Here is a 55,394-nt window from a genome sequence, read left to right on the forward strand (position 1 = left end):
ATGCCCGCGACCGGTGCGCCACATAGGCCAGGGTCCCCAGCAGCAGCCTCGCCGCCGGCGGTTTCGTCGCCGAGTCCAGCCCGGGGGAGCGCAGCCAGTCGACCGGGCCCAGGCCGGCGCGGTCCGAGGGCGGGGCCGTGATGTGGGTGCCGGGGCCCAGGCCGCGCAGGTCCAGGGAGGTCGGGTCGTCCCAGCCCATGCGGTAGAGGAGCTCGGGGAGTTCGGCGGCGGCGCCGGGGGCGACGAAGAACTGGGCGCGGCCCTCGGGGGTCGCCGTCACCGGGCCGAGAGGGAGGCCCATGCGTTCCAGGCGGACCAGGGCGCGGCGGCCTGCGGGTTCGGCCACCTCGATCACGTCGAAGGCCCGGCCGACCGGCAGCATCACCGAGGCGCCCGGGAACTCGGCCCAGGCACCGGTCACTTCGTCCAGTGTCGCCCCGGCGGGCACCTCCGGTGCGAAGTCCAGCGGGTGCGCGCCCGGTGCCCGGCAGTCCGCCCGGCCGCAGGAGCAGGCACCCGCGGCGGCCCGGGCGCCCGGGACGACGTCCCAGCCCCAGAGCCCGGTGAACTCGGCCACGGCGGTGCACTCCGACGAGCGGCCGCGGCGACGAGAGGAGGACCGGATGTCGCGGATCCCCCGACTGCTGCCGATCGTGAAGCCCATGCCCCCTCCAACGGGTCCGACGCACCGGTGGTTACGAGACAGGCACGGAAAGTGATCTGAGCGGTGCCCTCGAACGTCCACTCGGCGCCCGGATGTGCCCCGGGTGGTGCGCCCGGCCTTGTGCGCCCCTGAGTGCACCGTTCCGCCCACTCCCGGCTGTCCTCTGTCAAGTGAATCGCGTGCAGGCGACCGTGAGTTCATTCGAAGGGGTGGCGAATGGTGGCGTTTCCGGGATCGCCATGGCTGGAGGGGTGATCGTAGGATTACTTTGAGTGCACGAGTCCTGGGGACACATGCACTTGTGGGTATGCCGGAGGCAAGTCGGCATCCCGTTCGAAGGGTGAGAAGTACCGGACGGGCGGCCGTATTTACCGGCATTCTGATAGGGCTTGGCGCACTCAGCGACAAGTGGTCTCAGGGATGGGGGCGTTCCAGTGAGCGGCAACGGCGAAAGTGGAACGGGCGCCGGCAGCGCGGCGAACGGCGACAAGCGCCCCAATGAGCTGCTCACCTCGTGGTTCGTGCGCAGCGGCTGGTCGAAGGGCGAACTCGCCCGCCAAGTCAACCGCCGGGCCCGCCAGTTGGGCGCCAACCACATCTCCACCGACACCTCGCGCGTCCGCCGCTGGCTGGACGGCGAGAATCCCCGTGAACCGATCCCCAGGATCCTGTCGGAGCTGTTCTCCGAGCGGTTCGGCTGTGTCGTCTCGGTCGAGGATCTCGGCCTGCGCGCCGCCCGCCAGTCACCGTCCGTGTCCGGGGTCGACCTGCCCTGGACGGGCCCGCAGACCGTGGCCCTGCTCAGCGAGTTCTCGCGCAGCGACCTGATGCTGGCGCGGCGCGGCTTCCTCGGGACCTCGCTGGCCCTGTCCGCGGGCCCGTCCCTCATCGAGCCCATGCAGCGCTGGCTCGTGCCCTCCCCGTCCGCCTCGCACCACGAGCCCGAGTCGGCGGCCGCGGCCCGACGGGTCGGCCGGCTGTCCAAGCCCGAGCTGGACCTCCTGGAGTCCACCACCGTGATGTTCCGGCAGTGGGACGCCCAGTGCGGCGGCGGTCTGCGCCGCAAGGCGGTCGTCGGCCAGCTCCACGAGGTCACGGACCTCCTCCAGGAACCCCAGCCCGACACCACCACCCGCAAGCTGTTCAAGGTCGCCGCCGAGCTGGCGGAACTCGCGGGCTGGATGTCGTACGACGTCGGGCTCCAGCCCACCGCGCAGAAGTACTTCGTCCTGGCCCTGCACGCCGCCAAGGAGGCCGGCGACAAGCCGCTGGGCTCGTACGTCCTGTCCAGCATGAGCCGCCAGATGATCCACCTCGGCCGGCCCGACGACGCCCTGGAGCTGATCCACCTCGCGCAGTACGGCAGCCGGGACTGCGCGAGCCCGCGCACCCAGTCGATGCTGTATGCGATGGAGGCCCGCGCCTACGCCAACATGGGGCAGCCCGGCAAGTGCAAGCGCGCCGTCCGGATGGCCGAGGACACCTTCGCCGACTCCGACGAATGGGACGAGCCGGACCCCGACTGGATCCGCTTCTTCTCCGAGGCCGAGCTGCACGGCGAGAACTCCCACTCCTACCGTGACCTGGCCTATGTCGCCGGCCGCAGCCCCACGTACGCCTCCCTGGCCGAGCCCCTGATGCAGCGGGCCGTGGACCTCTTCGCCAAGGACGCCGAGCACCAGCGGTCGTACGCACTCAACCTGATCGGCATGGCCACCGTGCACCTGCTCCAGCGCGAGCCCGAGCGCAGCGCGGTGCTGGCCGAGGAGTCGATGCATATCGCCAAGAAGGTCCGCTCCGAGCGCGTGAACACTCGTATCCGAAAGACGGTGGACACGGCCGTACGCGATTTCGGTGATCTCGCCGAGGTTGTGGATCTCACCGAGAAGCTCGGCATCGAGCTTCCGGAGACGGCCGAAGCAGTCTGAATTCCTTGAGCCCCGGCCGCGGCCGGCCCTCCCGAACTGCCCGACTCGGCTCCCCCATGCCAGGTCATCGGAAGGCCGACCGCGGCCGGTTTCTTGCCTTCACCGAAGGTTGCGCCACGATAACGATCCTTCCGGCGAACATCCGGCAGTTCATCGAGGCGTAACACGTAAGGCGCCTTCGTCACGGCGGCGAAACAACGAGGGGCTTCCAACGAAACCGCGCTGCGCCAATCTCTTGGCGCATAACCGGCCCACCCCTCAATCCGCTCAGGCTTCGCCCGCACGGGGCCGTACCAACGACGAGGAGACGCCGATGGCACCAGCCATCACGATGGCGGCAGACGTAGAGCTGTCGCCCGCCAACACGGGCTTCATGCTCATCTGTTCCGCCCTGGTGCTGCTCATGACCCCGGGTCTGGCCTTCTTCTACGGAGGCATGGTCCGCGTCAAGAGCACCCTGAACATGCTGATGATGAGCTTCATCAGCATGGGGATCATCACCATCCTGTGGGTGTTGTACGGCTTCTCCGTCGCCTTCGGCGCCGACAAGGGCAGCCTCGTCGGCTGGACGTCGGACTTCGTCGGGCTCAGCGGGATCGACAAGGGAGACCTCTGGCTCCCGTACAACATCCCGGTCCTGGCCTTCATGGTCTTCCAGCTGATGTTCGCGATCATCACGCCCGCTCTGATAAGCGGTGCGCTGGCCGACCGTGTGAAGTTCTCCGCCTGGGCGCTGTTCATCGCGCTGTGGGCCACGATCGTGTACTTCCCCGTCGCCCACTGGGTCTGGGGTACCGGCGGCTGGGCCTTCGACCTGGGCGTGATCGACTTCGCCGGTGGTACGGCGGTCCACATCAACGCCGGTGCCGCGGCGCTCGGCGTGATCCTGGTCATCGGCAAGCGCGTCGGGTTCAAGAAGGACCCGATGCGCCCGCACAGCCTCCCGCTGGTCATGCTCGGCGCCGGTCTGCTGTGGTTCGGCTGGTTCGGCTTCAACGCCGGTTCGTGGCTCGGCAACGACGACGGCGTCGGCACGCTGATGTTCGTCAACACGCAGGTCGCCACCGCGGCCGCCATGCTGGCCTGGCTCATCTACGAGAAGATCCGCCACGGCGCGTTCACCACGCTGGGCGCCGCCTCCGGCGCGGTCGCCGGTCTGGTCGCCATCACCCCGTCCGGTGGTGCGGTCACCCCGATCGGTGCGATCGCGGTCGGTGCCATCGCCGGTGTCCTGTGCGCCATGGCCGTCGGCCTGAAGTACAAGTTCGGCTACGACGACTCGCTCGACGTCGTCGGTGTCCACCTCGTCGGCGGTATCGCGGGCTCGGTCCTGATCGGCTTCTTCGCCAGCGGCAAGGGCCAGTCGGATGCGACCGGCGTCTTCTACGGCGACCACTCGTGGACCCAGCTGTGGAAGCAGCTCGCCGGTGTCGGCGGTGTCCTCGCCTACTCCCTGATCGCCTCCGCGGTCCTCGCCTTCATCCTCGACAAGACCATCGGTATGCGGGTCACCGAGGACGAAGAGGTCGCCGGTATCGACCAGGCAGAGCACGCCGAGACCGCATACGACTTCAGCGGCGCCGGTGGCGGTGCCGCCAAGGCCGCCGCGGCCCCGGCCGCCGCGGGAGCGAGCAAGAAGGTGGACGCATGAAGCTCATCACCGCCGTCGTCAAGCCCCACCGGCTCGACGAGATCAAGGAAGCCCTCCAGGCCTTCGGAGTGCACGGCCTGACGGTCACCGAGGCGAGCGGTTACGGTCGTCAGCGGGGCCACACCGAGGTCTACCGCGGTGCCGAGTACACCGTCGACCTGGTCCCCAAGATCCGCATCGAGGTCCTCGCCGAGGACGACGACGCCGAACAGCTGATCGACGTCATCGTCAAGGCCGCCCGCACCGGCAAGATCGGTGACGGCAAGGTCTGGTCCCTGCCGGTCGAGACGGCCGTACGGGTCCGGACCGGCGAGCGCGGACCCGACGCGCTCTGACAGAAGAAGATTTAGGAGCTGCTGGGTGTCGAGTACGGACGTGCGTAAAGAAGCAGAAGACTCGGGACCCAGCGGCTACGCGGCGGCCCGGCTGCGCCTCCTCACCGAGGGGGCGCAGTCCGGGCCGCCGCGCCGTTCGGCCCTCGCCGAACTGACGGACGACTGGCTGTCGGGGCTCTTCGACACGGGAGCCGAGGCACTGCGCGGGGTCTCCCTGGTCGCGGTCGGCGGCTACGGCCGTGGCGAGCTGTCCCCGCGCAGCGACCTGGACCTGCTCCTGCTGCACGACGGCAGCGACTCCGGCGCGGTCGCGACCCTGGCCGACCGCCTCTGGTACCCGGTCTGGGACCTGGGCCTCGCCCTCGACCACTCCGTGCGGACGCCTGCCGAGGCCCGCAAGACGGCCGCGGAGGATCTGAAAGTCCAACTCGGCCTCCTGGACGCCCGTCACCTCGCCGGTGATCTGGGCCTGACCGCCGGACTGCGCACCGCCGTCCTGGCCGACTGGCGCAACCAGGCGCCCAAGCGCCTCCCCGAGCTCCAGGAGCTGTGCGCCGAGCGTGCCGAGCGCCAGGGCGAGCTCCAGTACCTGCTGGAGCCGGACCTGAAGGAAGCCCGCGGCGGACTGCGGGACGCCACCGCCCTGCGCGCCGTCGCCGCCTCCTGGCTGGCCGACGCCCCGCGCGAGGGCCTCGACGACGCCCGGCGCCGGCTGCTCGACGTACGCGACGCCCTGCACCTCACCACCGGGCGCGCGACCGACCGGCTCGCGCTCCAGGAGCAGGACCAGGTCGCCGCCGAGCTCGGACTGCTCGACGCGGACACGCTGCTGCGGCAGGTGTACGAGGCGGCGCGGGTCATCTCGTACGCCAGTGATGTCACCTGGCGCGAAGTGGGGCGCGTGCTGCGCTCGCGGGCCGTGCGGCCGCGGCTGCGCGCCATGCTGGGCGGTGGCAAGCCGGTGGCGGACAGGTCGCCGCTGGCGGAGGGCGTGGTCGAGCAGGACGGCGAGGTGGTGCTCGCCCGCGCCGCGCGTCCCGAGCGCGACCCCGTGCTCCCGCTGCGCGCCGCCGCGGCCGCCGCGCAGGCGGGCCTGCCGTTGTCGTTGCACGCCGTGCGGCGCATGGCGGCCAATGTGCGTCCCCTGCCCACGCCCTGGCCCGCCGAGGCGCGCGAACAGCTCGTGACCCTGCTCGGCTCCGGCTCCCCGACGATCGACGTCTGGGAGGCGCTGGAGGCGGAGGGGCTGATCACACGTCTGCTCCCCGACTGGGAGCGGGTGCGCTGTCGGCCGCAGCGCAACGCGGTGCACATCTGGACGGTCGACCGGCATCTCATCGAGACCGCGGTGCGGGCCTCGGAGTTCACCCGGCGCGTCCACCGTCCCGACCTGCTGCTCGTCGCCGCGCTGCTGCACGACATCGGCAAGGGGTGGCCCGGCGACCACTCCGTGGCCGGCGAGATCATCGCGCGCGACGTGGCGAGCCGGATCGGCTTCGACCGGGAGGACGTGGCGGTGCTCGCGTCCCTCGTACGCCATCACCTGCTGCTCGTGGACACGGCCACCCGGCGTGACCTGGAGGACCCGGCGACGGTCCGTTCGGTCGCCGAGGCGGTCCGTTCGCAGGGCACCCTCGAACTGCTGCACGCCCTGACGGAGGCCGACGCGCTGGCCACCGGGCCGGCCGCCTGGTCGTCCTGGCGGGGCTCGCTCGTCGCCGACCTGGTCAAGCGGGTCTCGGCCATGCTCGCCGGCGACGACCTGGACGAACCCGAGGCCGCCGCGCCCACCGCCGAACAGGAGCGGCTCGCCATCGAGGCGATCGCGACGGGCAGCCCGGTGCTGTCGCTGCGCGCGCAGACCGAGCCGCCGGCCCTCGCGGAGGGACAGCCGGCCGGCGATCCCGAGCCGCTCGGTGTGGAGCTGCTGATCGCCGTACCCGACCGGGCCGGCGTGCTGCCCGCGGTGGCCGGCGTGCTCGCCATGCACCGCCTGACCGTCCGCACGGCCGAGCTGCGCGCCCTGGACCTGCCGGACGGCGTCGAGGGCTCGGTGCTGCTGCTGAACTGGCGGGTGGCGGCGGAGTACGGCTCCCTGCCGCAGGCGGCGCGACTGCGCGCGGATCTTGTGCGGGCGCTGGACGGTTCGCTGGACATCGCCGGGCGACTGGCCGAGCGGGACGCCGCCTATCCGCGCAGGCGCGGTGTGGTCGCGCCCGCGGCGCGGGTGACCGTCCATCCGGCCGCGTCCCGGCTGGCCACGGTGATCGAGGTGCGCGCGCAGGACGCACCGGGGCTGCTGTTCCGGATCGGACGGGCGCTGGAGGACGCGGGGGTGCGGATGCGCAGCGCGCATGTGTCCACGTTGGGCGCCAACGCCGTCGACGCGTTCTATGTCACGGGGGCCGAGGGGGCGCCGCTGCCGGGGGAGGAGGCGTCGAGCGTGGCGCGGAAGCTGGAGGAGACGCTGCGGGCGTGACCTGGCGGCCATGGTGCGCGACAGCCGGGTGCGTTCCCCGCTGACGCGGGGGTGATCCGGCGCGCCTCCGCGAGGCCGGCATGCGCGCGATCCGCTCCCCGCCGACGCGGCGCTTTCCGTCCCCGTCCGCTCAACCCAGCGGGCGGGGACGATTTGCTTGCCGGGCCGGATACCCTGGAGGGCAGTCCAAACGCCCCCGACTCCGAGGACCGACGCCGCCGTGTTCGATACCCTCTCCGACCGCCTCAGCGCGACTTTCAAGAATCTCCGCGGCAAGGGCAGGTTGTCCGAGGCGGACATCGACGCCACGGCCCGCGAGATTCGCATCGCCCTCCTCGAAGCGGACGTGGCTCTGCCCGTCGTCCGGACGTTCATCAAGAACGTCAAGGAGCGCGCGCTCGGCTCCGATGTCTCCAAGGCGCTGAACCCGGCCCAGCAGGTTCTGAAGATCGTCAACGACGAACTCGTCACGATCCTCGGCGGTGAGACCCGGCGACTGCGCTTCGCCAAGCAGCCGCCCACCGTGATCATGCTCGCGGGTCTGCAGGGTGCCGGTAAGACCACCCTCGCCGGAAAGCTCGGCCACTGGCTGAAGGAGCAGGGCCACTCGCCGCTCCTCGTCGCCGCCGACCTTCAGCGTCCCAACGCCGTGAACCAGCTCAGCGTCGTCGCCGAGCGCGCCGGCGTGGCCGTCTTCGCGCCGGAGCCCGGCAACGGAGTCGGTGACCCGGTCAAGGTCGCCAAGGACTCCATCGAGCACGCCAAGTCCAAGGTCCACGACATCGTGATCGTGGACACCGCCGGCCGCCTCGGCATCGACCAGGAGATGATGCAGCAGGCGGCGGACATCAGGGACGCCGTTTCGCCCGACGAGATCCTCTTCGTCGTCGACGCGATGATCGGCCAGGACGCCGTCAACACCGCCGAGTCCTTCCGCGACGGCGTCGGCTTCGACGGCGTGGTGCTCTCCAAGCTCGACGGTGACGCCCGCGGTGGTGCGGCCCTGTCGATCCGGCAGGTCACCGGCAAGCCGATCATGTTCGCGTCGAACGGCGAGAAGCTCGACGACTTCGACGCCTTCCACCCTGACCGGATGGCCTCCCGCATCCTCGACATGGGTGACCTGCTCACCCTGATCGAGCAGGCGGAGAAGACGTTCAGTCAGGAAGAGGCCGAGAAGATGGCCTCCAAGCTGGCGTCCAAGAAGGGCCAGGACTTCACCCTGGACGACTTCCTGGCCCAGATGGAACAGGTCAGGAAGATGGGCAGCATCTCCAAGCTGCTCGGCATGCTCCCGGGCATGGGCCAGATCAAGGACCAGATCAACAACCTGGACGAGCGGGACGTCGACCGCACGGCCGCCATCATCAAGTCGATGACCCCGGCCGAGCGCCAGGACGCGACGATCATCAACGGCTCGCGCCGCGCCCGTATCGCCAAGGGCTCCGGAGTCGAGGTCAGCGCGGTCAAGAACCTGGTCGAGCGGTTCTTCGAGGCGCGCAAGATGATGTCCCGCATGGCCCAGGGCGGCGGCATGCCGGGGATGCCCGGGATGCCGGGCATGGGTGGCGGCCCCGGCCGCGCCAAGAAGCAGCCGAAGCAGGCCAAGGGCAAGCAGCGCTCCGGCAACCCGATGAAGCGCAAGCAACAGGAGGCCGAGGAGGCCGCGCGCAAGGCCGCGGGCGCCCAGGGTGGCAACGCCTTCGGTGTGCCGGGACAGCAGGCCCCGCAGGACTTCGAGCTGCCGGACGAGTTCAAGAAGTTCATGGGCTGACGATTCGTTCTGTACGTCGCTGGGGGCGCCCTCCGTCACGGAGGGCGCCCCCAGCGACGTAGGCGCACATGCCCGTGTCGCTTTCCTGTCGTAACGTCCGGATATGACCAAGCCTGCGCCGTCGCGGAAGTCCCCCGACCAGCCCTGGCGTACCGAGGGCACCCCGCAGGAGCCGCCGAAGCCGCCGCCCGGCGGGCGGAAGCCGCGCGGGGGCTGGTGGAGCCTGCTCCTCACCGCGCTGATCGTGTTCCTGATCGCCAACCTCGTGCTGTCGTACTTCAACGACGGCGACGAGCCGACGATCTCGTACACCGAGTTCAGCAAGCAGGTCGACGACGGCAACGTCAGCAAGATCTACGCCAAGGGCGACGCGATCCAGGGTCAGCTCAAGAAGAAGCAGGACGACCCCGAGGGCGACGGCACCTACACCAAGTTCAAGACCGAGCGGCCGACCTTCGCGGACGACCAGCTCTGGGAGGACCTGACCAAGCACGACGTCACCGTCACCGCGGAGCCGGTCGTCCAGCAGCGCAGCTTCCTGTCCAACCTGCTGATCTCGCTGGCCCCGATGCTGCTCCTGGTCGTGCTGTGGATCTTCATCGCGCGGCGGATGAGCGCGGGGATGGGCGGCGCCGGCGGGATGCTCGGGCGCAAGGCCCCGCCCAAGCCGGTCGAGCTGGAGTCGGGGGAGAAGCGCACGACGTTCCAGGACGTGGCGGGCATCGACGAGGTCGAGGGCGAGCTCAACGACGTCGTCGACTTCCTGAAGAACCCGGACGCCTATCGGAAGATGGGCGCCAAGATGCCGCGCGGTGTGCTGCTCGCGGGTCCGCCCGGTACCGGGAAGACACTGCTCGCGCGGGCCGTCGCCGGTGAGGCGGGGGTGCCCTTCTTCTCGGCTTCCGCGTCCGAGTTCATCGAGATGATCGTGGGCGTCGGCGCTTCACGCGTGCGTGAACTGTTCGCCGAGGCGCGCAAGGTGGCCCCGTCGATCGTCTTCATCGACGAGATCGACACCATCGGCCGGGCCCGCGGTGGCGGCTCGGGCATGGGCGGCCACGACGAGCGCGAGCAGACCCTCAACCAGATCCTCACCGAGATGGACGGCTTCTCCGGCTCGGAGGGCGTCATCGTCATCGCGGCGACCAACCGGGCCGACGTCCTGGACCCGGCGCTGACCCGCCCCGGCCGCTTCGACCGGGTGGTCATGGTCTCGCCCCCGGACCGGGGCGGCCGTGAGGCGATCCTGGAGATCCACACCCGCGAGATCCCGCTCGCCGACGGCGTCGACCTGGCCCAGGTCGCCCGTACGACCCCGGGGATGACCGGTGCCGAACTGGCCAACCTGGCGAACGAGGCGGCGTTGCTGGCGGTGAAGCGCAAGCAGGAGAGGGTCACGCAGACCGACCTCTCCGAGGCGCTGGAGAAGGTCCAACTGGGCGCCGAACGCCCGCTGGTGATGCCCGAGGAGGAGCGCCGCCGCACCGCCTACCACGAGAGCGGACACGCCCTCCTCGGCATGCTGCGACCGGGCGCCGACCCCGTTCGCAAGATCACCATCGTGCCGCGCGGACGGGCCCTCGGCGTGACGCTGTCGACGCCGGACGCGGACCGGTACGCGTACACCGAGGAGTACCTGCGGGGCCGCATCATCGGCGCACTCGGGGGCATGGCCGCGGAGCACGTCGTCTACGACGCCATCACCACCGGTGCGGAGAACGACCTCGAACAGGTCACCAACATCGCGCGCGGCATGGTCGCACGGTGGGGGATGAGCGAGCGCGTGGGCCGGCTGTCCGCGCTGCCCGGTGACGCCCAGCAGGCTTACGGTCTCTCGGCGGCCCCGCAGACCCTGGACGTGATCGAGCACGAGATGCGCCGGATCGTGGACGACTGCTACGAGGAGGCCTGCCGCAAACTCCGCGACCACCGCGACCAGTTGGACGCCCTCGCCCAGGCCCTGCTGGCGAACGAGACCCTGGAGGAGGCGGACGCGTACCGGATCGCGGGGATCACACGGCTGACCAAGGACGATGGCTAGGCCCGCTGCTGTGTCCCGTTCAGGCCGATCCCGCGCGGGTGTTCAGGGCACGCGCGCGATCAGGTACCGGAACACGTTCGGCATCCACACCGTGCCGTCCCGGCGTTGGTACGGGTGGAGGGCCTCCTTGACCTCCTTGTCGACCTGGGCCTGGTCCGTCGCGGAGATCGCCGCGTCGAAGAGGCCGGTGGAGAGCAGGCCCCGCAGCGCGCTGTCCACGTCGGCGTAGCCGAAGGGGCAGGCGACCCGGCCGGAGCCGTCCGGTTTGAGGCCCGCCCGCTGGGCCACCTCCTCCAGGTCGTCACGGAGTGCGGGGCGCCAACTGCCCGTGCTGCGCAGCGGATCCGCCAGTTTGGTGGCCACCCGCAGCACGGACGACGTGGTGCAGCGTTCCGGCGGACCCCAGCCGGCGAGCACCACGGGCGCCCCCCGTTCGACGAGCGGCGTCGCCGCGGCGAGCAGCCCGGAGAGCCCTTCCGAGTCGCCCGCGAGACACCCGATGGGCTCGAAAGCGGTCACCAGGGTGTACGCGGGCGTCTCCGCGTCGGCCGCGTCCCGAGGGTGACCGTCGACGATCCGGGTCTCCGCACGCGCACGCGTGCCCCATGCCTCGGGCAGCAGCCGCTGCCGGGCCAGCGCCAGTCGTTCGGAGGACGAGGAGTCGACACCGGTGACCGCGGCCCCTCTCGACGCCGCCATCAGCAGGGCGAGTCCGCTGCCGCAGCCGAGGCCCAGCACCCGGGTGCCGGCGCCCACTTCGAGTCGCTCGTAGACGGCCTCGTAGAGCGGAACCAGCATCCGCTCCTGGATCTCGGACCAGTCACGCGCGCGTGCACACCGGTCCACACGGGGCTCCTCTCCCGTATGAGTCAGGTGCTGCCGCACGAGCGTAGGTGTCATCGAAAGCGCCCCAATCCGCCGAGAGTTGCTGCTGTGCCCGATTCCATAGCCCCCGTGACGTGCGCTCGCTCTCCCCCCGTATGCCAGATAACTCCGCACTCGGGCGCGCGTCCAGGGTCTGTGGGGCCCGGCTTGTGGGTTCGCTGTGCACCTGGCGAGATTTCACATCCCGGCAACCTGGACCCGTAGCATGGTCATCCGGCCGTACGGGTACGGGCTGTGGGGCGGACGCAGGCGGAGATGGTTGCCGGTGATCAACCAGTGGGCGCACGTGGTCCGTCGGGAACGGATCCAGGCCGTCGGTATGGCGATCAAGGGCGACGAGGCGGTTCTGGCCAAGGTCCGCGAGCCCGGCGGTCGGAGCGTGCCGGTACGGATCGGGATCGGGCCCGTGACCTGGAGAGCGGCACGGAGATGCCGGCCGGGCGCGCGGTGATCGTACGGTGTCTGGTCGCCGAGGGCGGGTCGGTTGGCGACGGCGCCAAGGCGCCCGGTAACGTCGCGGTCGTCGCGCGCGCTGATCGAGGTAGCGCCCTTCCGGCGGGAGAGCGACCGAAACGCCTCTTGCGCATCCGCGGACCACAGTCACCCCGGCGCGCGGACACCGTCTACGTGGCGGGTCGTATATCGGACTACGTACCGGCTTAGTGCGAGCTGTGAGGCTTCTCCGCAGATCAGCGCACCCGCCCTCGTCAGGACGCATCAGCGGCAACTGACGGGTACGTGCAAATTATTTGGGATGCCCCGGAATCGGAACACTGGGGCACTCCGGCTCGTTGTCATTACGTGAGCACGACACAGACACCACCTGTTCTCGCCGCCGAGCTGGCGCAGGCGTGGGCCGACATTCAGCGGTACCACCCCGAGCTGCCCGATCTCGCCGCGCCAGAGTCCCTGATCGGAGAGTCGTCGTCCGCGTGCGGACACGAGCTCTCCTTCGAGCGACTGCTCCACGAGGCAGTCCATGGGATCGCCGCCTCCCGCGGCGTCCGTGACACCTCCCGCGCCGGCCGCTACCACAACCGCAGATTCCTCGCGATCGCCGAGGAGCTGGGCCTGGACCATCCCGAGGAGCCGCACCCCAGCAGTGGCTTCTCACTGGTCACCCTCAACCCGGAGGCCAAGCGCCGCTACCGCCCGACCATCGAGCGGCTCCAGCGCGCCCTGAAGGCCCACACGGCGGCCACCTCGGCCGACACGGCCCGCTCCTTCCGCGGCCCGGCCGCCCGGCACGGCTCGTCCGGCGGCGGCGTACGCGTCAAGGCGGTCTGCGACTGCGGTCGCAATGTGCGCGTCGTCCCGTCGGTCCTGGCGCAGGCGCCCATCGTCTGCGGAGGGTGCGGCAAGCCGTTCCGGATTCCCGAGGTCCTCGGGGCCGCGTAGCCGCGGCCGGTGGAGTACCGGCATCTCGTGGGTGCCGGAACGACGCCCGGGGCACCCTGCGCTGCCGGGTGCCCCGCAGGCGTGCCTCGCCGCGGGCTCCGTCCGACGCGACCCGCCGGGTATGGCACAATGGCTAGCTGTACTCGACAGCCGCACAGGAACCCTCTCGCCTCCGGCTGACGCGTCCATCGGGCACTCGGGTACCGCAACCCCACGCGGCAATCTCGCCGTGCCCAACCACGTCAAAACCAGGAGAACCCACTCCCGTGGCAGTCAAGATCAAGCTGAAGCGTCTGGGCAAGATCCGTTCGCCTCACTACCGCATCGTCATCGCCGACTCCCGCACCCGCCGTGACGGCCGTGCGATCGAGGAGATCGGTCTGTACCACCCGGTGCAGAACCCCTCGCGCATCGAGGTCGACTCGGAGCGCGCGCAGTACTGGCTGGGTGTCGGCGCGCAGCCGACCGAGCCCGTCCTCGCCATCCTCAAGCTGACCGGCGACTGGCAGAAGTTCAAGGGCCTGCCCGCCCCGGCTCCGCTGCTCGTGGCCGAGCCGAAGGCCACGCGCCCGGTGTTCGACGCCCTCGGTGGCGACGACGAGGGCAAGGGTGAGGCCATCACCCAGAAGAAGAAGGCTGAGAAGAAGGACGAGGCTGCCGCCGAGTCCGAGTCGACCGAGGCCTGAGCATGCTCGAGGAGGCTCTCGAGCACCTCGTGAAGGGCATCGTCGACAACCCTGACGATGTGCAGGTCGCCTCGCGCGACCTGCGTCGCGGGCGTGTGCTGGAGGTCCGGGTCCACCCCGACGACCTCGGCAAGGTGATCGGTCGCAACGGCCGCACCGCACGCGCTCTGCGTACCGTCGTGGGCGCCATCGGCGGCCGTGGTGTCCGCGTCGACCTCGTCGACGTAGACCACGTCCGCTGACGCCAAACGCAGCACCGGCTCGGGCCGGGGAGGGCCACTGGGCCGTCCCCGGCCCGTAGTCGTACCTACAGGAGAACAAGCACAGTGCAGCTGGTAGTCGCTCGCATCGGCCGTGCCCACGGCATCAAGGGCGAGGTCACCGTGGAGGTCCGCACCGACGAGCCGGAGCTGAGGCTCGGGCCCGGCGCCGTACTGCTCACGGACCCCGCCTCCACCGGCCCCCTCACCATCGAGACCGGCCGTGTCCACAGCGGTCGCCTCATCCTGCGCTTCGAGGGCGTGAAGGACCGCAGCGCCGCGGAGGCTCTCCGGAACACCCTCCTGATCGCCGAGGTGGACCCGGAGGAGCTGCCCGAGGAAGAGGACGAGTACTACGACCACCAGCTGATGGACCTGGACGTGGTCACCAAGGACGGTGTGGAGGTCGGCCGGATCACCGAGATCTCGCATCTGCCCTCCCAGGACCTCTTCATCGTGGAGCGTCCCGACGGCAGCGAGGTGATGGTCCCGTTCGTCGAGTCGATCGTCATCGAGATCGACCTCGAGGAGCAGCGGGCGGTGATCGACCCGCCGCCCGGGCTGATCGACGACCAGGCCGAGATCGCGTCGTCGAAGGAAGACAGCGCATGAGGCTCGACGTCGTCACGATCTTCCCCGAGTACCTCGAACCCCTGAACGTCTCCCTCGTCGGCAAGGCACGCGCGCGTGGACAGCTGAACGTCCACGTCCGCGACCTGCGCGACTGGACGTACGACCGCCACAACACCGTCGACGACACCCCGTACGGCGGCGGCCCCGGCATGGTCATGAAGACCGACCCGTGGGGGGACGCGCTGGACTCCGTGCTGGCCGACGGCTATGACACGGGCGCCCGCGCGCCCGCGCTCATCGTCCCCACGCCCAGCGGCCGTCCCTTCACCCAGGAACTCGCCGTGGAGCTCTCCGAGCGGCCCTGGCTGGTCTTCACGCCCGCCCGCTACGAGGGCATCGACCGCCGCGTCATCGACGAGTACGCGACCCGGATGCCCGTCTACGAGGTCTCCATCGGCGACTACGTCCTCGCCGGCGGCGAGGCGGCCGTCCTCGTCGTCACGGAGGCCGTGGCCCGGCTGCTGCCCGGTGTCCTGGGCAACGCCGAGTCCCACCGGGACGACTCCTTCGCGCCCGGTGCCATGGCGAACCTCCTGGAGGGCCCCGTCTACACCAAGCCGCCCCGATGGCGCGGCCGGGAGATCCCGGAGACGCTGCTCAGCGGCCACCACGGCAAGATCGCCCGCTGGCGGCGCGACGAGGCGCTCAAGCGCACCACGGCCAACCGGCCCGACCTCATCGAGCGCTGCGACCCCAAGGCCTTCGACAAGAAGGATCGCGAGATGCTCTCCATCCTGGGCTGGGCGCCCGATCCGGCAGGGGAGCCGTACGGCCGATTTTGGCGTCGGGTCGACGACGTGGAACAATAGGCCGCTGTTGTGCGTCGTCCGGCGTGCGCCCCTGCCACAGGGGGACACGACGCCCGCCCCGGCACGGACAACATCCTCCGATACACCTAGCTCCCGCCTATGACCTGTGGCATGGGTGAAGAAAGCAGACGAAATGTCTCACCTGCTCGACTCCGTCGACAGCGCGTCGCTGCGCACCGACATCCCGGCCTTCCGCCCGGGTGACACCGTCAACGTCCACGTCCGCGTCATCGAGGGCAACCGCTCCCGTGTGCAGCAGTTCAAGGGCGTAGTCATCCGTCGCCAGGGCGCCGGTGTCCGCGAGACCTTCACGGTCCGCAAGGTCTCGTTCTCCGTCGGCGTGGAGCGCACCTTCCCGGTGCACACCCCGATCGTCGAGAAGATCGAGCTCGTGACCCGCGGTGACGTGCGTCGCGCCAAGCTGTACTACCTCCGTGAGCTGCGCGGCAAGGCCGCGAAGATCAAGGAGAAGCGCGAGAACTGATCTCGCCTTCCGGGGTCCACAGAGGGGCCGGATAGCATCTGGCCCCGATGGACACCGAAGCACAGCAGACGGAGCGCGACCGCTCCTCCCGCCCTTCCGAATCCGAGGAGATCTCGGACACAGAGGGTCAGGAGGGACGGTCGCGTTTCGCGTTGGTGTCGCGGATCACCCAGTGGCTTCCCGGTGGCCGGATCAGCCTGACCCTGTTGGTCTGCCTGCTGTTTTTGCTGTCCCTCAACGCTTTCGTGGCGCAACCGTTCCAGATTCCCAGCGGATCCATGGAAAACGGATTGAGGATCGGGGACCGGGTTCTCGTAAATAAGTTGGCGTACCGTTTCGGTGCCGAGCCGCGGCGCGGAGATGTAGTGGTGTTCGACGGAACCGGGTATTTCGGGGATGCGGACTACATCAAGCGCGTAGTGGGTGTGGGGGGAGACCACGTGGTCTGCTGCGACAAGGAGGGGAGGATCGAGGTGAACGGCCGGTCGGTCGACGAGTCGTCGTTCCTGTATCCCGGTGACTCTCCGTCCTCGGTGGACTTCGACGTCGTCGTGCCCGACGGCACCCTCTTCGTCCTCGGCGACCACCGCGGCGAGTCCAGCGACTCCCGCGACCATCTGGGCTCGCCCGGCGGCGGCATGATCCCCGTGACCGAGGTGATCGGCCGCGCCGACTGGATCGTCTGGCCGGCCGCGCACTGGACCCGGCTGCACCGACCCGAGGCCTACGCGCGGGTGCCCGCCGCGGCAGGTGCCGATGGGTAATCGCGGCAAACCGCGCGGTGTGCCCAGCGACGCCGCCGACAACCTTCTGCCCACCGGTGTCCGGCGCGCCTCCAGCCCCTCCGGCGGTCGTACGCGAGCGGAGCGGCGCAAGCTCCAGCGCAAGGTCAAGCGGCGCCGCAGGCGCTCCGCCGCCAAGGAGATACCGCTTCTCGTCGGCGTCGCCGTGCTCATAGCGCTGGTGCTGAAGACCTTTCTGGTGCAGGCCTTCGTGATCCCGTCCGGCTCCATGGAGCAGACGATCCAGATCGGCGACCGGGTGCTGGTCGACAAGCTCACCCCGTGGTTCGGCTCCAAGCCGCAGCGCGGGGACGTCGTGGTCTTCAAGGACCCGGGCGGCTGGCTCAAGGACGAGCAGACGACGACGAAGAAGGAGGACCCCGTCGTCATCAAGCAGATCAAGGAGGGGCTCACCTTCATCGGCCTGCTGCCGTCCGACAACGAGAAGGACCTCATCAAGCGCGTCGTCGGCGTCGGCGGGGACCGGGTCAAGTGCTGTGACGCGGAAGGGCGTGTCACCGTCAACGGCGTCCCGCTCACCGAGGGGGACTACCTCTATCCCGGCAACGCTCCGTCGACGCAGGAGTTCGACATCACCGTCCCCCAGGGGCGGTTGTGGGTGATGGGCGATCACCGGGCCAACTCCGCGGACTCCCGCGCGCATCAGGACACCGACTACGGAGGTACGGTCTCCGAAGACTCGGTGGTGGGACGGGCGAGGGTCATCGCCTGGCCCTTCGGCCACTGGAACAGCCTCGACGAGCCGAAAACATACTCATCCATTACCGACTCGGCCGCCGGGTCGACTGCGGCTCCCCAACTGTCGCATAGGGTTGCCTCCGACGATCCGAACGGAACGATCCAGCTCCCGAGCCCTGCGGAACTCCCGCTCGTTATGGGAGTGGTGGGCCTGCACCGCATATGGGGCAGGCGGCGGCACAGAGTAAGGAGTTGGCGTGGGGGATGTGGCGGTTGGCGCACGGTCCGGGCACGACGGCGAGGAGCACCGCGGACGCCCCGTGGACGCGGCCGACCCGGCCACGGACGACGCCGTGACCTCCGGGAGTGACTCCGCGGCGGACGAGCGGACACAGCCCGGGGACGACGGGCCGGGCGACTCGGCCCCCAAGCAGAAGAACCAGCGCTCCTTCTGGAAGGAGCTGCCGATCCTGATCGGTATCGCGCTCGTCCTGGCGCTGCTGATCAAGACGTTCCTGGTGCAGGCGTTCTCGATCCCCTCCGACTCGATGCAGAACACCCTTCAGCAGGGTGACCGCGTCCTGGTCGACAAGCTCACCCCGTGGTTCGGTTCGGAGCCCGAGCGCGGCGAGGTCGTCGTCTTCCACGACCCCTCGCAGTGGCTGGCGGGCGAGCCGACCGCCGACCCGAACGCCATCCAGACGTTCCTCAGCTGGATCGGCCTGATGCCGTCCGCCGAGGAGAAGGACCTCATCAAGCGTGTCGTCGGCGTCGGCGGCGACACCGTCGAGTGCAAGGGCACCGGCCCGGTGAAGGTCAACGGCAAGGCGCTGAGCGAGTCGGCGTACGTCTACCCGGGCAACACCCCGTGCACGGTCGACGACATCGGCGGCCAGTTCAAGGTCAAGGTGCCCGAGGGCTACATCTGGGTCATGGGCGACCACCGCCAGAACTCGCGTGACTCGCGGTACAACCAGGACGACAAGTACCACGGCATGGTCCCGGTCGACGAGGTCGTCGGACGCGCCATCGTGAAGGCCTGGCCGATCAACCGCTGGGGCACGCTGCCGGTCCCGGACACCTTCGACCAGGATCTGAGCGCCCGGTCCGCCGCCTCCACCGCCCTGTCGGTGGCCCCGCAGGGCCTCGCGCTCGCGGCTGCGGTGCCGGTGGTGCTCTGGCGTCGGCGGAAGATCGAGCCGGCCGAGACCCGCTGACCGGCTGACCTAGGGAAACCTTTACGGAGCGGGTGACCTTCGTCGCTGGTGAAGGGCTGACCGTGTCGGGTACCGCCGGGTAGGGTGCGGACCCATGGGTGGCGAGAGCACGACACGTACGGCCCCGCGCAGCGGAGGCACGAACACGGGCCCGGTGGGCAGCCGGACCGGACAGCGACTGTCCGGGCTGGCCGTCGCGCTGGGCCTTGTGCTGTTCCTCGGCGGGTTCGCCTGGGGAGCTGTGGTCTACCGGCCGTACACCGTGCCCACCAGCTCGATGGCGCCCACCATCGACGCCGGCAACCGGGTACTGGCACAGCGTGTCGACGGCGGTGAGATACGCCGGGGCGATGTCGTCGTCTTCACCGACAAGACCTGGGTGTCCAACGCCCCCGTGGTCAAGCGCGTGGTCGCGGTCGGCGGCGACACGGTCGCCTGCTGCACGGACGGCAAGCTGACCGTCAACGGCAAGCAGATCGACGAGCCGTATCTGCCCGCGGGCACCGCGGCCGAGTGGAAGACCATCCCGTCCGTGACGGTCCCCGAAGGACGTCTGTTCCTGCTGGGTGACGAGCGGCAGGGCTCCCTGGACTCCAGCGCCCATCTGACGGACGCCGCCAGCGGCACGGTCGCGCGGTCCGCCGTGACGGCCCGCGTCGACGCCGTCGTATGGCCGATGAACGGCATGCTGAAGGAGCCGACCGGCTTCGAGAAGCTCGGCGCGCTCTCCTCGCCGGGCCCGCTGCGGACGATCACGATCCTGATCGTGGCCGGTGCGGTGCTCGTCCTCGGCGGCGGCGCCTACGGCCCGGTCGCCAAACTGCTCGGCCGTGGTCGTTCCCGGACCCGGACGGAGCCCGTGGGTGCACGCTGAGGCTTCGGCGGACACCTACGAGGGCGGGCTGCGCAAGGTCGCCAGGGTGGTGCTCCTCGACCCGGACGACCGCATCCTCCTGCTGCACGGCCATGAGCCGGACGATCCGACGAACGACTGGTGGTTCACCCCGGGCGGCGGTGTCGAGGGCGCCGAGACTCGTGAACAGGCCGCTCTGCGGGAACTCGTGGAGGAGACCGGCATCACCGATGTGGAGCTCGGTCCGGTGCTCTGGCGACGGATGTGCTCCTTCCCGTTCGCGGGGCGCCGGTGGGACCAGGACGAGTGGTATTACCTGGCGCGCACGGCCCATACGTCGGATGTGGTGCCCGGGGCCGTGGCGCTGACCGAGCTGGAGCGGCGCAGCGTCTCCGGAGCGCGCTGGTGGACGTGTCAGGAACTGACCCGGGCACATGAGACGGTGTATCCGACCAGACTCGCCGAGCTGCTCCGCAGGCTGCTCGACGAAGGACCCCCGACCACGCCCGTGACCCTCGACCCCGAAATCGTCTAGGGGCTGACGGGACTGGCGCACAATGGTGGGACCGCACGGCTGAAGGGGAACATGCCATGAGCGCCGAGGACCTCGAGAAGTACGAGACCGAGATGGAGCTGAAGCTCTATCGGGAGTACCGCGATGTCGTCGGTCTGTTCAAGTACGTGATCGAGACCGAGCGGCGCTTCTATCTGACCAATGACTACGAGATGCAGGTGCACTCGGTTCAGGGTGAGGTGTTCTTCGAGGTGTCGATGGCGGATGCGTGGGTGTGGGACATGTATCGGCCGGCTCGGTTCGTGAAACAGGTGCGGGTGCTCACGTTCAAGGACGTGAATATCGAGGAGCTCAACAAGAGTGATCTGGAGCTTCCGGGCAGCTGACGTTCCTCCATCGGGGTGACGGAGTTTTCCACAACCGCTGAGTAGCCCACCAAGATCAACTTGGTGGGCCGGTGTGCGTGACGGTTGGCGCCGGAGGTGGTGCCGACATGAACACACATCAGGCACGCAGTGCACTCGGAAAGTACGGCGAGACGCTGGCCGCGCGGCGGCTGGCGGAGACCGGCATGACGGTCCTGGAGCGCAACTGGCGCTGTGGCAGGACGGGTGAGATCGACATCGTGGCGCGGGACGGGGACGTCCTGGTCGTCTGCGAGGTCAAGACACGCCGGACGGGTGCCTTCGAGCATCCGATGGCCGCGGTGACCCCTGAGAAGGCGGAGCGGCTGCGAGGTCTCGCCGCCTGCTGGATCCACGCGCACGGAGGAGCACCGCCGGGCGGCGTCCGTATCGACCTCGTGGGGGTCGTCCTGCCGAACCGCGGCGCACCCGTCGTCGAACACGCGCGAGGGGTGGCCTGACATGGGGTTCGCTCGTACGTGCTCGGTGGCGCTGGTGGGCGTCGAGGGCGTGGTCGTGGAGGTCCAGGCGGATCTGGAGCCCGGGGTGGCGGCGTTCACGCTGGTGGGGTTGCCGGACAAGAGTCTTACGGAGAGCAAGGACCGGGTTCGGGCGGCGGTCGTGAACTCGGGCGGCGGGTGGCCGCAGAAGAAGCTGACGGTGGGGCTCAGCCCGGCGTCGGTGCCGAAAGCCGGCTCGGGCTTCGATCTCGCCATCGCGTGTGCGGTGCTCGGTGCCGCGGAGCGGATCGACCCGAGGGTGCTCGCCGACATCGTGATGATCGGAGAGCTGGGCCTGGACGGACGGGTACGTCCGGTCCGGGGCATCCTGCCGGCCGTGCTGGCCGCCGCGGACGCGGGCTATGAGCAGGTCGTCGTGCCGGAGTGTGCCGCCGTCGAGGCCTCGCTGGTACCCGGTGTCTCCGTGCTGGGCGTGCGCAGTCTGCGACAGCTGATCGCGGTCCTCGCGGATGAGCCGGTTCCCGACGAGGAGCCGGACGAGCCGGGCCGCCCCGACCCGCTCATGGCGGGCCTGCGGGTGCCAGGCACGGGCGCGGCCACGGGGATGCACAGCATGGGTGCCGCACAGCAGGACTACGGCCACGACCTGGCCGACGTCGTGGGCCAGCTCTCGGCCCGTACGGCGGTGGAGGTCTCGGCGGCCGGCGGCCACCATCTGTTCCTCCAGGGGCCGCCCGGCGCCGGCAAGACGATGCTCGCGGAGCGGCTGCCCGCCGTCCTGCCCCGGCTGACCCGCGAGGAGTCGCTCCAGGTCACGGCGGTGCACTCGGTGGCGGGTCTGCTGCCGCCGGGCAAACCGCTGATCGACGTCGCGCCCTACTGCGCCCCGCACCACTCGGCCACCATGCAGGCGCTCGTCGGAGGGGGTCCGAGCATCGCGCGGCCCGGTGCGGTGTCGCTGTCCCACCGGGGAGTGCTCTTCCTGGACGAGACCCCGGAGTTCAGCAGCCAGGCCCTGGACGCGCTGCGGCAGCCCTTGGAGGCGGGCCATGTGGTGATCGCCCGCAGCGCGGGTGTCGTGCGGTTCCCGGCGAAGTTCCTGATGGTGCTGGCGGCCAACCCGTGCCCCTGCGGACGCTTCTCGCAGACCGACGACTTCTGCGAGTGCCCGCCCTCGGCGATCCGCCGGTACCAGGCCCGGCTCTCCGGCCCGCTGCTCGACCGGGTCGACCTGCGGGTGGAGGTGGACCGCGTCACCCGGGCCCAGCTCACCGGGCGCGGTGCCCGGGGCGAGTCGACCGCCACGGTGGCCGACCGGGTACGGGCGGCCAGGGAGCGGGCCGCGGCACGCCTCACCGGCACCCCGTGGCGGACCAACAGCGAAGTGCCGGGCCGTGAGCTGCGCAGCCGCTGGCACGCGGTACCCGGTGCGATGGACGAGGCCGAGCGCAACCTCGAACGCGGCGTCCTGACGGCCCGCGGACTCGACCGAGTCCTGCGCGTCGCCTGGACCGTCGCCGACCTGCTCGGACACGACCGCCCCGACGCGACCGACGTCGCCCTCGCGCTGCAACTGCGCACCGGGGTCCCCAGGGGCGTACCGATGGCCATCGGAGCGCATACGTGAACGCAGGCCAGGACCCGGACGGCGAACTCCTCGCCCGTGTCTTCCTCACCCGTGTCGTCGAGCCCGGTGACGAGGTCGCCGGGCGGTGGGTGCGGGAGTTCGGGGTGAGTGAGGTGGCTCGGCGGGTGCGGGAGGGGCGGGAGGTCTCGCTGCCGGGGGTGACCGGGAAGCGGTGGGGCGGGCTGGTGGCTCGGGGGAGGGCGGCCGAGCCGGATGCCGATCTGCGGGTCGCGCGGGACTCCGGGGTGCGGTTCGTGTGTCCCGGGGACGCCGAGTGGCCCGGGCAGCTCGACGACCTCGGTGACGCGCGGCCCCTGGGGCTGTGGGTACGCGGGGCGCCCAGTCTGCGGATGTGGGCGCTCAGGTCGGTCGCCGTCGTGGGCGCCCGGGCGTGCACCGAGTACGGGGCACATATGGCGGCCACCCTCGCGTGCGGTCTCGCCGAGCGCGGGTGGGTCGTCGTTTCCGGCGGAGCCTACGGTGTCGACGGGGCCGCTCACCGCGGTGCCCTCGGCGCCGGCGGGGCCACCGTCGCCGTGCTGGCCTGCGGGGTCGACCGGCCCTACCCGCGGGGGCACACCGAGTTGATCACCAGGATCGCGGAACAGGGCCTGGTGGTCGGGGAGTTGCCGCCCGGCGAGCATCCGACGCCGAGCAGGTTCGTGCTGCGGAACCGGGTGATCGCCGCGCTGACCAGAGGGACCATGGTGGTCGAGGCCGCCTATCGGAGCGGTTCGCTCGTCACCGCGCGGGCGGCGCAGCGGCTCGGCCGGCACACCATGGGCGTGCCCGGGCCGGCCACCAGCGGACTCTCCGCCGGGGTGCACGAGCTGCTGCGCGGGGACGCGGTGCTCGTCACGGACGCCGAGGAAGTCGTCGAGCTGGTCGGCGACATGGGAGAGCTCGCCCCGGACCGGCGAGGACCTGTCCTGCCGCGAGATCTGCTCACGCCGGGCGCCCGGCGGGTCCTGGCCGCGCTGCCGTCACGCGGCGCGGCGACCGCGGCCGAGGTCGGGAGCGGTGCGCAGACGACGCAGGACGACGCGATCGCGAGACTGTACGAGCTCCGATCACTTGGTTACGTCGAACGACACGGCGACGGCTGGAAGTTGACACGCCAGGCGATGATCTCCGTCCGGAGCGGTCGGAGTCGATGTTGACCGAGCGTGTTCGGCCGTCCGGGGGAACCCCGACAGCCTTGGGAATTCCCGCAGTTGGTCCCGCCGCTCGGTCACGCAGAGCTACCGCCGTGACCCGGCGGGGCGGTCAAAGGAACGTATCTGCGCACAGCTTCCGCCACGCACTTCGCACACCGCGACACTCCAGTCACGCTACGCTCACGGGGATTCCGGCACAGATCGGAACCACGGCATCGAACTCGACATCAGGCAGACAGCTCACCCAGGCACACCTCATTCACGGCAGAACGGCACAAGGCGACGAATGCCCCAGCACACCTCCGGGTCCGACCGGGCGGCGATCCCCCCAGCCGCCCGCGACGGTAGCGTGCGGCCGCCCGCTCCCTCGACACTCGACGAACTGTGGCGTTCGTACAAGGGGACGGGCGACGAGCGGCTGCGGGAGCAGCTGATCCTGCACTACTCGCCGCTGGTGAAGTACGTGGCGGGCCGGGTGAGCGTGGGTCTGCCGCCCAATGTGGAGCAGGCCGACTTCGTGTCCTCCGGGGTCTTCGGGCTCATCGACGCGATCGAGAAGTTCGACATCGACCGGGAGATCAAGTTCGAGACGTACGCGATCACGCGGATCCGGGGCGCGATGATCGACGAGCTCCGGGCGCTGGACTGGATCCCGCGCTCGGTGCGGCAGAAGGCGCGCAACGTCGAGCGGGCGTACGCGACGCTGGAGGCGCGGCTGAGGCGGACGCCCAGCGAGGGCGAGGTGGCCTCCGAGATGGGGATCGCGGTGGACGAACTCCACGCGGTCTTCAGCCAGTTGTCGCTGGCGAACGTGGTGGCACTGGAGGAGCTGCTGCATGTCGGGGGCGAGAGCGGGGACGGGCTCAGCGTCATGGACACGCTGGAGGACACCGCCGCCGACAATCCGGTCGAGGTGGCCGAGGACCGGGAGCTCAGACGGTTCCTGGCGCGGGCCATCAACACGCTGCCGGAGCGGGAGAAGACCGTGGTCACGCTCTACTACTACGAGGGGCTCACGCTCGCCGAGATCGGGAACGTGCTGGGTGTGACCGAGAGCCGGGTCAGCCAGATCCACACCAAGTCGGTGCTGCAACTGCGTGCGAAACTGGCCAGCTTCGGTCGGTGACCTGGCCGAATGACGAGCGTCGGGACGAGTGACTCCCACCGGCGGTGGTGCGTCCGTAAAGTGGACGACGTGCCAAGGATTAGAGCGGCCTCCGTGGCCGAGCACCGGTCGATGCAGCGAGCCGCCCTGCTGGACGCGGCTCGGTCGTTGCTGTCCGAGGGCGGGACGGAGGCGCTGACGTTTCCGGCTCTCGCCGAGCGGACGGGGCTGGCGCGGTCGTCCGTGTACGAGTACTTCCGGTCGCGGGCAGCGGTGGTCGAGGAACTGTGCGAGGTCGACTTCCCGGTCTGGGCCGCGGAGGTGTCGGCGGCGATGGCCGCGGCCGAGGGGGCCGAGGCGAAGGTCGAGGCGTATGTGCGGCGGCAGCTGGCCCTGGTCGGGGACCGGCGGCATCGGGCTGTCGTGGCCATCTCGGCCAGTGAGCTGGATGCGGGGGCCCGGGAGAAGATCCGGGCCGCGCACGGTGAGCTCGTGGCGATGATCGGGCAGGCGCTCGGGGAGATGGGGCACGCGGAACCCCGACTTGCCGCGATGTTGCTGCAAGGAGTTGTCGACGCGGCTGTGCGGCGGATCGAGCTGGGGGCCGCGGAGGATCCTTCGGCCATTACCGACGCCGCGGTGGCTATGGCTCTGCGGGGCGTTCGGGGCTGACGCCAGGGTTCGGCAGCGGCACTCCCAGTACCGGCAGGAGCCTCGACGGGCCCCTGTGCAGCAGCCACGGTGGCAGCAGTGACAGCGGGTCCAGGTAGACCTCCCCTTTCCGCAGACCCCAGTGCACGCACGGAGCCGTGCAGTGCGAGCCCGTCGCCTCCACCGTGCCGAGCACCCTGCCGGACGCCACCTCGTCGCCCTTCTCGACCGACGCCGTCACCGGTTCGTACGTCGTGCGCAGGTCCGTGCCGGTGAGCCCCACCGAGACGACGCCCTTTCCGGCCACCCGCCCCGCGTACAGCACCCGCCCCGCCGCCACCGCTCGTACAGGTGTGCCCGGTGCTGCCGCGAGGTCCACGCCCCGGTGGCCGCGGCTGTACGCCGTCGCCGGGGGCTCCCAGCCCCGTAGGACCGCGGGACGCACCCCCACCGGCCAGGCACGGCCGATGGCCGGAACCGAAGGGTCCGGGGCGGCCGGCGGGGGTGGGGCAGGGTCGCCCGACACCGGGCCCGCGGCCGGCACCGTCAGCACCAGGGCCAGCAGCAATCCCCGGCCGCCCGCGCTCACACATCGCATCGCTCGCATGCCGGAAGCCTGTGGGAAAAGCCGTGATCATGGCCGGGAGCTGTGGACCGCTCCCCGGTTGTGGACAGCGGCGTCACCCGGTGCCCTGCGGGTCCCGTACACTTCTACTGGCGATCCGGGTCACCGGGTCGACTTCGCACGCCCCGACACGGCGGCCGGTAACGGTCCCGGTCAGCGCCCCTCGGTCCTTAGTGGCACGGCGCATGTGGGCGTCAGGACATAACCGAGAAACAAGGAGAACGGCCATGGCCGTCGTCACGATGCGGGAGCTGCTGGAAAGCGGCGTCCACTTCGGTCACCAGACCCGTCGTTGGAACCCGAAGATGAAGCGATTCATCTTCACGGAGCGCAACGGCATCTACATCATCGACCTGCTCCAGTCGCTGTCGTACATCGACCGCGCCTACGAGTTCGTCAAGGAGACCGTCGCCCACGGCGGCACGGTCATGTTCGTCGGCACGAAGAAGCAGGCGCAGGAGGCCATCGCCGAGCAGGCGACGCGCGTCGGCATGCCCTTCGTCAACCAGCGCTGGCTGGGCGGCATGCTCACCAACTTCTCGACCGTCTACAAGCGCCTGCAGCGCCTGAAGGAGCTCGAGCAGATCGACTTCGAGGATGTGGCCGCGTCCGGCCTCACCAAGAAGGAGCTCCTGGTCCTCTCGCGTGAGAAGGCCAAGCTCGAGAAGACTCTCGGTGGTATCCGCGAGATGTCCAAGGTTCCCAGCGCCGTCTGGATCGTGGACACCAAGAAGGAGCACATCGCGGTCGGTGAGGCCCGGAAGCTCAACATCCCGGTCGTCGCCATCCTCGACACCAACTGCGACCCCGACGAGGTCGACTACAAGATCCCGGGCAACGACGACGCGATCCGCTCCGTCACCCTGCTCACCCGCGTGATCGCCGACGCTGTCGCCGAGGGCCTCATCTCCCGTTCCGGCGTCAACACCGGCGACAAGGGTGACAAGGGCGCGGGCGAGCCGCTCGCCGCGTGGGAGCGCGACCTGCTCGAGGGCGAGAAGAAGGCCGAGGAGGCCCCGGCCGCCGAGGCTCCGGCCGCTGCTGAGGCGCCCGCCGAGGCTGCTGCCGAGGCCCCCGCCGCCGACGAGGCCGCTCCTGCCGCCGACGAGGCGCCCGCTGCCGAGGCCGCTGCCGAGGCTCCGGCCGCCGAGGCCGAGCAGGCCTGACCCCTCACCCCTTCGGGTCTTTTGACGGCGGGGGCCGACCAGCCCCCGCCGTCAAGCCCGTAGATCTTCAGACTTCGAGAGAGATTCCAGGAATCATGGCGAACTACACCGCCGCCGACGTCAAGAAGCTCCGCGAGCTCACCGGCGCCGGCATGATGGACTGCAAGAAGGCCCTGGACGAGGCCGAGGGCGATGTCGACAAGGCCGTAGAGGCCCTGCGCATCAAGGGCCAGAAGGGCGTCGCCAAGCGCGAGGGCCGCTCCGCCGAGAACGGCGCCGTGGTCTCCCTCATCGCCGACGACAACACCTCCGGTGTGCTGGTCGAGCTGAAGTGCGAGACGGACTTCGTCGCCAAGGGCGAGAAGTTCCAGGCCGTCGCCACCGCGATCGCCGAGCACGTCGCCGCCACCTCTCCGGCGGACCTCGAGGCTCTGCTCGCCTCCGAGATCGAGGCCGGCAAGACCGTCCAGGCGTTCGTGGACGAGGCCAACGCCAACCTCGGCGAGAAGATCGTCCTGGACCGCTTCGCGCAGTTCGCCGACGGTTTCGTCTTCTCCTACATGCACCGCACCATGCCCGACCTGCCCCCGCAGATCGGTGTCCTGGTCGAGCTGGACAAGGCCGACGCCGACCTGGCCAAGGGTGTCGCCCAGCACATCGCCGCCTTCGCGCCGAAGTACCTCTCCAAGGAGGACGTGCCGGCCGACGTCGTCGAGTCCGAGCGCCGCGTCGCCGAGGAGACCACCCGCGCCGAGGGCAAGCCCGAGGCCGCCCTGCCGAAGATCGTCGAGGGTCGCCTCAACGGCTTCTTCAAGGACGCCACGCTGCTCGGTCAGCCGTACGCGCTCGACAACAAGAAGTCCGTCCAGAAGGTTCTGGACGAGGCCGGTGTCACCCTGAAGCGCTTCACGCGTATCAAGGTCGGCATCTGAGTCCGTACCGTGAGCGACGTACGGGCCCTATAGGGTCGTCAGTAGTCGTCCGGTACGCCGCCACGCACGCGCGTGGCGGACGACAGCAGATCTGACGAGGAGGCCATTGCCGCGCATGGGATACGAACCAGTTCCCATCGGCAGTGGCCTTCTTCGTATGTGCACCATGAGGAGAATCCGATGACCACCAAGGCCCAGAAGAGCGACGACGGCAAAGTGAGCGGCCGGTTTCTGCTGAAGCTGTCCGGAGAGGCCTTCTCCGGCGGCGGGGGCCTGGGCGTGGACCCGGACGTGGTGCACAAGATCGCCCGCGAGATCGCGGCAGTCGTGCGTGACGGCGCGGAGGTCGCGGTCGTCATCGGCGGCGGCAACTTCTTCCGCGGCGCCGAACTCCAGCAGCGCGGCATGGACCGCGCCCGCTCCGACTACATGGGCATGCTCGGCACCGTGATGAACTGCCTCGCCCTCCAGGACTTCCTGGAGAAGGAGGGCATCGACAGCCGCGTGCAGACCGCCATCACCATGGGGCAGGTCGCCGAGCCGTACATCCCGCTGCGCGCCGTGCGCCACCTGGAGAAGGGCCGCGTGGTCATCTTCGGCGCCGGCATGGGCATGCCGTACTTCTCCACCGACACCACTGCCGCCCAGCGTGCCCTGGAGATCGACGCCGAGGCGCTGCTCATGGGCAAGAACGGCGTGGACGGGGTCTACGACTCCGACCCGAAGGCCAACCCCGAGGCCGTCAAGTTCGACTCGCTCAGCTACGGCGAGGTCATCACCCGCGACCTCAAGGTCGCCGACATGACCGCCATCACGCTGTGCCGCGACAACAAGCTCCCGATCCTCGTCTTCGAGCTCCTGGCGGAGGGCAATATCGCCCGCGCCGTCAAGGGTGAGAAGATCGGCACGCTCGTGGGTGACCAGGGCAGCCGGGACTGACGATCCGGCAACCAACCCGTCCGGGGGACGGACGGGACGGACCCTGACCGGGGGATGGACAATGTCCTGCCGGTCGGGAACCGTGCAGGAAGAAGACGCGACGCAGCCGGCCGCCGCCCCTCACCAAGGAACCGCAGCCGGGCCTCACTCAAGACACGCAGGAGCAAGTGGTGATCGAAGAGACCCTCCTCGAGGCCGAGGAGAAGATGGAGAAGGCCGTCGTGGTCGCCAAGGAGGACTTCGCCGCGATCCGCACCGGTCGTGCGCACCCGGCGATGTTCAACAAGATCGTGGCCGACTATTACGGTGCGCCGACGCCGATCAACCAGCTGGCTTCGTTCTCCGTGCCGGAGCCGCGCATGGCCGTGGTGACCCCGTTCGACAAGAGCGCGCTGCGCAACATCGAGCAGGCGATCCGCGACTCCGACCTGGGCGTCAACCCGAGCAATGACGGCAACATCATCCGTGTGGTGTTCCCCGAGCTGACCGAGGAGCGCCGCCGCGACTACATCAAGGTCGCCAAGGCCAAGGCGGAGGACTCCCGGGTGTCCATCCGCTCGGTCCGCCGCAAGGCCAAGGACGCGATCGACAAGCTCGTCAAGGACGGCGAGGTCGGCGAGGACGAGGGCCGCCGTGCGGAGAAGGAGCTCGACGATGCTACGCACAAGTACGTCGCCCAGGTGGACGAGCTCCTGAAGCACAAGGAAGCGGAGCTTCTCGAGGTCTGATGAACGACTCTTCCTGGGGAGCGCCGCCACAAGCCGGGTACTGGGGGCCGTCCGACCAGGGGCCTGTCCAGGGGGCTGCCCCGGCGGGTCCCGCGTACGATGCGCCTGAGGCGCAGCACACTCGCCCCATGCCCATCGTGCCTGACGGACCCGCCGTGCCCCGATACGGCGACGACCAGGATGACGACCGGGGGGCCGCTCGGCTGAGCGGCCCCTTGTTCCGCGACGAGACCACGTCGGCGCAGCCCCGTGCGGCGGCGCCGCAGAATCCGGAGCCCATGCCCGACGCCCCGCAGCCGGCTCCCGCGCCGCAGAAGAAGAGCGCGGGGCGGGACCTGGGTGCGGCCATAGGGGTCGGCGTCGGGCTCGGTGCGGTGATCGTCGCGTCCTTGTTCGTCGTCAAGGCCGTCTTCGTCGGCGTCATCGCGGTCGCCGTCGTCGTCGGTCTGTGGGAGCTGACGTCCCGGCTCGAGGAGCGCAAGGGCATCAAGGCGCCCCTCGTGCCGCTGGCGGTCGGCGGTGCGGCCATGGTCGTCGCCGGGTACGTCCGGGGCGCCGAGGGTGCCTGGGTGGCGATGGCGCTCACCGCGCTGGCCGTCCTGGTCTGGCGGATGACCGAGCCGCCCGAGGGCTATCTGAAGGACGTCACCGCGGGGGTCTTCGCGGCGTTCTACGTGCCGTTCCTGGCGACGTTCGTCGCGATGATGCTCACCGCGGACGACGGAGCGTTCCGGGTCATGACGTTCCTGGTCCTGACGGTCGTCAGCGACACCGGGGCGTACGCCGTCGGCTGGCGCTTCGGCAGGCACAAGCTCGCGCCGCGCATCAGCCCCGGCAAGACCCGCGAGGGACTGCTCGGCGCGGTGTCGTTCGCGATGGTCGCGGGTGCGCTGTGCATGCATTTCCTGATCGACGACGGCACCTGGTGGCAGGGCCTGCTGCTGGGCTTCGCGGTCGCTGCCAGTGCCACACTCGGCGACCTCGGCGAGTCGATGATCAAGCGGGACCTGGGCATCAAGGACATGGGCACGCTGCTGCCGGGCCATGGCGGCATCATGGACCGGCTGGACTCCCTGCTGCCGACGGCGCCCGTGGTGTGGCTGCTGCTGGTGCTCTTCGTCGGTTCCGGCTGATCGTTTCCGTACAGGGAGAAGCCCCCGCTTCGGCGGGGGCTTCTCCCGTTCCGGCGGTCCTGTTCTACCGGCTGGTCCGGTGGGACGATTCCTCTGTAAGCCCTCGAAGGGGATCGCCCTGGAAGGAGGGCGTCATGTCCGCCATCCGTGAAGTGATCGACGTCGACCGCAGTCCCGAAGACGTCTATGCGTATATCACCGACCCCTCCCACCTGCCGGAATGGCAGCTGAGCGCCGTCAAGGCCGAGCCGCTCGACGAGGGGCCCGTCCACGCCGGCTCCCGGGTCCGGGTCACTCGGCGCATCGGGAACCGTGAGATTCCGATGACCGTCGAGTTCGACAGGCTCGACCCGCCGTACAGCTGGGATCTGCACGGCATCGAAGGCCCCGTCAGGCCACGTACCCACGGCGAGATCGAGTCGCTCGACGACGGGCGCCGCTCCCGCGTGACGATAGAGATCGACTTCGAGGGGCACGGTCTCGGCAAGGCCCTGGTTCCCCTCGTCGTCCGCCCGCAGGTCCGCAAGGAGCTCCCGCGGGACGAGCAGCTGCTCAAGGAGCGCCTGGAGCGCCCCACCACCTAGGAAGCGCCCCACCACCTGGGAAACGCACCATCACCTAGGACGTGCAGACGTCCTTGAGCTCATTCGCGGCGGCGTCGATCCGGCTGCTGTCCGGGTCGGTGTTGCCGTCGAGGATGGACTTGTTGTAGTCCTCGATGGCCTTGTTCAGGTCGTCGACGGCCTTGTCGACCTTGCCGTCGTCCGTGTCGTCGTTGATCTTGTCGAGGTTCTTCTCGATGGTGTCGATGGACTCGTCGGTCTTGGACGGGTCCTTCGCCGCGTCCCAGCCGGCCTCGTGGATCGCCTTGATACTGTCGGAGATCGTGTCGGCGTGGGTGAGACAGCCGAGCGCGTCGTCGGTGTTCTCGCAGCCGGTGAGGAGCCCGGCGGTCAGTGTGACGGCGGCGACGGTGGTGGCGACGGCGGCGATACGGCGTCCGCGTCGGCGGTTGGCGGCCATGGAACGGGTCCCCTCCTGGAAGGCACAGGCCGCTGCTGCGATCTGTGTGCCGTCCACGATTCCGCCGTAGGGTCCCCTGCGACGAGGCAGCTGCCTCCCGTATGGGTGGTGGAGCGGGCTACACCGTGAAGGGCGGGGCGTATGTGGGTTCCGGACAGCCTGGACCGACTGCGGGAGTGGCTGGAGGGGAACGGCATTCCCCAGGAGTCGTGGGGGATCGACGGGACCAAGTCCGTGCAGCACCTGTGGGGTGAGATCGAGGCGGGGGAGACGGCCTTGGACTCCGAGCCGCCGTTGCGTCGCGTCACCGTCGTCACCCTGCGCATCAGACAGGACGGCAAGGAGCTCGTGGAGATCGCGCAGCTGATGGCCGACGGCAGTTGGCGTCCCCGGGACGAAGCCCCCGCCGAGAAGATGAAGCCAGGGGAGCAGGCGGCGGACACGGCACGGCGGTGCGTGGCCGAGGAACTCGGGGTCGAAGGCCCCGGAGTCGTCGTGGGCCCCATCTCCGAACGGCGTCTGCGCCGGGACTCGTCACCGTCGTATCCCGGCCTGGCGTCCGAATACGTCTTCCACGACGTGGACGTCGAGGTGCCGGGTCTCTCCTCGTGGAACTTCTGGACCAGGGAGGCCGGCGACGGGGTGGTTTCCGCCCATCTCTGGGCGTGGCGGTAGTCGACTGGGGCACTCCGGTTGATCTGCGACACTGGTATGACCATGCCCAAGCCCGGAGAACTCACTTTCGTCGCCCCCCGCGGAGCCAAGAAGCCGCCGCGGCACCTTGCCGATCTCACGCCTGCCGAGCGCAAGGACGTCGTGGCCGAGATCGGTGAGAAGCCGTTCCGTGCCAAGCAGCTCTCGCAGCACTACTTCGCGCGGTACGCGCACGAGCCGGAGCAGTGGACCGATATCCCGGCCGGTGCTCGCGGAAAGCTGCAGGAGGCGCTGCTTCCTGAGCTGATGACCGTCGTACGGCATCTGTCGACCGACCAGGGGACCACGCGCAAGACGTTGTGGCGGCTGTTCGACGGGACGCTCGTGGAGTCGGTGCTGATGCGGTACCCGGACCGGGTGACCATGTGCATCAGCTCGCAGGCCGGGTGCGGGATGAACTGTCCCTTCTGCGCGACCGGGCAGGCCGGGCTCGACCGGAATCTGTCCACCGCCGAGATCGTCCATCAGATCGTGGACGGGATGCGGGCGCTGCGCGACGGGGACGTGCCCGGTGGGCCCGCGCGGCTCTCCAACATCGTCTTCATGGGCATGGGTGAGCCGCTCGCCAACTACAAGCGGGTCGTGCAGTCCATCCGTGCCCTCACCGACCCCGCCCCCGACGGGCTCGGCATCTCGCAGCGTGGCATCACCGTCTCGACCGTCGGTCTGGTGCCGGCCATCCACCGGTTCGCCGACGAGGGCTTCAAGTGCCGGCTCGCGATCTCGCTGCACGCGCCGGACGACGAGCTGCGCGACACCCTCGTACCCGTGAACACGCGGTGGAAGGTGCGCGAGGTGCTCGACGCCGGTTTCGAGTACGTCGAGAAGTCGGGGCGCCGGCTCTCCATCGAGTACGCGCTCATCCGGGACATCAACGACCAGGCCTGGCGTGGTGACCGGCTCGGGCGGCTGCTCAGGGGCAAGCCCGTGCATGTGAACCTCATTCCGCTGAACCCGACTCCAGGGTCCAAGTGGACCGCCTCCCGGCCGGAGGACGAGAAGGCCTTCGTGGAGGCCATCGCCGCGCACGGGGTGCCCGTCACCGTTCGGGACACCCGTGGGCAGGAGATCGACGGGGCCTGCGGTCAGCTGGCGGCGGGCGAGCGGTAACCTGAGCTCGTACGTACATCTTCATATTCCGACAGGGGAGCGCCACAGCGCTGAGAGTGCGGCAATCGGGCCGCAGACCCTCCGAACCTGGCCCAGGTCATTCTGGGTAGGGAGATCGGTCATTACTCAAGCTGTTGCGCCCTGCCCGGAGCCTTTCAGAGGTTCCGGGCAGGGCCGCGTCTCTTCCTGGTCAACCCAGGAGGAATCCAGTGAGCATCACCAAGAAGGCCACGGTCTTCGCCGTCGGGTTCGGTCTCGTCGCGCTCTCCGCGTGCGGGTCGTCCGACAGCGACAGCGGCGGCGACTCCAAGACCGTCACCCTCGTCAGCCACAACTCGTGGGCCGTCTCCAAGAGCGTGCTCGCCGCGTTCGAGAAGGAGTCCGGGTACAAGGTCAAGGTCCTCGAGGACGGTGACGCCGGGCAGGCCGTCAACAAGGCGATCCTGACCAAGGACAACCCGCAGGGCGACGTCTTCTTCGGCGTCGACAACACCCTGCTGTCGAGGGCGCTGGACAACGGGCTGTTCCAGTCGTACGAGGCGAAGGGTGCCGATGAGATCGGGGCCGGGTACCGGGTCGACGGGGACAAGGTCACGCCCATCGACACCGGCGACATCTGCGTCAACTACGACAAGGCCTACTTCAGCGAGCACGAGCTGGCCCCGCCGACGTCGTACGACGACCTGATCAAGCCCGCCTACAAGAACCTCCTCGTCACCGAGAACGCCTCCACCTCCTCGCCGGGGCTCGGGTTCCTGCTCGGCACCGCCGCCAAGTACGGCGACGACGGCTGGCAGGACTACTGGACGAAGCTCAAGGCCAACGGCGTGAAGGTCGTCGACGGCTGGGAGCAGGCCTACAACGAGGAGTTCTCGGGGTCCGCCGGCGGCAAGAAGGCCAAGGCCGACCGGCCGCTCGTCGTCTCGTACGCCTCCTCGCCGCCCGCCGAGGTGATCTACGCCGATCCGAAGCCGACGACCGCGCCGACCGGGGTCGCGGAGGGCACCTGCTTCCGGCAGATCGAGTTCGCGGGGCTGCTGAGCAACGCGCGGAACAGCGCGGGCGGCAAGGCGCTCATCGACTTCCTGATCAGCAAGAAGTTCCAGGAGGACATGCCGCTCAACATGTTCGTCTACCCGGTGGTCGAGGGGGCGGCCGTGCCCGCCGAGTTCACGAAGTACGGGCCCGCCGCCAAGGACCCCGAGACCCTCGACCCCGCCAAGATCGCCGACAACCGTGACCAGTGGGTCAAGTCGTGGACCTCGCTCGTACTGAAGTAGCCCCACGCGGGAGCCTCAAGGGGAACGTGACGCGGCTCGGGCTCATGGCCCTGCCCGTCGCGTTCTTCGGGGTCTTCTTCGCCTGGCCCGTCGCCGCGATCGTGGCGCGCGGGCTCAAGGCCGACGGCGCGTGGCGGTTCGGCCGGATCACGGACGTGCTCGCACAGTCCGACATCCGGCACGTCCTGTGGTTCACCACCTGGCAGGCCCTCGCCTCCACCGCGCTCACCCTGCTGATCGCGCTGCCGGGCGCCTATGTCTTCGCCCGCTTCGACTTCCCGGGCAAGCAGATCCTGCGGGCGGTCGTGACGGTGCCGTTCGTGCTGCCGACGGTCGTGGTGGGTACGGCGTTCCTGGCACTGGTCGGGCGTGGGGGACTGCTCGACGAGCTGTGGGGCGTACGGCTGGACACGACGGTGTGGGCGATCCTGCTCGCGCACGTCTTCTTCAACTACGCGGTCGTCGTACGGACGGTCGGCGGGCTCTGGGCACAGCTCGACCCGCGGCAGGAGGAGGCCGCGCGGATGCTGGGCGCCTCGCGCCTCGCAGCCTGGCGGAAGGTGACCCTGCCCGCGCTCGGGCCCGCCGTGGCGGCCGCCGCCCTCATGGTCTTCCTGTTCACCTTCACCTCCTTCGGCGTGGTGCAGATCCTCGGCGGACCGACCTTCTCCACCCTCGAGGTGGAGATCTACCGCCAGACCTCGGAGATCTTCGACCTCGCCACGGCCGCGGTCCTCACGATCATCCAGTTCGTGGCCGTCGGCTCGATCCTCGCCCTGCACGCCTGGACCGTACGGCGACGGGAGACCGCGCTGCGGCTGGTGGACGCGTCCGTGACGGCCCGGCGGCCGCGTGGGGCGGGGCAGTGGGCGCTGCTGGGCGGGGTGCTGGCCACCGTGCTCGTCCTGATCCTGCTGCCGCTCGCCGTGCTCGTGCAACGGTCGCTGGACGCCCCCGACTTCGGGTACTACCGAGCGCTGACGAAGTCCGACGGGGGAGTGTTCCTGGTGCCTCCGATCGAGGCGATCGGCAACTCTCTGGCGTACGCAGTCGCCGCCACGGCCATCGCGGTGGTGATCGGCGGTCTCGCCGCGGCCGCGCTGACCCGGCGGGACGCGGGGCGGTTCGTACGGGGCTTCGACGCGCTGCTGATGCTGCCGCTGGGCGTGTCCGCGGTGACGGTCGGGTTCGGGTTCCTGATCGCCCTCGACGAGCCGCCGCTGGATCTGCGGGCCTCGTGGATCCTGGTGCCGCTCGCGCAGGCGCTGGTCGGTGTGCCCTTCGTCGTACGGACCATGCTGCCCGTGCTGCGGGCCGTGGACCACCGGCTGCGGGAGGCCGCGGCCGTGCTCGGGGCGTCGCCCTGGCGGGTGTGGCGGGAGGTCGATCTGCCCCTGGTACGGCGGGCGTTGCTGATCGCGGCCGGGTTCGCGTTCGCCGTGTCGCTGGGGGAGTTCGGGGCGACCGTGTTCATCGCGCGGCCCGACAACCCGACGCTGCCGGTCGCGGTGGCGCGGTTGCTGGGGCGGGCCGGGGAGCTCAACTACGGGCAGGCGATGGCCCTTTCGACGATTCTGATGGTGGTGTGCGCGGTGGCGCTGCTGGTGCTGGAGCGGCTGAGGACCGATCGGACGGGTGAGTTCTGATGCTGCTGAGCATCGAGGGCGCGACGGTCCGCTTCGGCGGGCGGGCGGTGCTGGACGGGGTCGACCTGTCGGTCGCCGAGCACGAGATCGTGTGTGTGCTCGGGCCCAGCGGGAGCGGGAAGTCGACGCTGCTGCGGGCGGTGGCCGGGCTGCAACACCTGGACGAGGGACGGGTGTCGCTGGACGGACGCGATCAGGTGGAGGTGGCCGCGCACAGGCGCGGGGTCGGGCTGATGTTCCAGGATCATCAGCTGTTCCCGCAACGGGACGTGGGCGGGAACGTGGCGTTCGGGCTGCGGATGCGCGGGGCCTCCAAAGCCGAACAGGGCTCGCGGGTACGGGAGTTGCTCGACCTTGTCGGGCTTCCGGGCGCCGGTCGGCGGGCCGTCGCCTCGCTCTCCGGTGGGGAGCAGCAGCGGGTCGCGCTGGCCCGTGCCCTCGCGCCCCGGCCGCGGCTGCTGATGCTGGACGAGCCGCTCGGGCAGCTGGACCGCTCGCTGCGGGAGCGGCTCGTCGTCGAACTGCGTGAGCTGTTCGGACGGTTGGGAACCACCGTGCTCGCGGTCACCCACGACCAGGGCGAGGCGTTCGCGCTCGCCGACCGGGTCGTCGTGATGCGGGACGGGCGGATCGCCCAGTCCGGTACGCCCCTTGAGGTGTGGCAGCGGCCCGCGGACGAGTTCGTGGCGCGTTTCCTCGGCTTCGAGAACGTCGTGGAGGGCGTGGTCGGCGGAGAGGCCGCGGACACGCCCTGGGGCAAGCTGCCGGTCCCCGTGGACGCCGCGCAGGGCCCGCGGAGCCTGCTGGTGCGGCCCGCGGGCGTACGGCTGGTGGGCGCCGACGAGGGGCTGCCGTGCACGGTCGCCGCCCGCACGTTCAAGGGCACGCATGTCGCCGTACGACTGCGGCCGGAGGGGGACGCACCGCGCCTCGAGGCGGCGTGCGCCCTGCGGGAGGCACCGGAGGTCGGGGACCGGGTCGGCGTGGAGTTCGACTCGGCCGAAATCGTCGTGCTCGGCTGATCCAGGGCCCCATAGGGTGCGGGCATGACGCTGCTCGCCCATGACCGGTACTGCGACGAGATCGACCACCAGGTCGGCCTGCTGAGGTCCGTGGTGACCTCGGGTGCCGATCTGTCCGGCACCGTGCCGACCTGCCCCGACTGGTCGCTGGAGCGGCTGGTACGGCACACCGGCGGGGCTCTGCGCTGGGTGGAGCTGATGGTGCGCACCAGGGCCGAGGCCGAAGTCCCCGAGGAACAGGTGCCCTTGGGGGACGGGCCCCGGGCGGCGGGAGACGCGGCCGCGCTGGACGCGTGGCTCGCCGAGACCGGCGAGATGCTCGTCGGCACGCTCCGGGAGGCCGGGGCGGAGACGGAGGTGTGGGCCTGGGCCGGGATCCCCACCTCCGGCTTCTGGGCCCGCCGGATGGCCCACGAGCTCACGATCCACCGCGCGGACGCAACCCTCGCCGCAGGGCTGCCCTACGAGGTCGCGCCCGACATCGCCGCCGACGCGATCGACGAATGGCTGCAGATCGTGGAGTTCGCGCAGCGGACCATGCCGCACGACGAGGCCCGGGAGCTGAGGGGCGCCGGGCGCAGCATCCATCTGCACGCCACCGACGGCACGCCCGCGCTCGATGCCGAGTGGTTTGTCGAGCTCACCGACGACGTCATCGTCTGGCGGCGCGGGCACGAGAAGGCGACGGTCGCGCTCAGGGGCCCGCTGACCGCCGTACTGCTCGCCTTCTACCGCCGACTGCCGCTGGACAGTCCGGAGTTGGAGGTGCTCGGTGAGCGGGAGCTGCTGGAGTTCTGGCTGGAGCGCGCCACGTTCGGGTGACGGTCCCCGGACACGACTGTGGCCCGCCCCCTGACGGAGGACGGGCCACAGCGGTACTGCTCACGAGACGTCAGCGGGTGTTGCTCGCCCCACGACGACGCATGCCGAAGAAGACCGCGCCGCCACCGATGGCGACCAGGGCCGCCGCGATGCCGGCGATGACACCGGTGTTGGAGTTCGCACCGGTCTCGGCGAGGTTGGAGTCACCGGCCGCGGGGGTCGGCGCGTTGCTCGGCGAGGACGCCGGGGCGGTGCTCTCGCTCTCCGAGGCCGACGGGGTCGGGCTGGGGCTCTCCTCCTCGGCCGGCGGGGTGGCGGAGTCCGACGGGGACGGCGTGGCCGTCGGAGTCGGGGACTCCTCCTCCTTCTTGCAGGCTGTGGAGGGGGTCGTCAGGTTCGGCTTGATGTCCTCACCCTTGATGTAAGGCAGGGCTTCGACGTGGATGCGGTACTCCGCGTTGGGCGCCCAGTCCTCCTCGAAGGTGATGGTCGTGCCGGCCTTGGAGCCCTTCACCGTCTGCTCGCCGACCTTGCGGACGTCGGCGTTGTTGTCCACCAGGTACACGGAGACGGTGGCCTCGATGCCGGCCTTGTCCACGTCGGTGACGGTGATGATGCCGTTCTCGCCGTCGCACTTGGCTTCGGCGGAGAACTCGTTGATGTTGCATGCCAGCGCATTGCCGGCGGCGCCGAGCGCGAGCGCGGCCGAGGCGGAGGCGACACCGAGGATGCGCACGGAACGTGCGACGGTGCGGCGGGATATGGACAGAACTGCCACGTTTGTCCTTTACGGGATGCGCAAATGCGGGGGGTTGAGGGAGAAGTGATGTGACATCACGATCCCCAAGAGACTCACAGGTTTATAAGCGTGACGTAAGTAGTGTCAACGTGTAGACGCATCCTGGGCATTGCCTTTGCCGTCTTATTAACCACCAAGACGTTTCAACGCCTCCGGAGCCTCCTCGATTCGGTCAACCAGGGCGATTCGCGACTCCATCGACCGCTCCCGGGCAAGTGACCGCAACAACGGCCACGCGGGCAGCTTCTCGGTCCAGTGCGTCCGGCCGACGAGCACCATCGGCGTCGGCTCGCCGCGTGACTCGTAGTAGTTGGGCGTCGCGTTGTCGAAGATCTCCTGTACGGTGCCGGCGGCGCCCGGCAGGAACACCACACCGGCGGTGGAGCGGGCCAGCAGGCCGTCCTCGCGGGTGGCGTTGGCGAAGTACTTGGCGATGTGCGAGGCGAAGGGGTTCGGCGGCTCGTGGCCGTAGAACCAGGTCGGGATGCCGACGGAGGTGCCGCCCCGGGGCCAGCGGGTGCGCACCTCGAAGGCGGTCGCCGCCCAGTCGGTGATCGAGGGCGTGAACTTCGGTGCCTTGGCGAGGAGTCGCAGGGACTCGGTGAGCATCTCGTCGTCGAAGGGGGCGGCATAAGCGCCCAGGTTCGCCGCCTCCATCGCGCCCGGGCCGCCGCCGGTGGCGACCGTGAGGCCGGCGCGGGTCAGCTCGCGGCCGAGCCGTGCGGCACCGGCGTAGGCCTCCGTGCCGCGGCCCATCGCGTGGCCGCCCATCACGCCCACGACCCGTGTGTCCCTGAGGAGTTCGTCGAGAGCGTCCGAGACCGCGTCGTCGTGGATCGACCGCAGCATCGAGCCGAGTATGTCGCCGTCGGCCTTGGTCTGCTGGAACCAGGCGTACGCACGGGCGTCGAGCGTCTCCTCGTAGCCCTTGTCGAGGTCGGCGAAGAGCTCGTGCGGCGAGTAGAGGAGGCCGCGGTACGGGTCGAACGGCAGGTCCGGGACGGGCGGGAGGACCATCGCGCCGTCCGCGCGGACCTTGGCGGCCGCGTCCTCGCGCATCGGGCAGCCGAGGAAGACGGCGCCCTTCGTGTCCGTGGCGAGCAACTCCCGGGTGCGGTCCGTCAGATCGACGGCCTGGACGCGGAAGCCGGCGAGGGTGCCGCGGGCCGAGACCGTGGCGTCGAACTCGTCGAGGGTCTCGATCTCGCGGTCGTTGTGGTGGGCCGCATGGGCGGGCATCGTCTGCACCCGCCCATGCTAGGCACAGCTTCTGCGGCGGGCGTTCAGCCCTCGATCGCGGCCGGGTCCATCCACACGACCTCCCAGGTGTGGCCGTCGAGGTCGTCGAAGGCGCGGCCGTACATGAAGCCGGGGTCCTGGACCGTGTCCGACACGGTGCCGCCCGCGGCGCCCGCCTTCTCGACCAGCTCGTCGACCTTCTCGCGGCTCTCGGCGCTCAGACAGATCAGCACCTCGCTGGTGGTCGCGGCGTCCGCGATCTCCTTCTTGGTGAAGGTCGAGTAGAACGACTTGGTGAGGAGCATCGCGACGATGGTGTCGCTGATCACCACGGAGGCCGCGTTCTCGTCGCTGAACTGGGGGTTGATCGAGTAGCCGAGCTCCGTGAAGAACTTCTTCGAGGCGTCGAGGTCGTCGACCGGCAGGTTGATGAAGATCATCTGCTGGTACGCGGTGGAGGTCATGTCTGGTCTCTCCCATCGGGGTCGTGGTGTTCGGTGGGTAGACCGGGGCGCCGAGCGGAACTCATCGGCGGTGGTCATTTTTTCCGTACGAGTTCTTCGGCGCGGTCGATGCGGGGGTCAGCGGGCCAGCGGCAGCGCCGCGAGCTCGGCGACGAGGAGGGTGAGAGGGCCGAAGAGGGCCAGGATCGCGCCCGCACGCAGGGCGGCCGCGCTGCGGAGCATGGTCGCGGGGGCGCCCAGGCGCAGGAGGGCGGCGGTGGTGTCCGCGCGGGCGTGTTTCGCCTCCACGGCCGCGGTGAGCAGGGTCGCCACCGTGCAGCCGGTCACCAGGAGGGCGCCCAGGGTGGTGAGAGGGCCGAACATGTCGGTGCCGGGGTGACGGAGCTCGGCCATGGCGTACGTGGCGGAGACGACCGCGCAGACCACGCCGAGGGGGCGGCCGATGCGGGTCGCTTCCTCCATGAGGACCCGGCCGGCGAGGAGGCGCAGGGCGCCCGGGTGGACCGCTTGCAGGAGACGGCCGCACAGGTGGGTGAGGCCGGGGCCGGCGAGGGCGAGGCCGGCCGCGGTGAGGAGCCAGCCGAGGAGGACGGGGGTGGGGCCGCCGGGGATGGTGAGGGGGGTTGTCGAGGCCTCCGCCGCGTAGGCCCCCACGGCCAGGCCCGCGGCCAGGACCGCGATGCCCCAGGGGAGGTCCTTCGGGGCTTCTCGGGGTGGTCGGGGGACGTTGTGGAGGGCCGGATCGTGGGGCTGGTTCTCCGGGGCGGGGGTCTCTGCGGGGGCGGGGTCGTCCGTCGGTGCCGGTTGCGGGTCGGCTGCGCCCCTGCGCCGAAGCTGTGAGCCGAACCTTCCGTACGCGCCGAACGTTTCCCTCGTCCCCGTCCGGCCGTACGCCCCGAAGCGGCCGTACGACCGTGCGGCCCGCCGGGTCGTGGCCGTGCGGGTGTCCTTCGGGCGGTGCAGCAGGGCCACCGCGACCGACGCGAGCACCGGGACCAGGCCCAGCAGGGTCAGGGCCGCGGGCAGGGGCAGGGAGGCGTCCGCTGCCAGGAACTCCGCTGCCGCGCCGTCGAAGGGCATCCCCGTGAGGTCGCCCCGTAGGTGGAGGAAGAAGAGCAGGGCCAGCATCGAGCCCAGCGTGCAGGAGAGGGCCGTGGTCGCGGCCGAGACCGCCATCAGACGGGCGGGGCCCAGGCCGATCGCCGCGAGGCCGGGGCGGGGGCGGGTGCCGGGGTCCGTGCGGGCCACCGCCACCGCGAAGTAGACCGTCGCCGCCAGTGGCGTCAGGCACCATGCCAGGCGGAGCAGCGAACCCGTCGGGTCGTCCGGGTGGCTGATCGCGTAGCCGAGGGTGCACAGCAGGAGGAATCCGGTGCCCGCCGCCGCCACGGCCACCAGCAGGCGACGCAGCTGTACGGCCGGCTTGGCCCCGCGGGTCAGACGGAGAGCGAGCACGCGGCCCGGCCTTCCGACTCGGTGACCGGGGGGAGATGGATCGTGTTCACCCGGCGGCCGTCCAGGAGCGAGACCGTGCGGTCGGCCAGGGCCGCCGTCTCCGCGTCGTGGGTCGCCAGGACCACGGTGATGCCGTGCGAGCGGGCTGCCGTGGTCAGGGTGCGCAGCACGTGGGCCCGGTCCGCGCGGTGCAGCGGGGCCGTCGGTTCGTCCGCGAACAACACCGTCGGTGCCGGGGCCAAAGCCCTCGCGATGCAGACCCGTTGGCGTTCCGCCTGGTGCAGTTCGTGCGGGCGCTTGCGGGTCTTGTCGCCGATGTCGAGGCGCTCCAGCCACTCCAGGGCGGCGGTCTTGGCGCGACGGCGGCTGGTGCCGCGGAGCATCAGCGGGAGCGCGGCGTTCTCCCAGACGTTCAGCTCGGGGACGAGGACCGGGGCCGGGTCGATCCAGCCGAAGCGGTCGCGGCGCAGGCGTTCACGCGTCATCGGGCCCATCGTGTGGACCGGCACGCTGTTGAACCAGACCTCGCCGCGCTGGGCCGGGATCAGTCCGGACAGACAGTGCAGCAGGGTCGACTTGCCACTGCCTCGCGGGCCGCTGACGGCGAGGATCTCGCCCTCCTGGACACCGAGCGAGACGCCGCCGAGGCCGGGGGAGCCGTCCTTGTAGGTGAAGTGCAGGGCGCGCGCCCAGAGAACGTCGTTGTCGGGCGGGGCCTGCATACGCGTACACCTCGTTCTGATCCGTTTTCCCTGCAAGTGATCCCCCGTGCGGGGGAACGAAGACAGGGCCGATCGGTCACTGGGCACGCTAGGGAGTCCGCCATGCGAGGCCGGACAGCACGCGGCCCCGGGCGCCCGTTTCTCACTCGAACGGGCGGCACCGGGGCCGTTGTTGATCATCCAGACGGAAGATCGGAGCGCGAAGGTCAGAGCTTGGTCCACGCCTCCGTCAGCGTCGCGCGCAGGATCTGCTCGATCTCGTCGAACGTCTCCTGGTTGGAGATCAGCGGCGGAGCGAGCTGGACGACCGGGTCGCCGCGGTCGTCGGCACGGCAGTACAGGCCGTTGTCGTACAGCGCCTTGGAGAGGAAGCCGTACAGGACGCGCTCGGTCTCCTCGTCGGTGAAGGACTCCTTGGTGACCTTGTCCTTCACGAGCTCGATGCCGTAGAAGAAGCCGTTGCCGCGGACGTCGCCGACGATCGGCAGGTCGTGGAGCTTCTCCAGGGTGGCGCGGAACGCGCCCTCGTTGTCGAGGACGTGCTGGTTGAGGCCCTCGCGCTCGAACAGGTCGAGGTTGGCGAGGCCGACCGCCGCGGAGACCGGGTGGCCGCCGAAGGTGTAGCCGTGCAGGAAGGTGTTGTCGCCCTTGTAGAACGGCTCGGCCAGCCTGTCGCTGATGATGCAGGCGCCGATCGGGGAGTAGCCCGAGGTCATGCCCTTGGCGCAGGTGATCATGTCCGGGACGTAGTCGAACTTGTCGCAGGCGAACATCGTGCCGAGGCGGCCGAAGGCGCAGATGACCTCGTCGGAGACGAGGAGTACGTCGTACTGGTCGCAGATCTCGCGGACCCGCTGGAAGTAGCCGGGCGGGGGCGGGAAGCAGCCGCCCGCGTTCTGCACCGGCTCCAGGAAGACCGCGGCGACAGTGTCCGGGCCCTCGAAGAGGATCTGCTGCTCGATCTGGTCGGCGGCCCAGCGGCCGAAGGCCTCCGGGTCGTCGCCGAACAGCGGGGCGCGGTAGATGTTCGTGTTCGGGACCTTGTGCGCGCCCGGGACGAGCGGCTCGAAGGGGGCCTTGAGGGCCGGCAGGCCGGTGATGGACAGGGCACCCTGCGGGGTGCCGTGGTAGGCGACCGCGCGGGAGATGACCTTGTACTTGGTGGGCTTGCCGGTGAGCTTGAAGTACTGCTTGGCGAGCTTCCAGGCGGTCTCGACCGCCTCGCCGCCACCGGTGGTGAAGAAGACCTTGTTGAGGTCGCCGGGCGCGTGGTGCGCGAGGCGCTCCGCGAGCTCCACGGCCTTCGGGTGGGCGTAGGACCACACCGGGAAGAACGCCAGCTCCTGCGCCTGCTTGAAGGCGGCCTCGGCGAGCTCCACGCGCCCGTGGCCGGCCTGGACCACGAACAGGCCCGCGAGACCGTCGAGGTAGCGCTTGCCCTTGTCGTCGTAGATATAGGTGCCCTCGCCCCGGACGATGGTGGGGACCGGGGAGTTCTCGTACGAGGACATGCGGGTGAAGTGCATCCACAGGTGGTCGTACGCGGTCTGGCTGAGGTCCTTGGAGCTCACGGTTATCGGGTCCTCACGGTTATCGGGTTCCCCACATGTAGGTCTGCTTCTTGAGCTTCAGATAAACGAAGCTCTCGGTGGAGCGCACGCCGGGGATGGCGCGGATGCGTCGGTTGATGACCTCCAGGAGGTGGTCGTCGTCCTCGCAGACGATCTCCACCATCAGGTCGAAGGAGCCCGCGGTCATCACCACGTACTCGCACTCGGCCATGGAGGTCAGCGCGTCGGCCACGGACTCGACATCGCCCTCGACATGGATCCCGACCATCGCCTGGCGCCGGAACCCCACGGTGAGGGGGTCCGTGACGGCGACGATCTGCATCACGCCCTGGTCGAGCAGCTTCTGGACGCGCTGGCGCACGGCGGCCTCGGAGAGGCCGACGGCCTTGCCGATGGCGGCGTACGGCCGGCGGCCGTCCTCCTGGAGCTGTTCGATGATGGCGAGGGAGACGGCATCCAGATGAGGAGTGCCGTTCCTGGACTCGCGGGAGTCCCTGTGCTCTGCGCTTCGACTGGCCACGACCTCACTCTGCACGACGTCTCGATGGTTTCGCAAGGCCACAGCAATGAAATTCGTTGTTTACGGGAGTGAGTACTGCGGATTTCGCAGCCACAGTGCGATCAGGGGTGTTGAAAACGTGGGTGAGGCGATTAGGGTGGGTGTCTCAACCAATGGACAGTTCGACCCGACACATTCGACCCGATACAGGAGGCCGGCAGTGAGCACCGAGCTGCGTCGTCTGCGCAACTACATCGATGGTGAGTTCCGGGACGCCGCTGACGGACGGACCACCGAGGTGGTCAACCCCGCGACGGGCGAGGCGTACGCGACCGCGCCGCTGTCCGGGACGGCGGACGTCGACGCCGCGATGGGCGCGGCGGCCGCCGCCTTCCCCGGCTGGCGCGACACCACCCCCGCCGAGCGCCAGAAGGCCCTTCTGAAGATCGCGGACGCGTTCGAGGAGCGCGCCGAGGAACTCATCGCGGCCGAGGTCGAGAACACCGGCAAGCCGACCGGGCTCACGCGGTCCGAGGAGATTCCGCCGATGGTGGACCAGATCCGGTTCTTCGCCGGTGCGGCCCGCATGCTCGAGGGCCGTTCGGCCGGTGAGTACATGGAGGGGATGACCTCGATCATCCGCCGTGAGCCGGTCGGCGTCTGCGCACAGGTCGCGCCGTGGAACTACCCGATGATGATGGCCGTGTGGAAGTTCGCGCCGGCGATCGCGGCGGGCAACACGGTCGTGCTGAAGCCGTCGGACACCACCCCGGCCTCGACGGTTCTCATCGCCGAGATCATGGGGTCGATCCTGCCCAAGGGTGTCTTCAACGTCGTCACGGGCGACCGTGACACCGGGCGGCTCATGGTCGAGCACCCGACGCCGGCCATGGCCTCCATCACCGGGTCCGTGCGTGCGGGCATGTCCGTCGCCGAGTCCGCGTCCAAGGACCTCAAGCGGGTTCACCTGGAGCTGGGCGGCAAGGCGCCGGTCGTGGTCTTCGACGACACCGACATCGCCAAGGCCGTCGAGGACATCTCCGTCGCGGGCTTCTTCAACGCCGGGCAGGACTGTACGGCCGCGACGCGCGTGCTCGTACAGGAGGGCATCCACGACGAGTTCGTGCAGGCGCTCGCGAAGGCCGCCGCGGACACGAAGACCGGGCAGCCGGATGACGAGGACGTGCTGTTCGGTCCGCTCAACAACCCGAACCAGTTGAAGCAGGTCTCCGGGTTCATCGAGCGGCTGCCGGCCCATGCGAAGGTCGAGGCCGGTGGGCACCGGGTCGGGGAGAAGGGGTACTTCTACGCGGCGACCGTCGTGTCCGGGCTCAAGCAGGACGACGAGATCGTGCAGAACGAGGTCTTCGGGCCCGTCATCACCGTCCAGTCCTTCACGGACGAGGACCAGGCGGTCGAGTGGGCCAACGGGGTCGAGTACGCGCTGGCTTCCTCGGTGTGGACCAAGGACCACGGGCGTGCGATGCGGATGTCCAAGAAGCTGGACTTCGGGTGTGTGTGGATCAACACGCATATTCCGTTGGTGGCGGAGATGCCTCATGGGGGCTTCAAGAAGTCCGGGTACGGCAAGGACCTGTCGGCGTACGGGTTCGACGACTACACGCGGATCAAGCACGTGATGACGTCCCTGGACGCGTAGTACTTCGTCTGCGGGTGCGTGGGGGCTGGTCGCGCGGTTCCCCGCGCCCCTTAGGGCGTTGCAGTGGCCCCGGGTGGGAATGAACTCCCCTCCGGGGCCACCGCGTTTCCCCTCCGTGGTGGTCAGGCTTTCTCCATGTGCTTGCGGAGCCCTGGGAGTTCGTCTCCGCCCGGGTGGCCCGGCAGGTCCGGTGGGCGGATCGTGTCCGGGGTCTTCGGGAGGGTGAGGCCCGCCTCCTTCAGGATCGGGGCGCACTTCTCGGTCGCCTTGCGGTAGGCCTTGCCGAGCAGGATCGGTTCGTCGCCCTTCTCGACCTTCATCCGTACCTGCAGACGGATGCCCCCGTCCTCGCCCTTCTCCGCGTGGAAGTCGGGGAAGACCGTCTGGCCCTCGCCGCGCATGCACGCGGCGAACTCGTCGTTGGCCTCGTTGAGGTCGTCCGGGGCGTTCTCGGTGGGCTCGTAGCCGATCGCGAGGCCCGGTCGTGCGCGGGGCGGGTCGTCGGTGGATTCGGAGGCGGTGGCCGCCGACGCGCTGACCGTGCCGAGGGTGAGAGCCGTGATCGCGGCCAGGGCGAGGGCGAGCCGCCGTGGTCGGGGCGACAGAGCGGGCATGTGTTCCTCCAGTCGGTGCCGGGACTTGCTCACGGCCCTCAGCCAACCGCCGGCGTGGTTACGGCACGGGAACGGCCGTCCTTACCGCCGTGTAACCCCCCGCCCGCGACACTGACCGCATGCGTGTGCTGGTGGTCGAGGACCACGAAGAGCTCGCCGAGACCGTCGCCTCGGGGCTGCGCCGGGAGGGGATGGCGGTCGACCTCGCCTTCGACGGACCCACCGCGCTGGAACGCGCCCAGGTCAACGGCTATGACGTCGTCGTGCTCGACCGCGACCTGCCCGGCGTGCACGGGGACCAGGTCTGCCGGACGCTCGCCGAGGGCGGCAGCCGGGCGCGGGTGCTGATGCTGACGGCGTCCGGAACGGTGGCCGACCGGGTGTCGGGGCTGGGCCTGGGGGCCGACGACTATCTGCCCAAGCCCTTCGCCTTCACCGAACTCGTCGCCCGCATACGGGCCTTGGCGCGACGTGCGCAGCCCGCGCTGCCGCCGGTCCTGGTCCGCGGGGAGCTGCGGCTCGACCCCGCCCGGCGTACCGTCACCCGAGCCGGGTGCCAACTGCCGCTCAGCCCGAAGGAGTTTGCGGTGCTTGAACTCCTCATGGCCGCACAGGGCGGGGTCGTCTCCGCGGAGGAGCTGCTCGAACGCGCCTGGGACGAGGCCGCGGACCCCTTCAGCCAGACCGTGAAGGTCACGGTGAGCCGGCTGCGGCGGAAGCTGGGCGAGCCGCCGCTGATCGAGACGGTCGAGCGGGCCGGGTACCGGCTCTGATGCGGCTCCCGTCCTGGCGGGTACGCGGCCCGCACAGCATCCGGTGGCGGCTCACCCTGCTCTACAGCGCGCTGTTCGTCGTCGCCGGGGCGGTGCTGCTGGCCTTCACCTATGTGCTCGTGGCCAACTCCGAGCCGTCCCTCACCGCGGGCTCACCACCGCGGCTGACCGAGCGGGCCGAGGGCCCGAGCACGCCGGACCCGCCCACGGTCGCGTCGTACGTCGAGAAGCGGCTGTCGGTGCAGCGCTCCGAGCAGCTGCACGAGCTGCTGATCGAGTCGGCCCTGGCGCTGGCGGTGATGACCGTCTTCTCCCTGGCCCTGGGCCGGCTGATGGCCGGACGGGTCCTGGACCCCCTGCGCACCATGACCGCGGCCACCCGCCGTATCTCCGCCGACAATCTGCACGAGCGGCTCGCCGTGGCCGGACCCGACGACGAGCTGAAGGCGATGGCGGACACCATCGACGCCGTACTCGCGCGACTGGAGGGTGCGTTCGAGGCGCAGAAGGCCTTCGTCGCCAACGCCTCGCACGAGCTGCGTACCCCGCTCACGCTCCAGCAGGCCGTCGTCGACGTGACCCTCGCGGACCCCGACGCCTCCGTGGGGACCCTGCGGGCGGCGCTGCTTCGGGTGCGGGCGGCGGGGGAGGAGCAGGAGCGCATGATCGACGCCCTGTTGACCCTCGCCCGTAGCCAACGGGGCTTGGAGCGGCCGGAGTTCGTCGACCTCGCGGCGATGGTGCGGGAGCGGCTGCCGGGGGCAGGGGTGCGGGTCGAGGCCCGGCTGGAGCCCGCGGCCGTGCTCGGGGATCCGCAGCTCATCGAGCGGCTGGTCGTCAATCTCACGGACAACGCCGTGCGGCACAACCTGGCCGAAGGCGAGGCGAGTTGGGTGCGTGTGTGGACCGGCGTGGACGTCATGGGCCGACCCGGGCTGCGGATCGAGAACAGCGGGCCGGTCATCCCGGCGGACCAGGCGGCCGGGCTGTTCCAGCCGTTCCGGTGCCTCGGGCCGGAGCGGGTACGCAGGCGTGACGGACTCGGGCTCGGCATGTCCATCGTCGCGGCCGTCGTCGCCGCGCACGGCGGCTGGGTGCGGGCCACCACCCGCCCACAGGGGGGACTGACGGTGGAGGTCGGTCTGCCGCCGTCGGCTCCCGCGCTCCCCGGCGGCTGATCGACAGAGTGTCCGCCACCTGCTCCATGGCTCGACGCAGCGTCGATTGTCCGGCCACAGGTGCGCGCGGCATGCTGCCGGAATGGCCCTCCCACTGCAGAAGCCCCGGCTCACCCGCCGCTCCCTGCTGCGCGCGCTCGGCGGTGGCGCGGCGCTGGGCGGCCTCGCCGGGTGCGGGGTGCCCGCCGCGTACGTGTCCGCCGGTGACCGTGCCGTCCCCGACCGGTCCGCCACCGACAGGCGGCTGACGTGGGCGAACTGGCCGCTCTACATCGACACGGACGACGACGACTCGACGAAGCGGCCGACACTGGACGCCTTCGGGAAGAAGACGGGGATCACCGTCGACTACGTCGAGGAGATCAACGACAACGACGAGTTCTTCGGCAAGATCAGCCCCGCGCTGATGAACCACCAGCAGACAGACCGCGATCTGATCGTCATCAGCGACTGGATGTGCGCCCGGTTCGTCCGGCTCGGCTGGGTCCAGGAGATGGACCGCGCGAACCAGCCCAACGTCACGAAGTACCTGGACCCGCTGCTGAGGTCGCCCGCCTTCGACCCGGGCCGCAGGTTCACGGTGCCGTGGCAGTCGGGCATCACCGGCATCGCCTACGACCACCGCAGGCTGGGTCGCGAGATACGGAGCGTCAAGGATCTCTGGGCGAGCGACCTCAAGGGCCGGGTGACCCTGCTCTCCGGGCTCGACGAGGCGTTCGCCCTGCTCATGCAGGGCAACGGCGTCGACATCAGGAAGTGGAGGGCGGCCGACTTCCACGCGGTCTGCGACCAGGTCGAGCAGCACGTCCGCAGCGGCCGGATCCGCCGCTTCACCGGCAACGACTACACCAAGGACCTCGTCACCGGCGACGTCCTGGCCTGTCAGGCGTACTCCGGCGACGTCATCCAGCTCCAGGCAGACAACCCCGACATCCGCTTCGTCGTCCCCGAGGAGGGCGCCGAGCTGTGGTCGGACTCCCTGATGATCCCCGATCGCGCCCTGCACAAGTCGAATGCCGAGCGGCTGATCGACTACTACTACGAGCCCGAGGTCGCCGCGGAACTCGCCGCGTGGGTCAACTACGTCTGCCCGGTCCCGGCGGCCCGGGAGATCCTCGCCGCCTCCGACGACAAGGACACCGCGGAACTCGCCGGGAACCCGCTGATCTTCCCCGACGACGAGATGCGTGAACGGCTCGTGATCGCAAGGGACATCACGGCGGAGGAGCGGGTGGGGTTCGCGAAGCGGTGGAACGCCATCGTGGGGCTGTAGGCCGCCCCTTCCACGGCTTTGCCATCTCTTTACAACCCCCTCGGTCGCTGCCTCGTCTCTCCGCTCGATCCGTCCCGCACCCCGCGGGCGGACCGACGAAAGAGAGCGATTGATGCGCCGAACCGGCCTCAGTGCCCTGGCCCTCGCGTGCGCCGCCGTACTGGCGGGCGCGGTGCCCGCGTTCGCCGACGAGACCGCGACCCCAAGCGCCGTCCCCAGCGCCACGACCGCCCCGAGCGCGGCGCCGAGCGGGTCCACCGCCCCCAGCGCCGAACCGACTGCCTCTCCGACCCAGGCACCGGCCTCGGACCAGGTCTCCGTCGTGCCCAGCGGGGCGCCCGACACCGGCGTGGCCTCGTCCGGGTCCGGCGGCACGGGCGCGCTGGTCGGCGGGGGCGCCGCCTCGGCCGTCGTCCTGGGCGGCGGGGCCGTCCTCCTCGTACGACGTCGGCGGGCGACCGGCGCGTGAGCCCGCTCTCCAGGCGTGCCTTCACCGCGGCGGCGCTGACCACGCTGCTCGCGGGGTGCGGCGGCCAGGGGGCCACGAGCGGGAGGACCACGACAGAGGGCAGCCCCTCCAGTACGCCGTCGTCCGTCAAGTCGGCCACTCCGCAGGGCCGTTCGGTCCCGGTGCGGCTGCGGATACCGGAGATCGGGGTCGACACCCCCGTCATGCGGCTGGGGCTGGCCCCGGACGGCACGATGCAGGTGCCTCCCGTCACCGCGCACGACCAGGCGGGCTGGTACGAGCACTCGCCGACACCGGGGCAGACCGGTCCGTCGGTGCTCCTCGGCCATGTCACGGTCGGCTCGTACGGGGACGGGGTCTTCCGGCGGCTGGGGGAACTGCGCCGGGGTGACCGCATCGAGGCGCGCCTGGAGAACGGCGGCACGGCGGCCTTCGCCGTCACCGAGGTCCGTACGGTCGACAAGGCCGATTTCCCGGCCGGGGCCGTGTACGGGAACGTCGACCGGCCCGAGCTGCGTCTCATCACATGCGGCGGACCCCGGACCGGTGCCGGGTACCGCGACAACGTGATCGTCTTCGCCGCGTCCATCTCTGCAGGAGAACGTTGAAACGGTCCCGAGAGAGGGCGGCGTCCGAGCTGTTCGCCGCCCTCTACCCGCGCCTCGCCGGCTGGTGCCGCCGGCTCGTCGACGACGACGAGACGGCCCACGAGATCGCCTCGGAGGCCTTCACCCGGCTGTGGGCACGCTGGACGGCCGTGGAGGAACCGCGCGGGTTCCTCTATGTCACCGCGGCGAACCTCGTCCGTGATCACTGGCGCAAGCTGGAGCGCGAGCGCAGGGCCGTACGCCGGGCCGGCAACGAGGCCGCGGTCAGCCCGTACAACGAGCAGGCCGACCCCGCCGTACGACTGCTCGTCCAGTCCCTCCCCGAGCGACTGCGCGTCCCGATCCTGCTCCACTACTACGCTGACATGCCGATCCGAGAGGTGTCCGTGCTGACCGGACGCAAGGAAGGGACCGTCAAGGCCGACCTCCACGCGGCCCGCGAACTGCTCCGCGCCCACCTGAGGAGAAGCCTTGATCACGCGCCCTGACGACGACCCGGACCTCGACCCGGACGACCCGCTCACCATCCTCCTGCGGCCCCCCGCCGACCACCTCGGCCCGCCCCCCGGCCGCTACGTGGCGATCCGCCGCGGCGCGACCCGGCGCAAGCTGCTCCGCGCGGCGGCCGGAACCGCCGTGGTCTGCGGTCTCGCCGCCGCCGTCCTGCTCCCGCTGCGGCTGACGGCGTCCGAGGCCCCCGCGTCCCCGACGGTCCCGCTCGCACCGCCACCCGCGAGCAGTTCCCCGACCGAGCCGCCCTCGACCCCGCCCCCTTCGGACGGGCAGCCGTCGGCCGTGCCGTCTTCGCCGGCGACGTCGGTACCCGTCAGCTCCGGCACCCCGTCGGCCTCGCCGTCCACGGCGCCCACCGCCGCCGCTGAGCCGACGCCCACGGAGCACCCGTAGAAGCGGCCGCCGAAAGATATTTTGAACATGTTCAATTCCAGGCGTACGCTCCTGCCATGAGCGACAGAGCCGCCCTGCTCAAGGGCATTCGCGCCTGGTTGGTCCTGTTCGTCGTGTGCCTCGTGCTCAGTGGCGCCACGGCCTTCCCCCTCGTCCACGAACTGCGCTGGACCGAGGACCTGTTGCGGCACCTGCCCACCCCCGACCCCCTGATGGACTGGATCGCGCGGGTCGGCCAGGGCCTCGACACCGCCGACACCGACTACCCCTTCCTCCTCTACGGCACCGACTGGCTGGCCTTCGCGCACCTCGTCATCGCGGTCGCCTTCTACGGCGCGTACCGCGACCCCGTCCGCAACATCTGGGTCGTCGAGTTCGGGATGATCGCCTGCGCCGGGATCATCCCGCTCGCGCTGATCTGCGGGCCGATCCGGGGGATCCCGTTCTGGTGGAGCGTGATCGACATGTCGTTCGGGGTGTTCGGGGTGGTCCCCCTGTACGTCGTCCGCAGGAAGATCAAGCGGCTGGAGGCGCTCACCCCGGGCAACGTATGGGCCGTGCCGGCTACTTGACCGCGGCCATGATGATCCCGGTGACGACCGGGTTCGCGTCCGCGCTCTTCGCGTCGGTGGCGTTGACCGAGTAGGCGACGGTGCGGCTCAGGTCCACGGTGGCGGCGATCGCCGAGCTGTAGCCGTACCGGCCCCCGGACTTGACCCAGTAGACCGTCCCCTCGATCTCGAAGCGCTGGAGGCCGCCCGCGCTGTAGCTCGCGCCGGTGATGTCCGTCGGGACCGCGAACACCTCCTTCATCCGCGACTTCGGCACGATCCGCCCCTGGAAGAGCGCGGTGATCAGCCGTTCCAGGTCCGCGGTCGTGGAGATCATGTCCCCGGCCGCGAACCGGTCCGCCTGGTTCCACTCCGTGACGTCCAGGAACTCGGTGGTCCCGTCGGCCCGCTCCACCCTCTGGTAGCCGAGGTTGTGCGGGCCGCGTATGCGGGGGTCGGTGCCCGGGAAGTAGGTGTCCCGCATTCCGGCCGGCGCGAGCACCAGCCGGGTGGCCTCGGAGGCGTACGGCCGGCCGGTCACCTTCTCGATCAGCAGGCCGAGGAACGTGTAGTTGATGTTGAGGTAGTGCTGCTGCTTCCCCGGGCAGAACTCCGGCTCCTTCGCGCCCGCCGACGCGGCGACCCGCTGCGGGGTGAGCGTGTCGAAGCGGTGGGCGTACACCTCCTCGAAGGTGGTGCCGAGGCCGTCGCCGGCCGGGATGCCACTGGTGTGGTCGAGCAGCTGCCGCACGGTGATCGGCCGGAACCGCTTGCCGAGCAGGCCGGGCAGATAGCGCTGGACCGGCTTGTCCAGGTCGATCCGCCCCTCGGCCGCCAGACGCAGCACGGCCGCCGCCGTCACCACCTTCGTCGTCGACCCGGCCCGGAACCGCGCGTCCGGGTCCGCCGCCCGGCCGCTCTCCAGGTCGTGCACGCCCGCGCTGCCCCGCCAGCTGCCGCCGCAGCCGCCGACCCGGACCAGCGCTGCGGTCGCGTCCGCGTTCGGGAGCCCGGCGAGTGCGGCTCTCAGGGCCTTGGCGTCCGGCGCGTCCGAGGTGCACTCGGCGGCGGCCGGCGCCGCGGCGAAGGCGGGGGCGGCGAGCGGCCCGGCGGCGAGGGCGAGAGCCAGGGAGAGGGTGACGACAGACGTACGGGTGCGCATCGGATGCTCCAAGCGATCGGCGTGGTGATCATCGTCTGCCGGTACGCGCCCGCCGGGATCGTCGGCGAGGAGGGCACCGCACCCTGGCGGAACCCTGACCAACTCCCTTGGCCTGTAAGGGGGTTGTGCGGGGTCGCCCCTAAGGGAGGCCCCGGCGCGCGAAAAAACTGTTATCCCGGAAGCCTTCACTCCGTCTCCACGCTGTGATCTCCGGCATAGCCAGGACCCCGGGGCCGCCTGAGAGGGTGCGTGCAGAACCGAACCGAGGGACGGAACGACGTGGACACGCGGCAATGGCGCGACACCATCGCGGCCGCGCAGGCCGGTGACCGGCAGGCGCTGGACGACCTGGTCGCGGGCTGGCTGCCGCTGGTCTACAACATCGTCGGCCGCGCCCTGAACGGTCACGCCGACGTCGACGACGTCGTCCAGGAGACCATGCTGCGGGCCGTCGACAACCTCGGTTCGCTGCGCGACCCGGACAGCTTCCGGTCCTGGCTGGTAGCCATCGCCATGCGCCAGATACGGGACCGGGCCCGGCGCCGCACGGCCCCCGCCCCGCTGGAGGAGGCCACCGCGAGCGGCGCCGCCGACTTCGCCGAACTCACCGTCCTCAGACTCCAGCTGGAGGGCCAGCGGCGCGAGGTCGCGGAGGCGGTGCGCTGGCTCGACGACGAGGACCGGCAGCTGCTGTCGCTGTGGTGGCTGGAGGTCGCGGGCGAGCTGACCCGGCGCGAGCTGGCGGCGGCCGCCGGTATCAGCAGACAGCACGCCGCGGTGCGCGTCCAGCGGCTCAAGGAGCGCGTGGAGACCG

General features: G+C 70.2%; 58 protein-coding genes, 1 pseudogene and 1 riboswitch (2 of these 60 only partly in view). Of the genes and pseudogenes, 46 read left to right on the forward strand and 13 right to left on the reverse strand.

Going from position 1 to position 55,394, the window contains the following annotated elements; translation table 11 throughout:
- Positions 1-664, reverse strand: the 5' portion of a protein-coding gene (locus ACWD3I_RS28240) for a bifunctional DNA primase/polymerase (protein WP_365402681.1). Its footprint begins 2 nt before the window's first position; only the first 664 of its 666 coding nucleotides appear in the window; the start codon lies at positions 662-664; only part of the stop codon is in view: it crosses the left edge, with 1 base visible at position 1.
- Positions 665-1,098: 434 nt separating this feature from the next.
- Here ACWD3I_RS28240 and nsdA point away from each other — a divergent pair, with 434 nt between their 5' ends.
- From nsdA to ftsH, 6 genes are all read left to right on the forward strand, one after another.
- Positions 1,099-2,592, forward strand: coding sequence for a transcriptional repressor NsdA (gene nsdA, locus ACWD3I_RS28245; protein ID WP_266887533.1), 1,494 nt, complete (start codon positions 1,099-1,101; stop codon positions 2,590-2,592).
- 313 nt (positions 2,593-2,905) lie between these two features.
- On the forward strand, positions 2,906-4,243 hold the full coding sequence (locus ACWD3I_RS28250; RefSeq protein ID WP_365402685.1) for an ammonium transporter: 1,338 nt from the start codon (positions 2,906-2,908) through the stop codon (positions 4,241-4,243).
- On the forward strand, positions 4,240-4,578 hold the full coding sequence (locus tag ACWD3I_RS28255) for a P-II family nitrogen regulator (RefSeq protein WP_003997576.1): 339 nt from the start codon (positions 4,240-4,242) through the stop codon (positions 4,576-4,578). Before ACWD3I_RS28250 ends, ACWD3I_RS28255 begins: the two co-directional genes overlap by 4 nt.
- Positions 4,579-4,603: 25 nt before the next feature.
- Positions 4,604-7,057, forward strand: a complete 2,454-nt coding sequence (locus ACWD3I_RS28260; protein ID WP_365402689.1) for a [protein-PII] uridylyltransferase — start codon at positions 4,604-4,606, stop codon at positions 7,055-7,057.
- A 220-nt stretch (positions 7,058-7,277) separates the two neighbouring features.
- Positions 7,278-8,831: a signal recognition particle protein gene (ffh, locus tag ACWD3I_RS28265; protein WP_365402692.1), complete on the forward strand. Its 1,554-nt coding sequence runs from the start codon at positions 7,278-7,280 to the stop codon at positions 8,829-8,831.
- Between the two features lie 103 nt (positions 8,832-8,934).
- Positions 8,935-10,872: an ATP-dependent zinc metalloprotease FtsH gene (gene ftsH / locus ACWD3I_RS28270; RefSeq protein ID WP_365405433.1), complete on the forward strand. Its 1,938-nt coding sequence runs from the start codon at positions 8,935-8,937 to the stop codon at positions 10,870-10,872.
- A 42-nt stretch (positions 10,873-10,914) separates the two neighbouring features.
- Here ftsH and ACWD3I_RS28275 read toward each other — a convergent pair whose 3' ends face one another.
- Positions 10,915-11,772, reverse strand: a complete 858-nt coding sequence (locus tag ACWD3I_RS28275) for an SAM-dependent methyltransferase (RefSeq protein ID WP_365405435.1) — start codon at positions 11,770-11,772, stop codon at positions 10,915-10,917.
- A gap of 277 nt (positions 11,773-12,049) precedes the next feature.
- Here ACWD3I_RS28275 and ACWD3I_RS28280 point away from each other — a divergent pair.
- From ACWD3I_RS28280 to ACWD3I_RS28365, 18 genes and pseudogenes are all read left to right on the forward strand, one after another.
- Positions 12,050-12,420, forward strand: a pseudogene (locus tag ACWD3I_RS28280) (hypothetical protein); the annotation flags it as partial.
- 138 nt (positions 12,421-12,558) lie between these two features.
- Entirely contained in the window at positions 12,559-13,155 is a 597-nt protein-coding gene (locus tag ACWD3I_RS28285; RefSeq protein ID WP_046258840.1) for a hypothetical protein, read from the forward strand.
- A gap of 266 nt (positions 13,156-13,421) precedes the next feature.
- Complete coding sequence (gene rpsP / locus ACWD3I_RS28290) at positions 13,422-13,841, forward strand: 30S ribosomal protein S16 (protein WP_046258839.1); 420 nt, start codon at positions 13,422-13,424, stop codon at positions 13,839-13,841.
- A gap of 2 nt (positions 13,842-13,843) precedes the next feature.
- On the forward strand, positions 13,844-14,083 hold the full coding sequence (locus tag ACWD3I_RS28295) for an RNA-binding protein (RefSeq protein WP_005479813.1): 240 nt from the start codon (positions 13,844-13,846) through the stop codon (positions 14,081-14,083).
- 84 nt (positions 14,084-14,167) lie between these two features.
- Complete coding sequence (rimM, locus tag ACWD3I_RS28300) at positions 14,168-14,713, forward strand: ribosome maturation factor RimM (protein WP_365405440.1); 546 nt, start codon at positions 14,168-14,170, stop codon at positions 14,711-14,713.
- Positions 14,710-15,543 carry a tRNA (guanosine(37)-N1)-methyltransferase TrmD gene (gene trmD, locus ACWD3I_RS28305; protein WP_365405443.1) on the forward strand — a complete coding sequence of 278 codons (834 nt, stop codon included), beginning with the start codon at positions 14,710-14,712 and terminating at the stop codon, positions 15,541-15,543. Before rimM ends, trmD begins: the two co-directional genes overlap by 4 nt.
- 133 nt (positions 15,544-15,676) lie before the next feature.
- A complete protein-coding gene (gene rplS, locus ACWD3I_RS28310) occupies positions 15,677-16,027 on the forward strand; it encodes a 50S ribosomal protein L19 (protein ID WP_361518720.1) in 351 nt (116 codons plus the stop codon).
- 47 nt (positions 16,028-16,074) lie between these two features.
- On the forward strand, positions 16,075-16,791 hold the full coding sequence (gene lepB, locus ACWD3I_RS28315) for a signal peptidase I (RefSeq protein WP_365405447.1): 717 nt from the start codon (positions 16,075-16,077) through the stop codon (positions 16,789-16,791).
- Entirely contained in the window at positions 16,784-17,878 is a 1,095-nt protein-coding gene (lepB, locus tag ACWD3I_RS28320) for a signal peptidase I (RefSeq protein ID WP_365405450.1), read from the forward strand. The genes lepB (ACWD3I_RS28315) and lepB (ACWD3I_RS28320) overlap by 8 nt, the downstream gene beginning before the upstream one ends.
- Entirely contained in the window at positions 17,766-18,725 is a 960-nt protein-coding gene (gene lepB / locus ACWD3I_RS28325) for a signal peptidase I (protein ID WP_365405453.1), read from the forward strand. The genes lepB (ACWD3I_RS28320) and lepB (ACWD3I_RS28325) overlap by 113 nt, the downstream gene beginning before the upstream one ends.
- A 94-nt stretch (positions 18,726-18,819) precedes the next feature.
- Positions 18,820-19,599 carry a signal peptidase I gene (lepB, locus tag ACWD3I_RS28330; protein WP_365405456.1) on the forward strand — a complete coding sequence of 260 codons (780 nt, stop codon included), beginning with the start codon at positions 18,820-18,822 and terminating at the stop codon, positions 19,597-19,599.
- Positions 19,589-20,113: an NUDIX hydrolase gene (locus ACWD3I_RS28335; protein ID WP_365405458.1), complete on the forward strand. Its 525-nt coding sequence runs from the start codon at positions 19,589-19,591 to the stop codon at positions 20,111-20,113. The genes lepB (ACWD3I_RS28330) and ACWD3I_RS28335 overlap by 11 nt, the downstream gene beginning before the upstream one ends.
- A 56-nt stretch (positions 20,114-20,169) precedes the next feature.
- Entirely contained in the window at positions 20,170-20,478 is a 309-nt protein-coding gene (locus ACWD3I_RS28340) for a DUF2469 domain-containing protein (protein WP_005311352.1), read from the forward strand.
- A 107-nt stretch (positions 20,479-20,585) separates the two neighbouring features.
- The gene (locus tag ACWD3I_RS28345) at positions 20,586-20,957 is read left to right on the forward strand and encodes a YraN family protein (RefSeq protein ID WP_365405463.1); all 372 of its coding nucleotides are present in this window, start codon (positions 20,586-20,588) and stop codon (positions 20,955-20,957) included.
- A 1-nt stretch (position 20,958) separates the two neighbouring features.
- Positions 20,959-22,584 carry a YifB family Mg chelatase-like AAA ATPase gene (locus tag ACWD3I_RS28350; RefSeq protein ID WP_365405466.1) on the forward strand — a complete coding sequence of 542 codons (1,626 nt, stop codon included), beginning with the start codon at positions 20,959-20,961 and terminating at the stop codon, positions 22,582-22,584.
- Positions 22,581-23,744, forward strand: coding sequence for a DNA-processing protein DprA (gene dprA, locus ACWD3I_RS28355; protein ID WP_365405469.1), 1,164 nt, complete (start codon positions 22,581-22,583; stop codon positions 23,742-23,744). Before ACWD3I_RS28350 ends, dprA begins: the two co-directional genes overlap by 4 nt.
- A gap of 283 nt (positions 23,745-24,027) precedes the next feature.
- Complete coding sequence (gene whiG, locus ACWD3I_RS28360) at positions 24,028-24,867, forward strand: RNA polymerase sigma factor WhiG (protein ID WP_307025360.1); 840 nt, start codon at positions 24,028-24,030, stop codon at positions 24,865-24,867.
- 93 nt (positions 24,868-24,960) lie between these two features.
- Complete coding sequence (locus ACWD3I_RS28365; protein ID WP_365405571.1) at positions 24,961-25,518, forward strand: TetR/AcrR family transcriptional regulator; 558 nt, start codon at positions 24,961-24,963, stop codon at positions 25,516-25,518.
- Here the strand turns inward: ACWD3I_RS28365 and ACWD3I_RS28370 are convergent.
- Complete coding sequence (locus ACWD3I_RS28370; protein ID WP_365405472.1) at positions 25,490-26,104, reverse strand: murein hydrolase activator EnvC family protein; 615 nt, start codon at positions 26,102-26,104, stop codon at positions 25,490-25,492. The genes ACWD3I_RS28365 and ACWD3I_RS28370 overlap by 29 nt on opposite strands.
- Positions 26,105-26,349: 245 nt before the next feature.
- Here ACWD3I_RS28370 and rpsB point away from each other — a divergent pair, with 245 nt between their 5' ends.
- The 6 genes from rpsB (at position 26,350) to ACWD3I_RS28400 (ending at position 31,604) form a co-directional block, all read left to right on the forward strand.
- The gene (gene rpsB / locus ACWD3I_RS28375) at positions 26,350-27,288 is read left to right on the forward strand and encodes a 30S ribosomal protein S2 (protein WP_365405475.1); all 939 of its coding nucleotides are present in this window, start codon (positions 26,350-26,352) and stop codon (positions 27,286-27,288) included.
- 95 nt (positions 27,289-27,383) lie between these two features.
- Entirely contained in the window at positions 27,384-28,220 is an 837-nt protein-coding gene (gene tsf, locus ACWD3I_RS28380) for a translation elongation factor Ts (protein WP_365405478.1), read from the forward strand.
- A 180-nt stretch (positions 28,221-28,400) separates the two neighbouring features.
- Positions 28,401-29,159, forward strand: a complete 759-nt coding sequence (pyrH, locus tag ACWD3I_RS28385) for a UMP kinase (protein ID WP_365405481.1) — start codon at positions 28,401-28,403, stop codon at positions 29,157-29,159.
- A gap of 170 nt (positions 29,160-29,329) precedes the next feature.
- Positions 29,330-29,887, forward strand: a complete 558-nt coding sequence (frr, locus tag ACWD3I_RS28390; protein ID WP_266821475.1) for a ribosome recycling factor — start codon at positions 29,330-29,332, stop codon at positions 29,885-29,887.
- Positions 29,887-31,020: a phosphatidate cytidylyltransferase gene (locus ACWD3I_RS28395; RefSeq protein WP_365405484.1), complete on the forward strand. Its 1,134-nt coding sequence runs from the start codon at positions 29,887-29,889 to the stop codon at positions 31,018-31,020. Before frr ends, ACWD3I_RS28395 begins: the two co-directional genes overlap by 1 nt.
- Before the next feature lie 134 nt (positions 31,021-31,154).
- The gene (locus tag ACWD3I_RS28400; RefSeq protein WP_365405487.1) at positions 31,155-31,604 is read left to right on the forward strand and encodes an SRPBCC family protein; all 450 of its coding nucleotides are present in this window, start codon (positions 31,155-31,157) and stop codon (positions 31,602-31,604) included.
- A gap of 34 nt (positions 31,605-31,638) precedes the next feature.
- On the opposite strand, the gene ACWD3I_RS28405 is transcribed toward ACWD3I_RS28400, so the two are convergent.
- Positions 31,639-32,100, reverse strand: coding sequence for a hypothetical protein (locus ACWD3I_RS28405; RefSeq protein ID WP_365405490.1), 462 nt, complete (start codon positions 32,098-32,100; stop codon positions 31,639-31,641).
- An 84-nt stretch (positions 32,101-32,184) separates the two neighbouring features.
- Between ACWD3I_RS28405 and ACWD3I_RS28410 the strand changes: the two genes are divergently transcribed.
- The 6 genes from ACWD3I_RS28410 to ACWD3I_RS28435 all read left to right on the forward strand — a co-directional run bounded on the left by ACWD3I_RS28410 (position 32,185) and on the right by ACWD3I_RS28435 (position 38,637).
- Complete coding sequence (locus ACWD3I_RS28410) at positions 32,185-32,718, forward strand: NUDIX domain-containing protein (RefSeq protein WP_365405493.1); 534 nt, start codon at positions 32,185-32,187, stop codon at positions 32,716-32,718.
- Between the two features lie 42 nt (positions 32,719-32,760).
- Positions 32,761-33,867: a 23S rRNA (adenine(2503)-C(2))-methyltransferase RlmN gene (gene rlmN, locus ACWD3I_RS28415; RefSeq protein ID WP_365405496.1), complete on the forward strand. Its 1,107-nt coding sequence runs from the start codon at positions 32,761-32,763 to the stop codon at positions 33,865-33,867.
- A 23-nt stretch (positions 33,868-33,890) separates the two neighbouring features.
- A riboswitch (TPP riboswitch) is annotated at positions 33,891-33,998 on the forward strand.
- A 78-nt stretch (positions 33,999-34,076) separates the two neighbouring features.
- Positions 34,077-35,147: a thiamine ABC transporter substrate-binding protein gene (locus ACWD3I_RS28420; protein ID WP_365405499.1), complete on the forward strand. Its 1,071-nt coding sequence runs from the start codon at positions 34,077-34,079 to the stop codon at positions 35,145-35,147.
- A gap of 44 nt (positions 35,148-35,191) precedes the next feature.
- The gene (locus ACWD3I_RS28425) at positions 35,192-36,793 is read left to right on the forward strand and encodes an ABC transporter permease (protein WP_365405574.1); all 1,602 of its coding nucleotides are present in this window, start codon (positions 35,192-35,194) and stop codon (positions 36,791-36,793) included.
- On the forward strand, positions 36,793-37,815 hold the full coding sequence (locus ACWD3I_RS28430) for an ABC transporter ATP-binding protein (protein ID WP_365405500.1): 1,023 nt from the start codon (positions 36,793-36,795) through the stop codon (positions 37,813-37,815). Before ACWD3I_RS28425 ends, ACWD3I_RS28430 begins: the two co-directional genes overlap by 1 nt.
- 24 nt (positions 37,816-37,839) lie before the next feature.
- A complete protein-coding gene (locus tag ACWD3I_RS28435; RefSeq protein WP_365405503.1) occupies positions 37,840-38,637 on the forward strand; it encodes a maleylpyruvate isomerase family mycothiol-dependent enzyme in 798 nt (265 codons plus the stop codon).
- 70 nt (positions 38,638-38,707) lie between these two features.
- Here the strand turns inward: ACWD3I_RS28435 and ACWD3I_RS28440 are convergent, their stop codons facing one another.
- From ACWD3I_RS28440 to ACWD3I_RS28470, 7 genes are all read right to left on the reverse strand, one after another.
- Positions 38,708-39,415, reverse strand: coding sequence for an LAETG motif-containing sortase-dependent surface protein (locus ACWD3I_RS28440; RefSeq protein WP_365405506.1), 708 nt, complete (start codon positions 39,413-39,415; stop codon positions 38,708-38,710).
- Positions 39,416-39,562: 147 nt separating this feature from the next.
- The gene (locus tag ACWD3I_RS28445; protein WP_365405509.1) at positions 39,563-40,684 is read right to left on the reverse strand and encodes an LOG family protein; all 1,122 of its coding nucleotides are present in this window, start codon (positions 40,682-40,684) and stop codon (positions 39,563-39,565) included.
- A gap of 35 nt (positions 40,685-40,719) precedes the next feature.
- Positions 40,720-41,139, reverse strand: a complete 420-nt coding sequence (locus ACWD3I_RS28450; protein ID WP_365405512.1) for a VOC family protein — start codon at positions 41,137-41,139, stop codon at positions 40,720-40,722.
- Between the two features lie 117 nt (positions 41,140-41,256).
- Positions 41,257-42,594 (reverse strand): hypothetical protein, encoded by a 1,338-nt coding sequence (locus ACWD3I_RS28455; RefSeq protein ID WP_365405515.1) that lies wholly within the window; start codon positions 42,592-42,594, stop codon positions 41,257-41,259.
- On the reverse strand, positions 42,576-43,316 hold the full coding sequence (locus tag ACWD3I_RS28460) for an ABC transporter ATP-binding protein (RefSeq protein ID WP_365405518.1): 741 nt from the start codon (positions 43,314-43,316) through the stop codon (positions 42,576-42,578). Before ACWD3I_RS28460 ends, ACWD3I_RS28455 begins: the two co-directional genes overlap by 19 nt.
- Before the next feature lie 206 nt (positions 43,317-43,522).
- Positions 43,523-44,887 (reverse strand): aspartate aminotransferase family protein, encoded by a 1,365-nt coding sequence (locus ACWD3I_RS28465; RefSeq protein WP_365405521.1) that lies wholly within the window; start codon positions 44,885-44,887, stop codon positions 43,523-43,525.
- 19 nt (positions 44,888-44,906) lie between these two features.
- Positions 44,907-45,422, reverse strand: a complete 516-nt coding sequence (locus ACWD3I_RS28470; protein WP_365405523.1) for an Lrp/AsnC family transcriptional regulator — start codon at positions 45,420-45,422, stop codon at positions 44,907-44,909.
- Positions 45,423-45,606: 184 nt separating this feature from the next.
- Between ACWD3I_RS28470 and ACWD3I_RS28475 the strand changes: the two genes are divergently transcribed.
- Positions 45,607-47,046, forward strand: a complete 1,440-nt coding sequence (locus tag ACWD3I_RS28475; protein WP_365405526.1) for a gamma-aminobutyraldehyde dehydrogenase — start codon at positions 45,607-45,609, stop codon at positions 47,044-47,046.
- Positions 47,047-47,168: 122 nt separating this feature from the next.
- Here ACWD3I_RS28475 and ACWD3I_RS28480 read toward each other — a convergent pair whose 3' ends face one another.
- Entirely contained in the window at positions 47,169-47,660 is a 492-nt protein-coding gene (locus ACWD3I_RS28480) for a hypothetical protein (protein WP_365405529.1), read from the reverse strand.
- Positions 47,661-47,779: 119 nt separating this feature from the next.
- Between ACWD3I_RS28480 and ACWD3I_RS28485 the strand changes: the two genes are divergently transcribed.
- The 8 genes from ACWD3I_RS28485 to ACWD3I_RS28520 all read left to right on the forward strand — a co-directional run bounded on the left by ACWD3I_RS28485 (position 47,780) and on the right by ACWD3I_RS28520 (position 53,439).
- The gene (locus tag ACWD3I_RS28485; RefSeq protein ID WP_365405532.1) at positions 47,780-48,433 is read left to right on the forward strand and encodes a response regulator transcription factor; all 654 of its coding nucleotides are present in this window, start codon (positions 47,780-47,782) and stop codon (positions 48,431-48,433) included.
- Positions 48,433-49,611 (forward strand): sensor histidine kinase, encoded by a 1,179-nt coding sequence (locus ACWD3I_RS28490; protein WP_365405535.1) that lies wholly within the window; start codon positions 48,433-48,435, stop codon positions 49,609-49,611. The genes ACWD3I_RS28485 and ACWD3I_RS28490 overlap by 1 nt, the downstream gene beginning before the upstream one ends.
- An 82-nt stretch (positions 49,612-49,693) precedes the next feature.
- The gene (locus tag ACWD3I_RS28495; protein ID WP_365405538.1) at positions 49,694-50,884 is read left to right on the forward strand and encodes a polyamine ABC transporter substrate-binding protein; all 1,191 of its coding nucleotides are present in this window, start codon (positions 49,694-49,696) and stop codon (positions 50,882-50,884) included.
- A 112-nt stretch (positions 50,885-50,996) separates the two neighbouring features.
- Positions 50,997-51,353, forward strand: coding sequence for a sortase-dependent protein (locus tag ACWD3I_RS28500; RefSeq protein WP_365405541.1), 357 nt, complete (start codon positions 50,997-50,999; stop codon positions 51,351-51,353).
- Positions 51,350-51,961, forward strand: a complete 612-nt coding sequence (locus ACWD3I_RS28505) for a class F sortase (RefSeq protein WP_365405544.1) — start codon at positions 51,350-51,352, stop codon at positions 51,959-51,961. The genes ACWD3I_RS28500 and ACWD3I_RS28505 overlap by 4 nt, the downstream gene beginning before the upstream one ends.
- Entirely contained in the window at positions 51,958-52,449 is a 492-nt protein-coding gene (locus ACWD3I_RS28510) for an RNA polymerase sigma factor (protein WP_046261921.1), read from the forward strand. The genes ACWD3I_RS28505 and ACWD3I_RS28510 overlap by 4 nt, the downstream gene beginning before the upstream one ends.
- Entirely contained in the window at positions 52,433-52,867 is a 435-nt protein-coding gene (locus tag ACWD3I_RS28515; RefSeq protein ID WP_365405547.1) for a hypothetical protein, read from the forward strand. Before ACWD3I_RS28510 ends, ACWD3I_RS28515 begins: the two co-directional genes overlap by 17 nt.
- Positions 52,868-52,923: 56 nt before the next feature.
- Positions 52,924-53,439, forward strand: coding sequence for a hypothetical protein (locus ACWD3I_RS28520; RefSeq protein WP_365405550.1), 516 nt, complete (start codon positions 52,924-52,926; stop codon positions 53,437-53,439).
- Here the strand turns inward: ACWD3I_RS28520 and ACWD3I_RS28525 are convergent.
- Positions 53,432-54,580, reverse strand: coding sequence for a serine hydrolase domain-containing protein (locus tag ACWD3I_RS28525; RefSeq protein WP_365405553.1), 1,149 nt, complete (start codon positions 54,578-54,580; stop codon positions 53,432-53,434). The genes ACWD3I_RS28520 and ACWD3I_RS28525 overlap by 8 nt on opposite strands.
- Before the next feature lie 279 nt (positions 54,581-54,859).
- Here ACWD3I_RS28525 and ACWD3I_RS28530 point away from each other — a divergent pair, with 279 nt between their 5' ends.
- Positions 54,860-55,394, forward strand: the start of a protein-coding gene (locus tag ACWD3I_RS28530; protein WP_365405556.1) for an RNA polymerase sigma factor. It continues 1,127 nt past the right edge of the window; the window shows 535 of its 1,662 coding nt (coding positions 1-535); its start codon is at positions 54,860-54,862; the stop codon falls past the right edge of the window.

It is taken from the genome of Streptomyces sp. NPDC002817, assembly GCF_053592055.1.

Excerpts from the sequence above, each read along its gene's own strand:
- ACWD3I_RS28370 (WP_365405472.1), bottom strand. The coding sequence starts at position 26,104 with ATGCGAGCGATGCGATGTGTGAGCGCGGGCGGCCGGGGATTGCTGCTG.
- ACWD3I_RS28435 (WP_365405503.1), top strand. The coding sequence starts at position 37,840 with ATGACGCTGCTCGCCCATGACCGGTACTGCGACGAGATCGACCACCAG.
- ACWD3I_RS28425 (WP_365405574.1), top strand. The coding sequence starts at position 35,192 with ATGGCCCTGCCCGTCGCGTTCTTCGGGGTCTTCTTCGCCTGGCCCGTC.
- whiG (WP_307025360.1), top strand. The coding sequence starts at position 24,028 with ATGCCCCAGCACACCTCCGGGTCCGACCGGGCGGCGATCCCCCCAGCC.
- rpsB (WP_365405475.1), top strand. The coding sequence starts at position 26,350 with ATGGCCGTCGTCACGATGCGGGAGCTGCTGGAAAGCGGCGTCCACTTC.
- ACWD3I_RS28295 (WP_005479813.1), top strand. The coding sequence starts at position 13,844 with ATGCTCGAGGAGGCTCTCGAGCACCTCGTGAAGGGCATCGTCGACAAC.
- ACWD3I_RS28400 (WP_365405487.1), top strand. The coding sequence starts at position 31,155 with ATGTCCGCCATCCGTGAAGTGATCGACGTCGACCGCAGTCCCGAAGAC.
- ACWD3I_RS28525 (WP_365405553.1), bottom strand. The coding sequence starts at position 54,580 with ATGCGCACCCGTACGTCTGTCGTCACCCTCTCCCTGGCTCTCGCCCTC.
- ACWD3I_RS28485 (WP_365405532.1), top strand. The coding sequence starts at position 47,780 with ATGCGTGTGCTGGTGGTCGAGGACCACGAAGAGCTCGCCGAGACCGTC.
- rplS (WP_361518720.1), top strand. The coding sequence starts at position 15,677 with ATGTCTCACCTGCTCGACTCCGTCGACAGCGCGTCGCTGCGCACCGAC.
- ACWD3I_RS28410 (WP_365405493.1), top strand. The coding sequence starts at position 32,185 with ATGTGGGTTCCGGACAGCCTGGACCGACTGCGGGAGTGGCTGGAGGGG.
- pyrH (WP_365405481.1), top strand. The coding sequence starts at position 28,401 with ATGACCACCAAGGCCCAGAAGAGCGACGACGGCAAAGTGAGCGGCCGG.
- ftsH (WP_365405433.1), top strand. The coding sequence starts at position 8,935 with ATGACCAAGCCTGCGCCGTCGCGGAAGTCCCCCGACCAGCCCTGGCGT.
- ACWD3I_RS28480 (WP_365405529.1), bottom strand. The coding sequence starts at position 47,660 with ATGCCCGCTCTGTCGCCCCGACCACGGCGGCTCGCCCTCGCCCTGGCC.
- ACWD3I_RS28430 (WP_365405500.1), top strand. The coding sequence starts at position 36,793 with ATGCTGCTGAGCATCGAGGGCGCGACGGTCCGCTTCGGCGGGCGGGCG.
- ACWD3I_RS28450 (WP_365405512.1), bottom strand. The coding sequence starts at position 41,139 with ATGACCTCCACCGCGTACCAGCAGATGATCTTCATCAACCTGCCGGTC.
- trmD (WP_365405443.1), top strand. The coding sequence starts at position 14,710 with ATGAGGCTCGACGTCGTCACGATCTTCCCCGAGTACCTCGAACCCCTG.
- ACWD3I_RS28340 (WP_005311352.1), top strand. The coding sequence starts at position 20,170 with ATGAGCGCCGAGGACCTCGAGAAGTACGAGACCGAGATGGAGCTGAAG.
- lepB (WP_365405447.1), top strand. The coding sequence starts at position 16,075 with ATGGACACCGAAGCACAGCAGACGGAGCGCGACCGCTCCTCCCGCCCT.
- ACWD3I_RS28395 (WP_365405484.1), top strand. The coding sequence starts at position 29,887 with ATGAACGACTCTTCCTGGGGAGCGCCGCCACAAGCCGGGTACTGGGGG.
- ACWD3I_RS28275 (WP_365405435.1), bottom strand. The coding sequence starts at position 11,772 with ATGACACCTACGCTCGTGCGGCAGCACCTGACTCATACGGGAGAGGAG.
- rlmN (WP_365405496.1), top strand. The coding sequence starts at position 32,761 with ATGCCCAAGCCCGGAGAACTCACTTTCGTCGCCCCCCGCGGAGCCAAG.
- ACWD3I_RS28520 (WP_365405550.1), top strand. The coding sequence starts at position 52,924 with ATGAGCGACAGAGCCGCCCTGCTCAAGGGCATTCGCGCCTGGTTGGTC.
- tsf (WP_365405478.1), top strand. The coding sequence starts at position 27,384 with ATGGCGAACTACACCGCCGCCGACGTCAAGAAGCTCCGCGAGCTCACC.
- ACWD3I_RS28345 (WP_365405463.1), top strand. The coding sequence starts at position 20,586 with ATGAACACACATCAGGCACGCAGTGCACTCGGAAAGTACGGCGAGACG.
- ACWD3I_RS28500 (WP_365405541.1), top strand. The coding sequence starts at position 50,997 with ATGCGCCGAACCGGCCTCAGTGCCCTGGCCCTCGCGTGCGCCGCCGTA.
- ACWD3I_RS28490 (WP_365405535.1), top strand. The coding sequence starts at position 48,433 with ATGCGGCTCCCGTCCTGGCGGGTACGCGGCCCGCACAGCATCCGGTGG.
- ACWD3I_RS28350 (WP_365405466.1), top strand. The coding sequence starts at position 20,959 with ATGGGGTTCGCTCGTACGTGCTCGGTGGCGCTGGTGGGCGTCGAGGGC.
- ACWD3I_RS28250 (WP_365402685.1), top strand. The coding sequence starts at position 2,906 with ATGGCACCAGCCATCACGATGGCGGCAGACGTAGAGCTGTCGCCCGCC.
- lepB (WP_365405450.1), top strand. The coding sequence starts at position 16,784 with ATGGGTAATCGCGGCAAACCGCGCGGTGTGCCCAGCGACGCCGCCGAC.
- ACWD3I_RS28495 (WP_365405538.1), top strand. The coding sequence starts at position 49,694 with ATGGCCCTCCCACTGCAGAAGCCCCGGCTCACCCGCCGCTCCCTGCTG.
- ACWD3I_RS28460 (WP_365405518.1), bottom strand. The coding sequence starts at position 43,316 with ATGCAGGCCCCGCCCGACAACGACGTTCTCTGGGCGCGCGCCCTGCAC.
- ACWD3I_RS28255 (WP_003997576.1), top strand. The coding sequence starts at position 4,240 with ATGAAGCTCATCACCGCCGTCGTCAAGCCCCACCGGCTCGACGAGATC.
- lepB (WP_365405456.1), top strand. The coding sequence starts at position 18,820 with ATGGGTGGCGAGAGCACGACACGTACGGCCCCGCGCAGCGGAGGCACG.